Genomic DNA, 56,647 nt, shown 5'->3' with positions numbered 1-56,647 from the left:
GCGCTCCATGGATGTATCGCGCGTCGTCGCCGACCAGGAAGGCGACTGCGTCCGCGATCTCGTCAGGCCTACCTCCACGTCCGGCCGGGGTCAGGGACACGAGTGCCGCACGGAGCGCCTCATCGGTATTTGCCTGAGATCCTTCCGTTTCGGTGTATCCCGGCGCCACCGTGTTGAATCGCACCCCCGAGGTGGCGTATTCGGCTACCCACACGCGAGTCAGCTGATGAATCGCGGCTTTGGAGGCCGAGTACGCGGTGGCTCCGGTGAGTGCCATCGAGCCGGCCACCGAACCCACATTGACGACCGACCCGGTTCCTCTGGCGGCCATGGTGGGGATGAGTGCACTGGTCAGTAGGAGCGGCGCCTTGATGTTCACCGCCAGCACCTGATCAACGATGTCCTCCGTGGTGTCAGCTGTGGACGCAAAGGGAAACACCCCGGCATTGTTCACCAGGATGTCGATCTGACCGGTGACGGCTGCCGCGGCGTCGGCGAGCCGCGCCGCACCTGCGCCGGTCGAGAGATCTGCGTGAACGAAGTCAGCCGACCCGCCCTCCGCGCGAATCCGCTCGACGACGTCACCGCCTCGTGCATCATCTCGACCGGAGACGATCACGTGCGCGCCCAGGCCGGCGAGGCGAAGCGCGATGGCCCGGCCGATGCCGCTGGTGGATCCGGTGACGAGGGCCGTTTGGCCCTGCAATGAGTTAGTCATGAAGAAGTCCTTCTTTCAGATGTGGTTTCGGGCTTTGCGGACCGCAACGCCGCCAGGTACTGCTGAATCATTCGTGGAACGGGATCCACCATGGCTGGACGGAGGTGTTGATCATTCCGCCGTCGGTGGGGTCTGCCGATGCGATTGCCTGCGCCTCTTCGACCGTCACGTTCTTGAGCACGGTCATGCCTCCGTCGGCGACACGGCCGCCGATTGCGTGCATGAATGGGCCGCTGAGAACGACATTGCCGGTGGCGAAGATCTCCTCCATGTAGTGCACGTGCGTCCAGAAATCAGGCTGGTCGTTGTAGTCCGTTCCCTCCACCCAGGAAGGGCCAGGGAGCTGCGTGAGAATGACGTATGTGGGGCCGTTCATGTCGGGCATGTTCTGCCGTCTCCTAACTGCGGCCGAACCTCGAATACGAGTTCAGCCGCTTCGTTTTCCTGCCGATCTGGCGAGGAATTCTTGGGGGGAGCTTTCAGGGCTCGTCACAGCGCGGTGCTGCCCCCGTCGACCGCGAGAACGGTGCCGGTGACGAACTGGGATCGATCTGATGCGAGAAAAAGGGCCGCTTCGGCGATCTCGTGAGGAGTGCCGATTCTGTTGAGTGGGACGCCCGTCCTGGGAGCATCTGCGGGCACACCCAAGAGGCCCAGCACGAAGTCGCTGGACACCGTTCCTGGTGCGATGGCGTTGACCCGCACTCCACCAGATGCGAACTCCGCTGCGTAAGAACGGGTGAGAGCCTCGACGGCGCTCTTGGAGGCGCCATAGATCGCCATCCCCGGGCGCGCTCTTCGCGCGGCCACCGAGGAGATGTTGATGATGCTTCCCGCGCCGCGCGCGAGCATCTGTGGCGCGATCCGACTCGTCAGCAGCGCGTTAGCCCGCACGTTGATGTCGAATGTGGCATCGAAGTCGGCCATCGAGAATCCGCTCAACGCGCCGACCTTGAGGAACCCGGCGTTGTTGACGAGGATGTCGACCGGGCCGGCGCGTAGAGCCAAGTTGGCGATCTCATCAGGTTCGGTGAGCTCGGCCTGCACGAATCGTGCCGTTGCCCCGGCGGATCTGACGGCGGACAGCACGTCTTCTGCCCGGCGGGCGTTCCGGCCGCTGATGATGATTTCGGCGCCTTCAGCCGCGAAGCGGGTGGCCACCGCGGCGCCGATTCCGCCCGTTGATCCAGCGCCGGTGACGAGCGCGACTTTGTTGTGCAGTTCCATGAACAACTCCTCCATTTCGATTGGTGGTGATGCGGTTACGCCAGGGGGTCGATCTTCAGTTCCTGTGCGAGTTGGTCGACGTCGTGCGCCTGCGCGTCTTCTTCGGCCTGGGTCAGGCCGGACTGCTTGCGCGAGGCCGAGTGCAGCGCCGCTATGGCGACACCGATCGCGACCACGAGTGCGGCCAGACCGAAGCCGACCCAGTGCACCGACTCGGCATAAGCCGTCGCGTTGCCTGACTGCCCGGCCGCGGTGTGCTCGGCGACCGCGGGGTTGCCGACCTGAACGAGGATGAGAGCGCTGACGACGGCGGCGTAAGCGCCGACGAAGACCGCTTCGGTGCCGAGCCGGAGGAAATTGACGATGCCGGCAGCGGTGCCGGTGCTGTGCGAGGGCACCGAAGCCAATGCTTCGGAATCGATGAGGCCGAGCGGCAGCCCGAACCCGACTCCGAGGAGCAGCATCGGGATAGCCATGAGACTCAGCGGAAGGTCGGGCGAAAGGAGCACCAACCCGATGTCGCCAAGGACGAGCGCAATCAAAGAGATGTAAATGATCGACATCGAGCTGAAGCCTCTGAGGCTGGCTGCAAGCTTCGCGCCGAGAAGGGGCGTGACCAGAACCGGCGCGGTCATCCAGAGCATGAACAGCCCGGATTGGGACGCGTTCAGACCACCAACGGCGCTGAGCGCGACAGGGAGGTAGCTGGCCAGGGTCACGAAACCGATGCCGGCGGCTACTGGAACGAGGGCGTAAGACAGGAATCGCTTGTTTCTCAGCAGTGCCAGATCGAAGAGTTTGGTATGACCGGAGCGGGCGGAAGGCAGCGCGGGAATGGCGGCGCTACCCACCAGAGCGAGAGCCGAGATGATCCCGAAGGTGACGTATATCCCGCTCCATCCGACCAAGCCAACCAGGGCACCGGCGATCGTCGGGCCCAGTGCGACACCGAGTCCCACGGTCGTGCCAAGCAGTGCGAACGCCCGTCCTCGTGCTTTGCCTTCGAAGACGTTGGAGAGCAAGGCGGTCGCTCCAGTGAAGACGGCGGCGCCCCCGACTCCGCCTATGACTCGTCCGATGTCCAGAACCAGAAGGTTGGGTGCGATTGCGCTGATGATGGAGGCGCTTGCGGTGAGCACAGTCCCCAGTGCGAAGGTCGTGCGGTAGCCGATTCGGTCGGATGCGATCCCCCAGACGAGCGTGAAGATCGCGAACGAAGCGTTGAACCCATTCACCACCCACTGCAGACCGACAGAATTGGTGCCGAGGTCTGCGGCGATAGCGGGCAACGCGATTCCGGTGCCGGAGATACTGATCGGCATCACGAGGACGGCAAGCAGGATCGCCGGGAGCACCAGGCGGGAACGTGGCGGGCCCCCGATGTCGCTTGACTGGGGCATGGTGGCGGCCGTCCGATGCGTGCGCAGACCTTTTCGACCGGAAGCTCGCGCCACCGTGACGATGATGCCGGTCAACGACGCCGCAACGAGTACGAGTCCGAATCCGGTGGCCATCGGGACGGCGCCGACGACACCGACGATCAATCCTGCAGCGATGGACGAGATGCCCATCGTCAGGTAGGCGACGAGGTAGATGGCGGAGAACACGGCAGCCCTCTGATGCGGCTGAACCTCCGGGATCAGACCGCGGGCGGTTCCGGAGAATCCTGCGCCGATGCCCGCGCCGCCCAGCAGCGCGGCGATCCACAGAAGGCCGAGTAGGTGCCCATCGACGCTTCCAATGAACAAGAGTGCACTTGCAAGCAGACTCGTGGCACCAAGCAATCGAAGCGACCTTGGCTTCATTCGCCCGCTGAGAACGGTGACCAGCGCGCCCGCCCAGAACGCGACGAAGGCGATCAACGCTCCGACGAGAGGGGTCGAGACTTCGAAGACGCTCACCAACAGCACCGGCGTGACGCCGAGGTACAAAGCCATCGTCATGAAAGCACCGATCGTGCCCGGCACCGTTGACGCGAACAATCCTCTGACGTTCCGCGGCAACGAGACCCGGGGAACGAGCGAGCGTAGAGCCCCGGCCTTGCGTGGCGCGGTCTCGGGGGTGAAGAAGGCGATGACGAGGGCGAGCGCCATCACGATTGCGAGAACCGCCCAGACCACGGCCGGAGCGTTGCCGACCGCGTGGCCCACGAGGCCCGCGAACAGCGCCCCGAGGCCCAGCCCGGCCAGTGGCGCCAAGCCGCTCATCAGGCCGCCGATCCGCTTGTAGCGCTCCGGCGCCAGTTCGACGATGGCGGCGCTGAGTGCGCTCGAAGCCGCTCCGGTTGCTATCCCTTGAATGACTCGCGCGACGATCAGCACTCCAATCGAGGGAGCGACGAGCAGGATCAGCATGGCTGCGAGCTCTAGGGCCAGAGCGCCGATCATCAGTGGCCGCCGCCCGACATGATCGGAGAGCGACCCCACCACCAAAAGGCTCACGAGCAAAGACAACGCGTAAATGCCGAAAGTGAGAGTGAGCAGGCCCGGCGGAAGCGCCCACTCCTGTTGATAGATCGGCAGAAGCGGGGTCGGGGCGCCGGCGGCAGTGAGAACTGCGACCAGCGCTACCGAAATACCGACGAAAGCCGCCGCCATCGGCAACATGCGCCGATGACCGAGGGAACCTCTTTCGACGATCGCCCGCTTCTCCCCCGCTGGACGAGAGCTGATGCCGCTCGAAGCGACGTCTTTCGTTACCATGCTGTCCTGCCTTAATGAGTCTGCGAAGCAGTTTGGATCTCGGCCCAGGGATGACCCCGACACGTTTTTGTCGTTTTAGTCAAGAATGCTTCGGGGGGTAGAACGCCATCGCCGGGCCTTTATTCCCGGGTGCGCTCCGACGGTTCGGGTGTACCGGGTCAGGTGGCCACGGTCTCGACCTCGGCCGACTCATCGCTGGGCTCGAGGGGAACATTTCGGCGAGGAGCTCGCAGGGCGAAGATCGACACGTTGACGAGAGCAAGCAGGAGCAGAGCGCCACCAACCCAGAAGGCTGCAGGCACGCCCGCCGAATCGACGATCACTCCTCCGACGGATGTGCCCACCGCGATGGCGACGTTGAGCACGGAGATGAGGAGCGCGGTGCCGGCCTCGGCATGGTCGCCGGCGATCGTGAAGACCCAGACCTGAAGCGACGCGGGCGCAGCTCCGAAGCCCAGGCCCCACACCACCAGCACGATCAGGGGGCCCACGAGAGAGCCGGTGAACACCTGTGACGCGATGATGCCGACGGTCATGAGCACGAGGAACGTCACGAGCATGGGCTTCAGCCGCTTTGCCGCCAGCGCCCCGCCGACGAAGTTGCCGATGATGCCGCCGATCCCGAAGGCGAGCAGGAGCACGCTGATCACGCCCCCGTCAATGCCCAGAGTCACGCCGAGATAGGGGGTGATGTAGGTGTAGGAGACGTACTGACCGACGAACACCAGGGCGACGGTGGCGAGAAGCACGACGACGCTCGGACGCCGGAGTAACGTCGGGAGCGCACGGAGCGACGGCGCTTGATCCATGATGATCTTCGGCACGACGGCCAGCTGCAGTGCCACCACGACCGCGCCGAGGATGGTGGCGATCAGGAACGCTTCGCGCCAGCCGGCGACCGTGGCGATGAACGATCCGAACGGCACGGAGACCACCGCGGCGATCGACAGGCCGGCGAAGATGATCGATGTCGCGGGCCCGATGAACCGTTCATGCACGAGCTTGGCTCCGAGGCTTCCGGCGATCGCCCAGAAGCTTCCCAGGGCGATGCCGAGAAGCGCACGCGCGACGATCATCACCAGGAAGTTGGGAGCGATGAGCGCGAGAACGTCAGAGAAGAGCAGGAGTGCACTCCCGGCGATCAGGAGCTTTCGTCGGTCGGACTTGCCGGCGAGCACGACGAAGGCAAGGGCGCTGAGCGCGGCGACGACGGCAGGAACCCCGACCATCAACCCGGCGACGCCTTCGGTGACATCGAGATCGGAAGCGATGGGCCGCAGAAGACCGACCGGGAGGAGTTCAGTGACAGACAGAGCGAAAGAGCCGATGCCTATAGCGATAACGCCGGCCCAGCCCCGCGCGTTCGAGTGGGGAAGTCGCGAGATGGTTGTTTCGGTAGAAGACATGCGAACATCATTAGTGTTCTTGTCTATTTAGTCAAATATCAGAAGGTCCTATTTGACCGTTTCGTCCAGAATTTCGCCGCAGGCGGAAAACGACGGTCGGCAGCCTCTAGGCGGGCCCCGCTTCACCCAGCGCGACCGTGCGCCCGAGCTCCGTGAGCGGCAGGAAGCTCAGAGCCGTCAGCGCCGACGACATGAGCGTCTCGCGCTTGACGCCTGCCGCGCCTAAAGCTTCGATGCCCCGGAAGAACGCCAGAAAGAATGCCGCCAGGTCGGCCACGTTCGCATCACTCTGCAGCTCGCCCTGATCCTGAGCATCTTGCAGGCATTCTTTGTAGACCTGTTCAATTTCTTCGAACGTCTTCAGCGCAGCCCCGGCAACCTCGGTGTACTGGTCCGAGAGCTCGGTGGTTCCCTTGTTGAACAGCGAGTCCCGGCTCCCCTCGGCGGCCCGCAGCGCACTCCGGATGAGATGGGCGTAAATCTTCTGCAGGGGCGAGCCGTCACTGTCATCGAGCGCGACATCCACCGACATCACAGTCTCAGCAGCATCGCTCTCGTAAGCACGCAAGAAGAGTTCGAGCTTGCCACCGAAGGAATTGTAGATGCTCTGCTTACCGAGACCGGTGGCTGCCGCGAGGTCATCCATTGTCGTTCCCGAGTAACCCTTCGTCGCAAATACTTGCGTGGCGCTGCGGATCACGTCGGCTTCTTGAAATTTGCGAGGTCTGGCCATGATTCAAGAATACCTGAATTCTTGCCCAACTGGACAATAATCGACTATGCTTCGCCACCTACACAATCGAAACGCCTACGTATATGTTCAGAGCATGACTGGCCAGACCCCACCCCTACCATCCGAGGCAAACCCCGTTCTGAGTTCGGAACAGTGGTCTCGGGTATCGCAGTTCGGCTCAACCGAGCTTTTCGAGACAGGCGAAGTGTTCTTCACGGTCGGCGACAGCGATCCGGACATGATCTTCATCGCGGAGGGAAGCGTCGACGTCATTCGGGACGCGAATATGGACGCGCCGGCCGCTGTAGTGGCTCACCATGAGGCCGGTGAGTTCTTAGGTGAGCTCAACATGCTCACCAACCAGGCGGTGTTCCTGACCGCGCGTGCCATGACGTCCGGGCGCGCACAACGGCTTAGCCCCCAAGACTTCCGCCGCCTGATGGCGTTCGACGGGGAAATCGGGGATCTGTTCCTCAACGCGTTCCTGGCTCGACGAACTCTCCTCCTCGACGCTGCTGCGGCTTCGATCCAGATCGTCGGGCAGGAAGGCAGTGCGGCGTCCTTGGCGTTACGAAGTTACGTCCAGCGCATGCAACTGCCCCATCAGTGGATCGGCGACGACACCCCGCTCGGCCTTGACCTCCGTGGCCGATTCGGGCAGGACGAAGCCCTTCTTCCGCTGGTGGTCATACGCAACGACGTCATACGACATGTCACCCCCGACTCGCTGGCACAGGTGGTGGGTCACACCTACCGGGGAAACGACGACGACGAGGTGGACTTGTTTGTCATCGGAGGAGGACCGGGCGGAATGGCAGCCGCCGTTTACGGCGCATCCGAAGGGCTCCGGACGGTCTGCGTCGACGGGGTGGGTCCGGGCGGTCAGGCGGCAGCGAGCTCCCGAGTCGAAAACTACCTCGGCTTTCCCGGCGGTCTATCAGGAGCCGACCTGACCACCCGGGCGGCGACACAAGCCCTGAAATTCGGGGCCAGGCTCTACGCTCCCTGCTTGGTATCCCGCCTCCTTCCTAGCGCGAACGGGATCAGAGTCCACCTTTCCGACGACACCGAGATCCTGACGCGAGCTGTCGTGATCGCCACAGGGGCGGAGTACCGACGATTGCCGATCGAGCGGTGGGAGGAGTTCGAGGGCGCTGGAATCTACTTTGCTGCCACCGAGCTCGAAGCACGGATGTGCGCGGGCCGCCGTGTGACCGTTGTCGGTGGCGCAAACTCCGCTGGTCAAGCCGCGCTCTTCTTGGTCAGCCGAGGCTGCGATGTAGACCTGGTCGTACGCGGGTCGGATCTTTCGGCCGGGATGTCGGATTACCTCGTCCAGAGGCTACGCGCCCACCCAGCCGTCTCCATTCACCTCGTCACGGAAGTCGCGACGCTTCACGGTGACCGGTCGCTTGAAGCCGTGACCCTGAAGAGTGCCGCTGGGGAGCGATGGACCCCCAGCGCTGCCCTGTTCTGCTTCATCGGCGCAGTACCGGCGACATCCTGGCTCTCCGACATCGAGCTCGACGAGTCAGGTTTCGTACTCACCGACGTCGAGCTGCAGCGTCCAGCCGGGGCCGCGACCAATATTGGGCCCGCCGCTTACCCGCTGCCCTTCGAGACGAGCATGCCCCGCGTGTTCGCAGCTGGAGACGTTCGTCGCGGCTCGATGAAGCGGGTCGCGGCCGCCGTCGGTGAGGGAGCAAGCGCTATCGCGTCAGTGCACCGACGGATCAGCCTCGTCGGCTGACGCGGCGTCGGAGGTCCACTCTCGACGTCATGAGCGTTGCCGGTTCGGTTCTGTCAAACTGTCTTCTCGAATGACCCCGAGAGGCGCGAAGGAGTGGCCATGGCGGCAGACACGCGAACGCGGATGGTGGAGACAACCGCGCGCATCCTCAGCGAGCGGGGTCTTTACGGCGCGTCGTTCACCGAGATCCTCGAGCAGAGCGGCGCCGCACGTGGGTCGATCTATTACCACTTCCCGAAGGGCAAAGATCAGCTCGTCAGCGAAGCGATCGCCCTGGTCAAAGTGCAGACTCTCGAGCAGCTGGGAACGCAGCGCGGCAGAACACCTGAAGAATTGACCACCGCATTTCTAGGCTTGTGGAAGCGCATCCTGGAGAACTCCCAGTTCACCGTCGGTTGCACCATTCTGGCGGTGACCATTGCCAGCGATGCGCCGCAGTTATTGGATGACGCTTCGGACGCCTTCCGGAGCTGGCGAGAATGCGTCGCCGAGCTGCTCCATGAAGGAGGGCTTTCCCTCAGTGATGCCACGGACTTCGCGGCGCTTCTGCTCGCTTCGACGGAGGGCGCAATCGTCCTCGCACGAGCCGAACGAGACATCGCCCCCTTCGAAACCGTCAGCCGACAGCTGCTGGGTCGATTGCACGCGATCCAGGAGAAAGCTGCTGCAAACTAAAAACGATTGCCTATGTCGGCTTCAGGACTTGTTTATGACGCCCGTACTACACAAGTATGAGCTTCAGACCCATTTCGGGGCCCACAAGACAGTCCAAGGAGCGCACGCATGCCAATGATCGACGTCTACGCGGCCGCGGGAACTTTTCCCGACCCACACCGACTCGCGATCGACCTCGCCACGGCAGTGATGGAGGTCGAACAGGTTCCGAACATTCCTCTTTTCCGAAAGAACACCGCGGCCCTCATCCACGAGCTTCCCGCCGAGGCCATCACGAACGTCGACGGCGATCGTGGCTATGTCCGAGTTCAGGTACTCACGAACGCCGGGGCCTTGGACCGCCAAAAGCAACTCGCCGTGGTGGACAGACTGACCTCGATCGTGGCCGACGCCGCCGGCGATCCGCACCTTCGCGGGCGCACATGGGTGCAGCTCACGGAAGCCGTCGAGGGGGGATGGGGACTCAACGGGCACGCGAACACGAACGAGGAGATCATCCTCCTGGCCAGAGAGGAGATCGCGCGACTCCAAGCCTCCTCGACCGGCGCCTGATCCTGGCCTGAACCGATAACCCAACGGTTTGCCTCATGACCCGCTCGCCCGTGGCCCCCTCGCTCAACCACGCGGTCCCCGCCGCGACAGAGGGCCCAGTCCCCCATTATTGGCCGGAAGGTTTGCGCATGACGGTCGAGCAGCTCCGGAATCTTCTCTTATCGCTCGACGGCGTTGCCGAGTCGCGGCCCTTCAAGCCGGATCGTGCGGTCTTCAAGATCGAGGCCACGAATAGGGTCTTCGCCATATTGAGCGGCCACGAGTTCCCTGACCCTCAGGTGACCGTGAAAGTCGAACCCGGTCACAGCGCCGAGCTCCAGCTCGAGTACGAGTCCGTGCGCCCCGGGTATCACATGAACAAGCGCAACTGGGTGAACGTCTCCCTCGTCGGCGACGTGCCGGATGACATCATCTCCGTGCTTGCCATCGAGAGCTTCAGGATGGTGCGGGCGGGTCGGTAGCCGGTGCCAGGCGTGATGGCTCCTCGAAATCACTGGCGTGACATATGTCAAAGACATTAGAGTCAGTCGAAAAGGGAAAGCAAGGAGTCAACGATGAAAGCTTTGCAGATCGAGAAGTATGGCGACCCCGCCGAGGTGCTCCAGCTCGTCGAGCTACCCGAACCGGATGCTCCGGAGGCAGGCGAGGTGACGGTCCAGGTTCTGTACGCCCCTCTGAATCACCATGACCTGTTCTTCATCCAAGGCTTCCTCGCCCCTCGTGATCTACCGACTGTGCCCGGCAATGAGGGAATCGGACGAGTCGTGGCAGCCGGGGCGGGAGTCGACGGCGTCACCGTCGGGGATCTCATCGTGTTCCCGCTCCTGTCCGGCACGTGGCGCGAGCGTCTGAATGTAGCCGCAGCCGGCATGTTTCCCCTCCCCGCAGCCGACCTCGAGCAGTTGTCGATGCTCGGCAGCAACACTCCGACCGCAGGCCTGATCCTGAGCGAGTTCGCCGAAGTCAAGAAGGGCGACTGGGTCGCGCAGGACAGCGCGAACGGCGGCGTCGGACGCAACTTCATCGCCTTGGCAAAGCTGCGCGGGCTCCGGTCGATAAACATCGTTCGAAGCGAGGAGTCGGCCGCGGAAGTTCTCGCCGCGGGGGGTGACATCGCCGTTGTGCATGGCGCCGACACGGCTTCCCGTTTGCGCGCGGAGATCGGTGACGAGCGCGTCGCAGTCGCGGCCGATTCGCTGGGCGGCGACGTAGCGGCGACCCTGGTGGAACTTCTCTCCCCCGGCGGCGCGATCGTTTCATACGGCAACGTCAGCGGCGAGGGAGTGGACGGCAACAGCCCAGTTGTGGTGGACAAGGGGATCACGGTTGCCGGAATCTTCGTCGGGAGCTTCGACTATGCGACCAAAGTCGCCCCGATTGTTCGCGAGGCCGCTCCGCTCGTTCAGGACGGCTCCCTGGCCACGCCGATCGCTGCTGTCTATGGCCTTGAGCACATCCAGGAAGCGATCGTTCATCTGACCCGCGGAGGAAAGATCCTTCTTCGCATCTCTAAGTGAGCATTGCTGAGATAACCATTCGCCATCGGTCAGCTTCGACAGTGGGACAGAGGCGTTCACCTATGATCTTTGATGTGAGCGCATTGACCAGTGAGCGGTACGGTCTCGCGGCCGCTCCAGGAGGCCTGTCGCTATTACAGGACCTTCTCAATACTGTCGGTCGCCGAGGACGGCCCGACCTGTTCAACGACCCCCAAACCGAACGAGAGTGGTACCAGCACGCTGTCGCATCGTGGATGAACGACAATCCCGGCTTACTGGCTGCCGCGCCGCCGTTTCTCGAATCGGATGTACCGGCGTTGCGAATTCTCCGGGACACGTTACGCGTGGCGCTCATGCATCGGGATGATCCTGAACGAGCGTCAGAGTGGCGTCTGGATGGCACGGGAAAGCTGCACATGGACGGCGGTGGGAAGGTCACGCTGAGCCCGGCCGCCAGTCGTAGTGCGCGGCTGTGGATGATCGACGCGGTGCTCTTGGAGTCGTTCCGCGCCCAGGTGCTCGGTACCTGGCCGCGCCTGAAGTTGTGCGCGAACCAATGGTGCCTGATGGCCTTCTACGACCGGAGCAAGAATTCCAGCGGCGTGTGGCACGACGTGAAGACGTGCGGCAACGAACACAATCTACGGGTCTCCCGGGCGCGGCGCTCCGCGGCACGCAAAATCGAGCGTGCAGGCGCCGTGCACTGAGCCACTCTGATCAACTCGGCTGCCCGGCAGGGGTCTGCGCGCTCGAGAGCGAAGTCGCGATGGGATTGCGGATGCCGAAGGCTGCCACTCCCGCCCCGATGACCATCACCACGGCCACGAAGACTACGACACGTCGGAACGCGTCGTAGTCAAGCACTCCCCCGGTGATCGTGCCCACCATGGCGATGGCGATCAGACCTGCTACCCGCGCGACGGCGTTGTTGACCGCGGAAGCGATGCCCGCTTCGGCGGCGGGGATGGCGTTCAGCACCGTCGAAGTGACCGGCGTCGACGTGATGGCGATGCCCGTCCCGACCAGCAGCACGCCGGGCACAATGGACGTCCAAATATTGACCGGGTCACTGACGGAAGTCATCCAAAGGTACCCGGCTGCCGCTATGACCGGACCGATGGCGACGAACCATCGTGGGCCCCAGCGTCCGGCCAGAGTCCCCACGGCACCGGAGATGACCAGACTGATCACCGTCATCGGGGCGGTAGCGAGGCCGGCGATCGATCCCGAGTAGCCGGCCACCTGTTGCAAGAAGACCGGGACGATAAACACCCCTAACCACAGGACGCCCCACACCAGGAATGTCGTCAGGTTCCCGACCCAGAAATTGCGAACCCGAAACATTGCCAGAGGCATCATCGGGTGTGGCGAACGTTTCTCCCAGACGACGAAACCCGCCAGAGCGGCGACACCGATGAGCGCGCTGACGATGATGAGCGGATGCGTCCAGCCCAGTTGCCCTTGCTCGATTAGTGCGAATACGGCACCGCCGAGTCCTAGCGCTCCGAGGACGGCCCCGACGATGTCGACTTTCCCCCCTCGAGAAGTCTGTTCTTTTCGCAAGAGGGCGAGGAAGACAAGAGTGACAACGACCGGCAATACATTGACACCGAACACCCATCGCCAGCCCACCGTGTCGACCAGGACGCCGCCCAGAACGGGACCGCCGATAAAGGCCGCACTCGTCCAAGCCGACCACAGCCCGATGGCTCTTGTCTGCGCGGCACCCCGGAACGCCGACGCGATGAGGGCAAGTGAACTCGGCACCAGTAGCGCACCGGCCAACCCCTGTAGTGCGCGAAGAACGATCAAGGAGGTGCTGTCCGGGGCCAAGGCACAGGCAATCGACGTGGCTCCGAACGCGAACAAACCCACGCGCAGAACCGTGACCCGGCCGAATGTGTCGGAGAGAGCACCCGCGGTCAAGATGAACGCGGCGAGCGTCAGGGTGTAGGAGTCGATCACCCACTGTTGGACGGGTAGTCCTCCTCCAAGCTCATTCGCGATCTGGGGCAACGCGACGTTGACGATCGTCCCGTCGAGGAACGCGACGGTGGAGGCGAGCACCGCGACGACGATGACGAGCCGGCCTTGCGCGGGCGCGGTCGACATGTCACCGGCCACCGAAGACGAGTACGGCGTAGGTGATGATGGCGCTCAAAGCGAAGAGGATGCTGACCCCGATCCAGAAGAAGGTCGTGCGAACCGGGTGTCGCCGAGACCGAGCGGACGATGTCATCGAGTTACTCCTTCGAGGAAGGCCGTGGTCTGCTCAAAGGCTTTGACGGCTTCCGGTAATGAGAAGTTGAATTGGTACTCGTGTTGAAGGCCTTTTCCGGAGCCTGTCCAGAACAGCGCTGTCGTCGATACCCCTTGGGATTTCAAGCGGTCGGCGAGCTCGAGGCCCTGAGTCGCGAACGGGTCCGCGTCTCCGACGGTGATGAAGGTCGGAGGGTACTCGGCGGTGATCTGGTCGGTCGTGCTCAGCTCGTCGATCTCGGGGAAAGTCTGCCAGTCCCGATACCCGGTATACGACCACAGGTACGTTCTCAGGGCCGGAAATCCGGTGTCGCCGACGGTGTCCATATCGTAGAGACCGCAGAACAGAACGACGCCGGAGAGCGATCCCGGATCGAGTGCCGGTGCGATGCTCATCTCTTCCGCGAGTCTCGGATTGGTTTGAAGGGCGCTCAGTTGGCTCGCGATCTGCGCGCCGGCTGAATCGCCGCCGATGACGATGTTGTCCGTCTGACCGCCGAGCCGGTCGGCGTTTCTCTCGAGGTAGCGAAGGGCGTCGTTCCCCTGCTGGATGGGAGCGGGGTATCGGGCCCCGGGCGCAAGGGAGTAGTCCAGGCTTGCGACGACGTAGCCTTCGTTGGCCAGCAGGATGGAGTAGTCCTCCATCGTCGATGGTGAACTGGAGATGAACCCGCCGCCGTGCACCCACAGCACCATCGGGAGCGGCTCTCCGGCTGCGGTCGGTGTGAAGATGTCGAGATCGGCTCCGTCGGAACCGAGCGAGATGTTGTTCTTCGTCACCGCGTCCTTGATTGCGTCGAACCCCGGGGGAGGCGTCACTTCGGGTGATGACTCGAAGATCGCTTTCACCATCGCGGCTCCCGGCTCCGGTGAGATCTGGTACCAGCCGAAGGCCACTCCGATGCCGAGCACCACGGCCAGGGCGGCGGTGAGGAGGCGCCTGAGCACTGGGTGAGAACGTTTCATGACGCCTGTCTTTCGGGGAGAGTTTCGGTTGGTCTGCTCGCTGATCGACGTGCCGCTTCGATCAGCGCCTTCGTGTAGCCATGCTGTGGTGAGGAAAGGATCTCTTTGGTCGGGCCCAGTTCGACGATCTCGCCCTCGTACATGACGGCCACCCGGTCGGCGATCTGTCGAACGACGTCGAGATCGTGGGAAATGAAGAGGATGGCGACGCCGGTTTCCGCTTGGAGTCGCTCGATCAAGGTGAGTACCTTCGCCTGCACAGAGGCGTCCAGGGCGGAGACCGCTTCGTCGGCGACGACGATGGTGGCGGGGCCGGCGAATGCTCGGGCGATAGACACCCGCTGTTTCTGCCCGCCGGAGAGTTCGTGCGAGAACCGGTCGAGCACCTCGGCCGAGAGGTCTACGCGCTCGAGCAGCTCGGCGGCGTTCAACGACCCTCGCCGGAGGTGGATGGCTCGGTCGAGAATCTGCCGCACCGTGCGCCGGGGGTTGAGTGTCGCGTCCGGGCTCTGGAAGATCATCTGCACAGGATGCGGTATCGAGTCAGGGGCATTCAGCTCCACGACGCCTTCATGCGAGACGAGACCCGCCAACCCTCGCCCTAACGTTGTCTTCCCACTGCCCGACTCCCCGACCACACCGAGTATCTCGCCTAGGCGAAGTGCGAACGACACGTGTTTCACGGCGCGGAAGGTGCCGTAGCTCTTGGAGAAGTCGGTGACAGTGGCCACGGCGACAGCCGACGAGGCCCCCTCGGGTGCGCTGGTCGATCGGTCTCCGCTGGGAAGCGCGTCGACGAGGGAGCGGGTGTACGTCGCCGTCGGCGCCGTCAGCACCGCACGGGCGGGTCCCTCTTCGACGAGTCTCCCGTGCTCGAGCACACCGACGCGGTCGCACCGTGCTGCCAACAGGGGCAGGTTGTGGCTGATGAAGAGTGTTGCCGCGCCCGTCCGTTGTCGGAGTTCGTCGATGAGGTCCAGCACGGCGACCTCGACCTGGGCGTCGAGACCGGTAGTCGGTTCGTCGAGTATGAGCAGGATCGGGTCGCGGATGGCTGCCATCGCGATCATCGCTCGTTGCTGCTGACCGCCGGAGAGTTCGTGAGGGTACCGGCGTGCGATCCCGTCCGGATCGGTGAACCCGACCGTGCGAAGCACGTCGAGGACTCGAGTTCGCGTGTCGGAGCTGACTCGCGAGCCTCGCTTGAGCCGCCCGTTCGCGGCGAGGTAGGAATCGGTGATCTGCCGGCCCACCCGCATTGTCGGGTTCAGTGCCCGGCCTGGCTCTTGGTAGACCATCGCGATACTCGTGGCTCGCGTCGCGCGCAGCTCGTCGGCGCTCCGCGTCAGCAGAGACGTTCCGTTGAACGAGATGTCTCCGGCTGCTATCCGCCCGCTCCGGGGCAGGTAGTTCATGATCGCCAGAGCCGTCGTGGATTTTCCGCTTCCGGATTCCCCGACCAATCCATAAGCCTCGCCGGGCGCGATGGCGAAGGACAGGCCGTCGATGACACGCGTCGTGCTCCCCCGCTGGGTGTACTCGATGCTGAGCTCGGCGACCGCCAGCGTGTTGGTCATGGGTCGAGCACCTCCCGCAGGTTGTCGGCGATCAGATTGACGGCGACGACCAATGAGATGATCGCCAACGCGGGGAAGGCGGCGCTCCACCAAGCGGTCTGAAGGAAGATGCGATTCTCGGCGACTGCCAGTCCCCAGTCGGATGACGGCGGTTGGGCTCCCACTCCCAAGAACGACAGCCCGGCAGCGACGAAGACCGCATAGCCGAGCCGGATCGTCGCCTCGACGATGAGCGCCGGGGCGACATTGGGGAGAAGCTCCGCGAAAAGGACTCGTCTCGTGCTCTCCCCCTGTGTGATTGCCGCTTCGACATACTGCTTTCCCATCTCGACCAGCACGGCCGACCGCACCGTTCGGGCGATGAGCGGGGTGAAGAACAGTCCGATCGCAACGATGAGGGTGGCCGGCGATTCGCCGAACGCGATCGCGACCAGCAGCACAGCGACGATGCCAGGCAGGGCGTTCAGGAGGTCGAACGATCGCATCAGCAGGTCATCGGCGAAGCCGCGATAGTATCCCGCCAGAAGCCCGAGCGCCGTTCCCAGCACGGTGGCGAGTGCGGTCGCGGCGGGCGCTACCAGCAGAGTGGACGAGGCTCCCGCGAGCACGCGGGTGAGTTCGTCTCGGCCGAGGTTGTCCACTCCCAGCCAGTGCTGAGGGCTAGGAGGTTGATTCGGAACGCCGGCAGCGGCATCCGGGTCCAATCCCGTGATCAGCACGATCAGCGGTGCGGCGAGCCAGAAGAGCAGCACGACACACGACGCAACGAAGGTCGGGCGACGAACGAGGGTTCGAAGGGTTCGCGCCGCCGTGACTCGTCGATCGCTCCGAGCCAGCCCGGGCGTGAGGGCAACGCCCGGGTTCAGCGCGCTCATTAGCGCACCTCCGCAGGACGGGACAGATCGATCCGCGGGTCGAGTGCCATATAGGCAAGATCCGCGAGAAGCAGAATCAGGATCGACGCGAGCGCGGTCACCATGATCGCAGCCTCGAGAACCAGCAGGTCCTTCTTCTGCACGGCCTCGACGATGGTGTATCCGATTCCGGGATAGCTGAAGAGGGTCTCGACGATGACGCTGCCCCCGACGAGGTAGGCCAGTTGGGCGCCGAGAACAGCGACGGACGGGATGAGCGAGTTGCGGGCCACGTACCCGGTCAGGATGCGCCACCGAGGAAGACCTTCGAGAACCGCTGTGCGGTAGTACTGGGAGTTGAGCGTTTCGGTCGCGCCCGCCCTCGCCATCCTCGCCACATAGCCGAAGGATGCGCACGCCAACGTGATCGCCGGCAGGGTCATGACGGATATCCGCTCGCCCAGTGTCGAATCGGCTGTCACCTCCGAGTGGACGGGGAACCAGTGCGCGAAGACAGCGAAGAACAACAGCAGCACCGTGCCTACCGCGAACTCGGGAACAGCAGAAAGTGCAACGGTGAGCACGGTCGCAGTCCGGTCGGAGCGGCGCCCGCGCCTGGTGGCCTGATAGACCCCCAAGGCCACGCCCACGACGGCCACGATCAGGAAGGCGTACGCGCCGAGCAGCACACTGTTCGCGAACCTTCCCATGACCAGTCCGAGCACCGGCTGCTGATAGGTGAGGCTCTCTCCCCAGTTGCCGGTGACGAAACCGCCGAGCCAGCTCACGTAGCGCTCCGGTACCGACCCCGTGAGTCCGTGTTGGATCTTCCATTGATCGAGCTGATCGGGCGTTGCCAGCTGGCCGAGCGCCGCGCGGGCCGGATCTCCCGGCACGACCTGCACCAGCCAGAACACCGCCGCAGAGATCAACAGCAGCACGATCGGCGCCTCGATCAGGCGGCGCGCGATGATCCGGCCGGTGTGGCGGTTGGTGCGGAGCGCGCGTGCAGGGGTCGCCGAGACGACCGAATCAGCCGTTGTCATGGTGTGATCACTGATCGACCCAAGCGCCGGTGTAGTCGACGTCGGCCGCCCAAGTGGTCATGTGCACCGACGGGTCGAGGTATTCGCGTCGGTTTCCGAATGCGGCGATTATCACGGGCACGTCATCGTTCATGATCTGCCCGATCTGGTCGACGATGGCTTGCCGGTCGGCCGGATCGACGGCGGCGTCGTATTGATCAGCCAAGGTGTCGAGGGTGGGGTTGGAGTAATGAGATGCGTTCCACACGGCGCCGGTGCGGTAGAGGAAGTTGATGTACTGCGACGGCGACGGCCGGCTTGACCAGAAGGTGATGGTGGCCGGATCGGTCAACCAGGGAGAATTCTCGCCCGGCGCGAAATATTGGTCGGCCGGCATCGTCTTGACCTCCACGTCGAAGTTCGGGTACTGCTTCAGCTGCTGCTGGATCAGCAGTGCCTGCGATTCGTCGGTCGAACTGGTCGTGATCGTGAAGGAGACCTTCTTGTCGCCGAGGAGAGATTTCACGGTGTCGGCGCTGGCCTCGCGTTGCTCCACACCGGTGGGCACCACGGGATCGGACGGGCTGTAGACGGTGTCGTTACCGAGCGACGCCCCGCCGCCGTAGACGGTGTTGATGATGGCATCCCGATCGATGGCCGCTGCCACGGCTTGACGCACTTTCACGTCGTCGAAGGGCGGTTGGTCGGTGCGGAGAACGAACGCAGAGAATCCGGTCTCGGCCTGGGTGCGTACCGTGTAGGCGTTGGAATCGAGCGCGGAGGTCAGGCTGAACGGGATCGTCTCGCCGATGAGCGCATTCTCTGCGCCGCTTTGGAAGGAGAGAACTCGGGCTTGCTGGTCGCGGTAGATGTTCATCTTGAGTCCGGCGAGGTGGATCTCCGACGCGTTCCAGTAGGACTCGTTCTTGGTCAAGACGATGCTCTGCCCAGTGTTCCAGCTCGAGACCGTGAAGGGGCCGGTGCCGACAGGATTCTTCTCCCAGCTGCCTGGCTCGTAGTCGGCGGGGAGAATCTGAGTGTTCGACCCCGACACGAGGAAGGGGAAGTCTGAGAACGGTTTCGTGAGGGTGAAGACGACCGAGGCGTCGTCGGGAGCGCTGACACCGGCGAGCAGCCCCTCGAACGCCCCTTTGCCGGCCGAGGCGCTGTCCGGCGCGACCAGACGCTCGAAAGTAGCTACCACATCCGCGCTTGTCATCGGCTGTCCCGTGTTGAAGGTGACACCCGGCCGGAGGGTGAACGTCCAGCTGAGACCGTCAGCGGATGGTTGCCACGACGTCGCCAACAGCGGCTCGGCCTGGTAATCGCCACTGACGTGCACGAGCTTTTCGGCCACGGTGTCGACGATGCTCGTGCCGCCTGGGCTGGAGACGGTGACCGGGTCGACCGCCGATCCGGGATCGACGATGCTGAGGGTGATCGTGCCGCCGTCGACGGGCGTCCCGTCCAGGCCACCGCCGGCCGTCGGAGCGGGCGGCGCCTGAGGGCCGGCAACGCAGGCCGACAATGCCAGAGCAAGAGTGATGATCGCCGTGACGCCCGCACTTCGGCTCCGCGGTCGACGCATGAGTTGTTCGGATCGCATGATTCCTCCAACGACGCTGGGTCAAAATCCGTCGCACGAATTGGATGACTTAGGTATACGTGCTTAGCCTACGTCGCTAGATTAGCTCTCATGGCGCAAATAATCGATGCATCCGTGACCTCAATTCCTCGTGAGACGCGAGCGGTGATCCTCGCCCGAAGCGTGGGCGATTCCATCCAGGAATCCGACTTCAGCGTGACTACCCTTCCCGTCGCAGACCTCGAGGACGGGCAGGTTCTCGTCAGAAATCTCGTGACGAGCGTCGACCCGTACCACCTGCGGCTCCTGCGGGGCGGCAACGGCCACGGAAACCAGCTCGTCGGCCTACCCCTGATGGCCAACTGCGTCGGGGTGGTTGTTGCGAGCAAGGATCCCGACGTCGAAGTCGGAACCCAGGTCGCCAACTACACAGGATGGGTGGAGTACGCCGTCACCGAGATCGCTCCCACCGACATTGCTTCGCCACGCATGGGCGACGAGGCGGACTGGCTGAACACGCTCGGCACGCCGGGGGTCGCCGCGTACATCGGCCTGCACGATGTCGGGAACGTCACGGCGGGCGATGTGGTGGTCGTCACCGGGGCAGCGGGATCGGTCGGCGGGCTCGCGGCGCAGATCGCGAAGGCAGCAGGCGCGCACGTGATCGGCGTCGCCAGTGGCGAGGAGAGGGTGCGCCACATGGTCGGCAACCTCAAGGTGGACGCCGGCCTCGATCGACTCGCGCCTGATTTCGACGACCAGTTCCGGGTCGCTACCGCCCATGGGATAGATCTCTTCTTCGACAACGTGGGTGGGCAGCTTCTCGAGATGGCGATTCCGCTCCTCGCGGTGGGCGGACGGGCGGTGATCAGCGGCACGGTCAGCACCTATGGGGGTGGCACGCGCACCTCCGTCGAACTCGACGTTCCAACCATGATGCTCAATCGCACTACAGTCCGGGCCTTCAACGTGGCTGATTACTACGCGGAACGACTCCTGCCCGCGCGGGAGGAGCTCTCGGAATTGCTCAAGACGGGCGCTGTCAAGAACGTCGTCACGGAGTTCCAGGGGCTGGAGAGCGCGCCGCGGGCTCTCGCGTCCGTGTTCGAGAGCGGGACCGACTACGTCGGGAAGCGGATCGTGCGAATCGCTGACCGCTAGTCGCATGCGGCGTTTACTGATTCCTCTCGGCGTTCTGATCGTTCTGGGCGCGAACGTCGGACTCGCCGCAGCGACGAACCTGCTCCCCATCGCCCCACTCGCAGCGATCATCGGGATCTTTGCTGTCATATCGGCGTTCGGTGGGTCGCTTCGCGCCGACCTTCGGTTCCTGGCGCTGCTCGGGGCAGCCCTGGTCATCGCGTGCGTAGTGCCCCGACTTCTGGGCGAGTTCGTTTCGCCGTGGCTCGGCGCGGTCACTCTGGTCTCGGTCCTGTTTCTCGCTGCCACATTGACTGCCTTCGGACCTCGGATGGAGTCGGCCGCTCTGACGATCGGCTTGAGCTCGATTTTCGGATACGTCTTCGTCTTACCAGCCGGCACAACCGCGGTGCAGTTCGCGATGACGCCTGTCCTGGCGATGATCGCCACCGTCGCGATCCGCGTGATCGGCGGCATCGGCGACCCCCAGGCGCCCGTTCGAGCCGCCATCGGCGATCTGCTGCGAAGCGGCGCCGGAACCGCGGCGACGTCCGCATCGGTGGCGGTGTTGACCGACTCCCCGAGAGTTTGGACCGCGGAGGCACTCTCCGCCGCGCTGCGTTTTCAGGCGCTGGCGTCGCTGCCTTTCCGCGATGGCGCGGATGCCGGGGCATGGGCATCACTCCTCGCACGACGCGACCGTGTCGCCCGCGCCCTCACCGAGAAGCGATTCGCATCCCAGCCGATCTCCGCCTCAGAAGCCTCGATCGGAGAGAGCGACTCGAGCCACATTGCAGAGCTTTCGGGGGAGCTGGACCGCATTGAAGCAGCAAACCTACGTCGCGACAACACCCGAATCCGGCTGCCACGGAAAGTGACGCAGACGCTCCTGTTCGGCGGCACGCGAAGCCTGCTGTCCTGGGAGTCCGCGGCCCTGAGACACGCTCTCCGGGTCACCGTCGGGATTAGCGTCGCACTGCCCTTGGCGGCTCTCCTGCCTTACCCCTCCCTTCATCTCGCCTTGCTCGCCGTGAGCTGGGGAACGCTGCAGCCGGCGTTCCATGACACCGTGGCCCGGATCATCCAGAGGGTCGTCGGAGTTCTGCTCGGCGCGGGGGTGACGATCCTTCTCGCCGCCATTGTGCCGACCCCAGTCCTCTTGAGTGTCGGAGGGGCAGCAATCGTCCTTGGCTCCGCGTTCATCTTCACGCGCCGCTGGATCTTCTACGCGTGCTCCTTGATCCTCAGCGTCGGGGCGGGAGCCGCCACACTCCGAACGGACACCGCTGAGTACGCGGCTCAGTACCTTGTTGCGGTTGGCCTCGGCCTGGGCATCGGGGTCGTGTTCGGGAGCGTCGTCGTGCCGTGGCAGCGGCGCCGGACAGCCACCGACAGCCTCGAGGCCGCGATCGCCGCGACAAGAGAATTGATCCGTGCCGAGTTGGACACGAGGGCAGCGCCCCGCGAAGATGCGTTGAGAAGGGTCATGCCGTTCTTCCGGCGAGCATTGGCCGCGTCCCAGCAGCTGAGGCAGTACGGCCTGATGCGCCCGGTTCCCACAGCCGAACAGATGCGGGCGCTCGACGACGCCCATGGCGCGGTTTCGACGGTTGTCATCGTGACCGCCTACTCCTTCACCCGACCCCAGGAGCTGAGCCGCATGGCGGCCGTGATGGTTCGCGAGAACAGCGCCCGACTCCGCGAGGCACTCCAAACGATTCGCGGACGGTGAGGCCTAGCGGGAGTAGCTGCCCAGCCACGCGAGGGAGGGCTTAGGAATCCGTTGGAACGTCTGACGGTCAACCGAGGCGAGACCGAAGGTGGGCCGCCAGCTGCCCCACTCCCAGTTGTCGAGCAAGCTCCAATGAAAGTAGCCCTGAACGTCAACGCCGTCGTCGATTGCCGACCACATGGATTCGAGCGCCTCCCGGGTGAAGGAGATACGACGCGCGTCGTCCGCCGTCGCGATGCCGTTCTCGGTGACGATTATCGGAAGATCACCCACAATCGACGCGACGCGTAGGATGGCGCCCCCGAGGGCACGAGGATAGTCTTCCCACCCACTCTGCGTCAGAGAGACGCCGGGTTCACGGAATGGAGCAGCAACGCCTTCGTGCATTCGGATTCTTCCGCGGGTGTAGGTCTGCGTGCCGATCCAGTCATCTCCGGCCGCGGCCCGAAAAAAGACCTGGTCCCGGGGCTCGACATACGCTTCGAAGTCCTCCCGCGAGTTCGTCTCATCCTGAAAGTCCTGAACCGACACTCCCCAACCGACAAGAATGCGGGGGTGATTCCTTCTGAGAACCTCTCGGGCGCCATGATGCGCGGCGATGATCGCCTCGGTCGTCGCCGCGTCCGGGATCGGGTACCCGGCGGAGAGGGCGCCGTTCCCGATCGAGATCACAGGAAAGATCGACACGATGTTCGGCTCGTTGATCGTCTCGACCCGATCGACCCCGGATTCCAACACAGGCGCCAGCACCTCCACGTACCTCTGGAATCGTTCGACCGCATCCGGTCGCAGCCAGCCACCACCCGCGGCAAACCACTGGGGAAGCGTGAAGTGATGCAGCGTGATGAGAGGCCGCAGGCCGCGCTTTACCGCCCCCTGCACCATCCGCTGATAGTGACCGATCGAGGCCAGAGATATGTGACCATCGGCAGGTTCGACTCGGGACCACTCGATTCCGAACCGGTAATCGGTCAGTCCGGCGGATGCGACGAGGTCCATGTCGTCACGCCACCGGTGATAACTGTCGATGGCGTCTCCCGCCCGTTCTGCGACGACAGACTGCGGTTCATTCTCCCGAACCCACCAATCACTCGCGAGGTTGTTTCCCTCTGATTGGTGCGCTCCCAGTGCCGCGCCCCACAAGAAATCCGGTCGCGCTCGAGTATTCATTGACCACATCGCCTTCTTCGATTTCGACCTATACTAGGTCTCTTAGGTTATGTCGGTATTTATCATCGCCGACCAGCTGGATTTCATCTCTCCATTATTGGAATAGATAGACAAAAACTGCGTTACAGTATTTGTATATCCGTTCAATAACTGCTCGTCTGACGGGCAAAAGGAGAATTCCCCATGGAACTCGCAAACAAGACCGCCCTCATCACCGGTGCGGGTGCCGTCGGCGGAATCGGCGCCGCCATCGCTCGCCGCTTCGCTGTGGAGGGTGCGGATGTCGTCATTGCCGGCCGCAACCAGGCTCGCGGTGACGAGGTCGTAGCCCAGATCACCGAGGCTGGAGGCAAGGCACGTTTCGTGCTCACCGATCTGCTCGACGAGGCGAAGATTCTCGCTCTCGCTGAGGCTGCCGGCCCCGTCGACATCCTGGTGAACAACGCCGCATTCGTGGAGGTCGGCCCCGTCGTCGGCTACTCCTCCGCCGCCTTCGACACCACTTTCGACACCAACGTTCGGGCAAACTACATCCTCACCGGCGCGCTGGTCGAGAAGATGGTGGCCCGCGGCTCGGGCAACGTGATCAACATCTCCTCGTTGGCAGCGAAGATCGCGATGCCCAACATGGCGGCCTACGGCGCCTCGAAGGGCGCGGTCGAGTCCCTGACCCGGTCGTACGCCGCCGAATTCGCGGCGAACAACATCCGCGTGAACGCCATCTCCCCCGGCACCATCTCGAGCGACTACGTGATGGACCTGCTCGGCCCGGCCGCGGACCAGCTCAAGGAAGATGTTCCGCTCAAGCGCATCGGAAAGCCCGAGGAGATCGCGGAAGTCGCCCTCTTCCTGGCCTCCGACCGTTCGAGCTTCGTCACCGGCGCCGTCCTCGCCGCCGACGGTGGCCGCACGGCGGTCTGACCCAATCCACGCACCCTGAACCCTGGTCACTCAAGGTTCAGGGTGCGTGTTCTATCTCTGCAACACCTCGCATTGGAGTAACAAATGGAACTTTCCGGCCAACTCGCCCTCGTCACGGGTGTCAGTCCCGACGGTGGGCTCGGCTTTGAGATCGCGAAGCTCTTCGCCGCGGAGGGTGCCGACGTGGTCATCACCGGCCGCGACGAAAACCGCAACCGTCAGAGTGCCGAGCTGCTCGATCCGTCGGGCGAACATGTCCGCATCGTGACCGGCGACCTTCGCAACTCAGAAGACGTTCGTCGCATTGCCCGGGAAGCGGGCCCAGTCACCATCCTCGTGAACAACGCCGCTGCCATCGCGGCAGGGCCCACCACGGAGGTCAGTGACGAAGGCTTCGCTGACATGTTCGCGGTGAACGTCCACGCACCCCACATCCTCGTGAGCGAGCTGGTTCCGGGAATGATCGCCGCGGGCAGCGGTCAGATCGTGAACATCAGCTCCATCGGAGCGAAGCTCGGAACGGCGGGGCGCGCCGCCTACGCCTCCAGCAAGGCGGCGATCGAGTCGTTGACGAAGTCGTGGGCGGTCGAATACGCCCAGACAGGCGTCCGCGTCAACGCTGTCGCCCCGGGGCCGATGCACGGACCGAAGCTCCTCCGTGCCGGCGCCCAGGTGCGCGAGGCCATGGGCCGCACCGTACCTCTCGGTCGCACCGTGGGCCCGGATGAGATCGCCCAGTCGGTCCTATTCCTGGTCAGCACCCGCGCGCAGTATGCGACGGGCGCCGTGCTGGCGATCGACGGCGGGCGAACGGTCATCTGATCTCACCTCGACCGATCGACTGCCCCGGACCACGGTCCGGGGCAGTTCTCGTTTCCGGTTGTGGACATGACCCTCACTGGGGTAAAGGATGAAACATCGGCAGGCCCTTCGCCGTGCCGCAGAGCCGATGGGACGCATGGAGATCGCAACTCGACCGGTCACGCGATATGCCGTAGTCGTGTTGTGCGCGGTGATCGCCATGATCGACGGGTTCGACACTCAAGTGATCGGAATCGCAGCACCGGCCATAGCCTCCGACCTCTCTCTTGAGACCGCGACGTTCGGTGCGATCTTCGCGATTGGCCTCACCGGCGGGTTGATCGGCGCCGTCCTCGCCGGTCCCGCCAGCGATCGCGGAAGCAGACGAGTAGTCCTCCTCATCTGCCTCGGTGTGATGTCGGTCGGCAGTCTGGCGACGCCGTTCGTCAGCAACGCAGTCGAACTCTCCGCGGCACGGTTCTTCACTGGTCTGGGTCTCGGCGGCGCCGTGCCTGTCATCATTGCGCTCACCACCGAATCCGTTCCTCCCCGCGCCCGAGTGCGCATCGTCGGACTGATGTTTACCGGTTTCCCACTCGGAGGGCTCCTCGGCGGATTGACCGCGGCGGTCGTGATTCCCGCCTTCGGATGGCGATCCCTTTTCATCCTCGGGGGGGTCGTACCTCTTCTGCTCACGGTCGCCGTCTGGCTGGTGATCAGTGGCAAAGCACCGTCGCGGCCTGAACCGACGGCCACCGGCTCACCTCCTCGAGGGTCGCGCCCAGCGGTGTTCCAGCTCCTCACACGGCAGAACAGAGCAGGCACCCTTCTTATCTGGGCCACTTTCATTTTCAGTCTGCTGGTTACTTACCTCCTCACCAGCTGGATTCCCCTCCTCGTCGTGCGCTCAGGCATGGCGCCCATCACGGCCATACTCGCCTCGGTGGCTCTGAACCTCGGTTGCATCGTGGGTGTGCTCACCCTGGGTGCCTTCGGTGCGCGGCGAAGCGTGGCGCGCGCGCTCGTTGTCGGTTACGCGGGAGGAGGGGTCTTCATCGCCGCGATCGGAGCGTTCGGAGGCGCGCCGGTTGGTCTACTTGCAGCCACTTTTCTCTCCGGCGCATTCACCATTGCCGCGCAGATGCTCGCGAACGGGGTGTGCGCAGTCTTCTATGGTCGGGATCTCCGAGCGACTGGTGTGGGCTATGCGGTGGGCATGGGTCGAATCGGCTCGATTGCAGGACCTGCTCTGGCGGGGATACTGGTAGCCGCCGACGCCGCGACCTGGCAGATCTTCGCGGTGGCGGGAGCGATTTCGCTCCTCGCGGCGCTTTTCGCGGCCGGCCTGGCGGCTGTCTTCTCACGCATGCGGTGAGCAAGTTCTGGGGTATCGCCGGCATGGTCTGCAGCTCGAATACGGCGTGATCGGAACCGGCCAACTCCTTTGACCGTGTGTCCAGAACATGGTGTGCAGATCCGTCGCGGAAACACGCAGACTACGTCGCTCTGCCCGCGATCACCGGACACGACATCTCCGGCGTGATCGAGGAAGTCGGTTCTCACGTGACCGAGTTCCGCGGGCGACGAGGTCTCCTGCACTCCCCAGATATTCGGTGGCACCGGCTCGTACGCCGAGCAGCACATCGCAGAAGTTGATCTCGTCGGCCGGAAGCCGGGGAATCTCAGCCACCTCGAGGCGGCAAGCCTGACACTCGTCGGCGGGACGGTATGGGAGGCCCTTGTGACGCGAGCTCAGCTCACTGTGGTTGAGACCGTCCTCATCCACGGCGGCGCGGGCGGAGTCGGAACGATCGCGATCCAGATCGCGAAGGCGCGCCGACTTCGGCCGCGTGATCACTTTCGTCGACATTTCGCAACCACAGAACCTGATCGAGGCGTGGGGCAAGAACGCCGCCTATCATTTCGTCTTCACTCGGCAGAACCGCGGAAAGCTGGAGGAGAACAGACGGTTGTATGGACTTCGCGGCAAGGTTGCGATCGACGTGGCGCGCGACACTGTTGCCATTCCGACTCGCGTCGTTACGGGAGCTTGAGGTCGCGGAGCTGACGGCGCGAGCTGATGTCGAGCTTGCGGAAGATGTTGCGCAAATGGGCTTCGATGGTGCGGGGGCTGAGGAAGAGTTGCGCTGCCACTTCGCGGGAGGTCGCCCCGGTGGCGACGAGCCGGGCGATCTGGAGTTCGTGATCGGTCAGGGCGGTCGCGGGCTGGGAATTGCGTTTTCGCGGGTTCTCGCCGGTGGCGCGGAGTTCGCGCGCTGCGCGGGCGGCGAAAGCCTCCATACCCATCGTCGCGAGGAGGTCGTGGGCGGTGCGGAGCTCAAAGCGAGCCGCCTGGCGGCTCCCCTCCCTGCGCAGCCATTCCCCATAGACGAGGTGGGTGCGGGCGAGATGACCGCCCATTCCGCAGGCATCGAGTCGGCGGATCGCCTCCCGGTAGTCGTCATCGATGGCGGCATTGTTGCCACTCGAACCGGTGAGCGCCCGGGAGCGTGCCGCGAGGCCGAGACCCCAGTCGCAGCCGCTCGCCCGGGCCCGGGCACCCAGCTCCTCCGAAGCAGCTGTGGCCCGATCAGGCCGGCCTGCTCGCACGGCGGCCTCGACCAGTTCGGGGAGGGCGAGGGCACTCATCGAAAGCTCACCCATCTCGCTCGCGCGGGTCGCGGCATCCATCGCATCCGAGTAGCTGCCGAAACCGTTCCGCAGCACGGCCCGCGCGTAGTACCCCGCGGCTGCCTCGGCGCCCTCCGACGACGCGGCGCTGTGTCGTGCGGTGGCTTCGAAGAGTTCCTTCGCGTCGGCCTCCTGGCCCCGCCAGGCGTGCAGGATGAAGCGGGCGTGGCGAAGGGGCGCAGCGCCTGTCGCCGCCGTGATGGCCTCGCTCTCCGCGATCAGCTCGATCGCTTGCGGGATCTCGCCGGTGATCACATGCCTGCCCGCCCGGCCCGCGAGGGCACCGGGGAGCGTAGCGAGCGCTCCGGCTTCGCGGGCGAGGGCGACGTTGCGATTGCTGAGCACACCGCTGCGCTCGGCGTCGAAGATCCCCGAACCTGCGCGCGTCGCCAGCCACAACCAGCGGCGGCTGCCCATCTGACCGAGGGCCTGCCCGTCGAACCCGCGTTCGATGAACGCCTCGAGGGCTCGGAGTAGGGCCGGAGCGCCCTCCACGTATCCGCGGGTGTACATGGCCACCAGTCCGTCGAGCAGCAGGTCCGCCGGCCGGGGCGGGTCGGGCGGCGAGGGCGCTGCCCGAGCCGCCTGCGCGACATCCTGAACACTCCGAAGATGGTCAGGTGCGCCGATGATCATGGCCGCGTCGAGGGCGTGCAGGTACGTCTCGCGGGCCAACGCGGCGTCGAGCGGTGCGAGAGTTGCTGCCGCATCGAGCAGCATGCGCGGCACCTTGTCGCCCTGGGTCAGTTGGAAGGCGATGCGGGCCCGGAGCAGCTCGAGTCGGGCTCGCTCCAACTCGGTGAGCGGCCCCGCCTCCGCCTCCTTCGCCAACTGGGCAGCGGCCTCAGAGGCTCCCGCGTCGTGCTTCGCGTGAGCCGCGGCGAGCGCACGCCGGGCACGAGCGGCGGGGTCGGCGGTGAGCTCGGCCGCATGCTGCAGAAAGGCCGCCGCCGCCGCGACCCCACCGCGGGCCCGCGTGCGCTCGGCCGTTCTCTCCAGTTCGGCGGCCGCTTCCTCGTCGGTGCCGAGAACCGCCTGTGCCCGATGCCAGGCTCGCCGGTCGGGATCGGCGATCGGGTCGGTGGCGTCAGCCAGCGCACGGTGCGTGTCTCGTCGCGCGGCGGCAGTGGCCGCACGGTAGACGGCCGAGCGCACGAGCGGATGGCGGAACCGCACACTCGAATCGATCTCGACGAGTCCTGAGGCCTCCGTCTGCCCAGCGGTCTCTCGATTCAGGCCCAACCGGTCGGCCGCGCGCCAGAGCAACTCCGCGTCGCCAGTGGGCTCCGCTGCAGCCAGTAGCAGGAGCGACTGCGCACTGGCCGCCAGACCGGCCGAGCGCAGCCGGAAGGTCTCCTCGATCCGCCTCGGGATGCTCCGCACATCGGGCAGCTCGAAGCCGCCCGCCAACTGGGTCGCAACGGCGCTGCGCGGCAGTTCGAGCAACGCGAGAGGATTGCCGCGTGCTTCGGCGAGGATGCGGTCGCGCACGTGGTCGTCGAGCGGGGTGCGGATGCCGTCGGCGAGCAGGGTGCGCGCGTCGGCCTCGCCGAGCCCCGTCAATGGAAGCTCGGGCTCGAGGGTGGCGAACACGTCGACCTCACCGGGGCCGGGGTCACGGCGCGCGAACACCAACGCCACGCCCTCGGCTGCGATCCGCCGGGCGACGAAGACCAGCACCTGCGCCGACGCGATGTCGAGCCATTGCGCGTCGTCGACAAGACACAACAGCGGCCACTCCTCGGCTACCTCGGCCAGAAGGTTGAGGGTCGCCAGACCGACCAGGAACCGGTCCGGCGCATCCCCGCTCCGCAGACCCAGAGCCACGGAGAGTGCCGCCTGCTGGGGGTCGGGCAGGGCAACCGCCCGGTCGAGCATCGACGCCACCAGTTGGTGCAGGGCCGCGAAGGCGAACTGCGTCTCCGACTCCACCCCGCAGATCGCCGCCACCTGGAATCCCCCGCGCAACGCCGATATGCGCAGGTCATCGAGCAGCGCGCTCTTTCCGATTCCCGCTTCCCCGCGCACCACGACAGTCCCGCTGCGCCCGGCCTGCGCCTCGGCGAGCAGGTGCTGCACGGCCTCACGCTCTGCGTGCCGGCCCAAGAGCTCCGTCAGTTCGGTTCCGTCCAAGCCGGTGAAGTCAGTTCTCACCACAGGGTATCCACCGTCGGCACGGAAGGCACCTACGTAATCTTCACCGACGCGAAGGGGAGTACAGGGCTGCGAGCCTGTCACAACGGAAACGACCGACCGATTCCGGATCGCGGGCACTCGTCTCGCAGACCGGACAGGGCAGATGAAGGAGGAAATCGTGACGTGGAGCACGCGTCAACTCGCGCATCTCGCGGGAACGACGGTGAATGCAGTGAGGCACTACCACGCGATCGGGCTGCTCGATCCCCCCGAACGGTGCGAGAACGGCTACAAGCAGTACCAGGTGCGGCACCTGGTGAGGTTGATCCAGGTGCGGCGGCTCGCCGAACTCGGCGTTCCCTTGGCGCGGTTGCGCGCCGACGACGAGGGCCGAGTGATGATCCTGGGTGAGCTGCACGAACTCGACGCGCAGGCGGAGGCGGAGATCGAACGGCTGCACCGGGCGCGGTCGGACATCGCGGCCATCCTCCGAGACCGGGCTCCCGCCGACACGCCCCGGGGGTTCGAGGCGGTGGCCCCGCAGCTGTCCGAGGCCGACCGGGCATTCCTCCACGTCCTCACGCGGCTGCACGACGAGGTCTCCGTGGACGGCCTGAAGCGGATGATCGCCGCGGAACCCGATGACATCAGGGAGCGGTTCGACGCGCTGAGAGCCGATGCGCCGGAGCGCACGCGAGAACGGCTCGCACGCACAATGACTGACGCGGGGGCGGACTGGCGCTCGGCCGAACGGCCCTGGTCGGTGCGTCCGGCCGGCCGCTCCCTGAGCCGCGACCACACCGCACAGCAGACCGTCATCAAGGTGCTGCGGGAGCTCTACAACCCCGCCCAGCTCGACGTGCTCAGCCGCATCGGCGACCGCCCCGCGCGGGAACGGCCCGAGTCGCTCACCGCGTGAGGGCAGGGGCTGCTTGACCCTGTGCCGAGAACAGGGTGTGAGCTGGCGTCCACTTCACACAAGGGACTCCCATGCAATTGATTCGGAAACCGTTCGGCATCATTCGAGAGAATCTGCGGATCTACCTCGTGCTCAACGCACTCGCTTACGGGCTATTTCTCGTCGGTTTCGCCATCGGGCTCATCTTTCCCGACCTCTCCGCGGGCAGGGCGGAAGCCCTCGAGAACGACGGAACCGCTGACCTGGTGCTGTCGCTGATCAGCAATCCATGGCTGTTCGCACTGGTCATCCTGCTGGTGAACACCTTCCAGCTGAGTCTTCTGACCATCGTGCTGCCGTCGCTCATCATTCCCTTCAGCGGCATCGTCGCGTTCTCGGTGTGGGTCGTCATCACCGGTGTAACTCTCGTGCCCGCGGACGGCGCCGGGTGGGTGGCCCTCATTCCGCATTCTCTGACGCTGATCATCGAGCTGCAGGCATACATCCTCGTGCTGACGGGCGTCTTCCTGCTCGGTAAGTTCTGGCTGCGCCCGAGGTCGATCGGTGCGGCGAATCATCGAACCGGATATCTTCGCGGCCTGCAGCACCTCGGCCGGCTGGCCGTGCCCGCCTTCCTGCTCCTCATCGTCGGAGCCATCTGGGAGGCGTTCTCGCTCATCTACCTCGTCCACCCGCTCCAACAGTGGTTGTTGTAGCACGCCAGAGGTGATCGCTTGACCGTGTTGCCAGGACAGGGTTTCCAATGGTGCGCACACCGAATCCGTAGAGAGGTCGCATGTCATCCAGTCCCTACGAAGGCCTTCACGACTTCGTCGATCAATTGCCCGAAATCGCGCAGCCGCTGGTCGTGGCAGTGCTCGGAATGATCCCCTACGTCGAAGGTGAGGGGTCGGCGGCGCTCGGCATTCTCGTCGGCATCCACCCGGTGGTAGCCGCCGTCGCCGGCGCCACCGGCAACATCCTGGCGGTCGTCCTGGTCGTACTGCTCAGTTCGCGGGTTCGCGAATCCGTCGTGGCGCGGCGCTCCCAGCGTGCCACGGATGCTCTCGGCGTCATGTCCGCTGACCCGCGCGACGAGCAGCCCAATCGCCGCTCCAAAGGCCGGCAGCGTCTCAGCCGCTGGCTCGTTCGATTCGGAGTGCCCGGAGCGAGCCTCTTGGCCCCCGTGGTGCTCCCCTCCCAGCTGACGGCAGCCTTCTTCGTCGCGTCCGGGGTGAAAAAGGGATGGGTGATCCTCTGGCAGGCGGTCGCCATCGTGCTGTGGACGGGCCTTGTTGCCGCGGCCGCCTTGGGCGTCGTCAGCCTGCTCGGCTGGTGAGCGCGGAGAAGACAGGATGTCGCGCGCCAGGCCCAGATCGGATCGATTCCGAGCCATCGTCAGCGGACTGATCGCCTCCGCCGTGGCGATCGTGGTCTCCGTCACGGTCACCCTGGTGTCGGGCTACGACGAGGCGGGCTTGCGCCGCTCCGCCTTGACGGCGTACGTGACGGCATGGCCCGTGTACTCCGCGCTTTACGTCGGCTGGGGCACCCGCGTGTACTCGCGCCTTCCTCCCGAAGCGCTGCGTCGGGCCTCCGAGTCCGACGACCGGCTCGATCAAGGCAAGGTCTTGCGGCTCTTGCATCTGACGGGAACCACGAACACGACGCTCACCGCGGCAGCGGTTGCGGTGATCGTCACCGTCGCCATCGCCCAGCGGGAGGAATTTAGGAGCGAGCCGCTCTACATCCTGCTGGCTTTGCTGACCGTGGCCAGTTCGTGGTTGCTGATGGTGTTCTCCTTCGCTCAGAGGTATCAGCGTCTTGGCGCGATCGACCACGCCGAGCACTTCCGCTTCCACATCCCCGATGCCCCACGGTTCAGCGACTACTTCACGCTGGCGACCCTGCTGTCCACCATGGCTGCGACCGTTCCTGCCGACGTCACGTCGCGTCGGGCGTGGCTCACCGTGCGCACGAACGTGGTCATCGCGTTCGTGTTCAATTCCGTCATCATCGCGATGATGGTCTCGCTTCTGTTCGGAGGACTCCTCACCTGACCGGCCACCGCAGGTGCGCACGACTCAGATCTGGTTCGTTCCTCCGTCGACGTAGATGTTGGAGCCGACGACATAGCTGCTCTGCTCCGAGGCCAGGAACGCCACGACGGCAGCGGCCTCTTCGGGCTGACCCATGCGGCCCTTGGGCACGGTGGCGGCGACCGTCTCCTTGATCGCTCGAGCGGTCTCCTCGTCGCCGAACGACGCGGTTCCTCCCGGAGTCTCGATCCAAGCCGGCGAAACCACGTTCACGCGGATTCCACGGCCCTTGAGCTCGGTCGACCACGTACGCGCGAACGACCGCACGGCCGCCTTCGATGCCGCATAGGCACCGAACGCCTCCATACCGCGGTCAGCGGCTGTGGAACCGATCAGGATGATCGACGCTCCGTCGTGAAGCAACGGCAATGCCTTCTGCACGGTGAACAAGGTGCCTCTGACGTTGACCGCAAAGGTTTGATCGATGTGTGCCTCGGTGGTCTGGTCCATGGGCACGAACGAGCCGATGGCCGCGTTCGCCACCAGGATGTCCACACCCTTGCCCCGCACCCGGACCGCCTCGTAGAGGCGATCGAGATCGTGCAGGTTCGAGATATCACCCACCACCGCGGTGGCCCGTTCCGGTCCGATGGTCTCGACCGCGGCCTCCAGTTCGGCCTCGCGCCGGCCGGTGATGAACACGTATGCGCCGTCGTCCGCCAGCCGCACGGCGGTCGCCAGACCGATCCCGCTGCTCCCTCCAGTGATCACTGCCGTCTTGCCCTCGAAATGGTTCATGGGGTTTCTCCATCACTCTCTGTGTATGTGGGTCACCATCCATACTGCGGGCCAGAAGGCGTATCATGTGTCAATTACAGTCCACAATTCTTTACCTATCGTCCAGAAGGAGCGTGATGCTCGGATTTCAGGATCCCGTCGCCGACGCGATCGGACTGCTCCGGCCGAGCACAGTGGTCGGGCCCAGTCTTCGGGCCGCAGGAGAGTGGGCATTGCACTTCGACCCCTTCCCCCACGTGCGCACCGGCGGACTGATCAGCGGCACGTGCTGGCTGATCATCGACGGGCACGAGCCGGTGCTGCTGCGAGCGGGCGACACTTTCCTGCTGGGCAACCCGCCACCGTACGTACTGGCCAGCTCGCCCGACGTGACTTCGCGCCCTGCCGCACCGATATTCGCTGATGCCGAGGCCGGGCTTGTGCGGATCGGGCCGGAGTCCGAAGAGGATGTCTACCTCTGCGTCGGGCACATCGCCTTCGACGAGAGGAATGCGGCCCTCCTGACCGACCTTCTGCCTTCGCTCGTGGTGGTGCGCGTGGACGATCCCCATGGGGCACGGCTCGCGCAGCTGATCGATCTCCTGGCCGAGGAGGTCGAGGTCGCCGCCCCTGGTGGCGCGTTGGTGCAGAACCACCTCGCCCAGATCCTGCTCGTACACATGCTGCGCGTGCACGCCGGTCGAACATACCGGCCCACAGGCTGGCTGGGTGCCCTGAACGATGACGCCATCGGTGCGGCCCTGCGAGCCGTGCACGCCGACGTGGCCCGCTCCTGGAGCCTCAAGGAGCTCGCCGAGATCAGTCACATGTCGCGTTCGGCGTTCGCCCAAGCGTTCAAGAACCGCGTCGGGGTGCCTCCGTTGGAGTACCTGATCCAGTGGCGCATGAGCCTCGCGCGCGACGCTCTCACCCGCGACTACCTCTCCATCTCCGAGCTGGCATTGGAGACGGGCTACCTGTCTGAGAGCGCCTTCAGCACTGCGTTCCGCCGCGTGGTCGGCTCGTCGCCGGCGCAGTTCCGGAGTCAAGCACGGCAGCAACCGCGTTCCGCCGCCGTCGGGAACTGACCGTCGCGTTCCGCAGACGCGGCTTCCTCCACACAAGGGTCGCCACGACAACGACGAGAATCACCGCGGTCAGCGCGACGGGCACGGGTAGGACGGGATCGAAGAGCACGAGCACAGCGCCGGTCGGCACGGCGACGTTGACGACCTTGTCGGCGTTGTCGCGGATCGCGAGAAGCCAGACGCCGAGGATGAATGCGGCGATGGGAACCGTGTAGGCGAAGGATGCGTAGGGCGCAGCGAGGTCGCTGTGCCCGGTGATGACATCGACTTCGACTTCGATGCCTGCGGAGAACGCACCGGCCGCCGCGAAGATGAAGTAGTGCCCGTACCCGTAGACGAGCGAATGACTGAGTCCGCGGATGGCCGTGTGGTGGGGCGGCCAGAAATAGATCCACCAGAGAGCCGCGGTGACGACGAGGGTGAGCACGGAGATTCCGATGAGAGGGCTGAGGGCCTCAGCATCGTGGAGAGCCTCGATGATCGCATTCGCGGATGCGAGGAGGCTCTCACCGAGAAGAATGAGGGTGAACAGCCCGTAACGCTCGGTGAGGTGGTGCGGATGCCAGGGAGTGCTCCCGCTCCGTTCCGCGAGCACGGGAACGGCGAGCTCGGCGCCGATCAAGACCACCACGGCAACGGGGAACGCTGAAGCGGGGAGCGGGAGCGCCGCGAGCCAGAGCACCTGCAATCCGGCGATGCCGATCGCGTACGTCAGGGTGGTGCGACGTGTCGCGGCGGCGTAGCGGGAGGCTCTCAACCACTGCGCCACGAGCGCCGACCGCATCACCACATAGGCGAGAACCAGAATGGCGTGGTTGCCGTCTTCTGCCGCGGGTTGGATGCCGGCAGCGAGCACGAGCACCCCGCCCATCTGCACGGTGGTGAGCACCCGGTAGAGCCAGTCGTCGGTGTCGAACGAGGTGGCGAACCAGGTGAAATTCATCCATGCCCACCAGATTCCGAAGAAGACGACCGCGTAATTCGTCAGTCCGTCGAGGATGTGGTCTTCTGTCAGCTGATGGTGGAGATCGACGGCCGCGATGCTGACAGCGACGACGAAGACCAGATCGAAGAACAACTCGAGCGTCGAGGCGGTGCGCCCGATCTCATGCGGATCGCGCGGCCTCATGGCCACGAGTCGGAAGCGTCGCGGCGGGGTGATGTCCATTCGGCCTCCAATGGCAGAGATGGTGAGGGCGCGCCGCGACGTGCAATCGGGCAGGCGGCGACGCTGCCGTCACGAGTGCACACCCTGTCCCCAGCACACGGTCAAGCGAGGGGCGCTACCGCTCGGCGTCAGGTGCTGTCGACGTGGCCGCTCGCGTCGGCGCCGTCGCTCAGAGCGGTGCGCAGATGGGCATTACATCAACGTCGTACGGGTGAACAATGCCCTGTTGCCGGCGTTGCGGGAGTCCGGCGCGGGCGGCGCGATCATCAACACACAATCATGCCCGGCAACGTGCTCACCCCCGGTGCGGACGCGATCCGGCAAGACTTCGCCGACACACTCGGCGTCGAAAATCGATCCCGGCCGGCGGCGCGCGCCTGTCATCGCGCCGCCGATCTTCACAGTTCTCGACGAGCGACTCGAGAGAAGATCACGGATCACGAGGGAGTGCGGGATCAGCGTTGCGATCCGCCGACCCCAGCAGCACCAGATCGCCAGCCAGTCAAGGCCTGGAAAGCAGTCAGCGCTCCCACTTGAATGGACGACATGGACGGCCGGGCGATGATGCCTGACTCTTCCCGTCGGTTTCGACACCGGGAGGACTGGAGACGGCCGTGCCTCAACCCCGGCTGCGCACTCACTGTCACCCTTCGTGCGAGCACCCGAGCCGGCCACCCCGGCTACTGCTCGGCGCGCTGCGCAGCCGACCCCACCTCCGAGATCACAACCACACGACGGAGCACCCGATGATCAAGACCGAACTCGTGGCCCTCGCTACCGATGCCAGCTACGCCAACATCAACCTCAGCACCATGCCGTTCAATGACCTGCGCCAACTCCGCGACACCATGGCGGAGATCGGCACCCGCCTCGACGACGACGAGGATCTCGCCATACGGTTCTCCTGGCTCATCCCCCTCATCGATGCCGAGTTGGAGCATCGGGCGCGAACCGGTTCGGCGAACAGCTGACTCCACGTGCAGCCCCCAGCGGCTCGACGCCGTCGGGCGCAGAGGGATCAGGCGAACAGAGCGTGCACGCCCGTCGCGATCGCGTAGATGCCGACGCCGGCGATCGCCCCGACCACGGTGCCGTTGATGCGGATGAACTGCAGATCGCGGCCGACCTGCAGCTCGATCTTCTGTGTGGTCTCGCGAGCATCCCACCGCTTCACCGTATCGCTGATGACCGAGGCGAGATCGTGTCGGTACTTCTGCACCGCATAGCCCGCCGCGTCGGCGATCCACGCGTCGATCTTGGCCGAGAGCGTCCGGTCGTTCGATAGCCGTACGCCGACATCGACGAGAGCGGATGTCGCTGCTGACCGCAACTCGCTCGTGGGTTCGGCCAGCGATTCGGCGAGCGTCGTCTTCACCGCATCCCACAGCTGGCCGGCGAAGGAGCGCAGCCGGGGGCTCTGCAGGAACTCGGCCTTGATCTCCTCGACCCGTTCGGCCATCGCGGGGTCGTGCTGCAGCCGATCGGTGAGATCGACGAGATAGAGGTCGATCGCGACGCGCAGCGGATGCTCCGGGTCGTCGCGCACCGCGTGCAGCAGGCCGATCAGTTCGCGATGGGCGCGTTCGTCGGCGAGGTCACCCACGAACCCGGGAACCCAGCGGGGCAGACGGGTGGAGACGACGTCGCCGAGCGCATCCGGATGCTCGCTGAGCCACGTCTCCGCCGCATCGAGAAGGGCGTCGACGACGGCGCGCTGCTGGTCGGCGGCGACGAGCTCCGACCCCACCCGACCGAGCGTGGGCGCCCACTCCCGATCGAACAGATACTCCCGGGCGAGTCTTTCGATGAGATTCTCGACGTCGCCGTCGCTGAGGAAGCGCAGCACACCCTGCGCCATCACGGCGCCTTCAGCGCTCGCCCTCTCGGCATTGACGGGATCGGCGAGCCACGCGCCCAGCCGGTCGGCCACGCTGAAGGTGGCCAACTTGCTGCGCACCACCTCGTCGGAGAGGAAGTTCTCCTCCACGAACTCGCCGAGGCTCGCCCCGATCTCGTCTTTGCGGCTCGGGATGATCGCCGTGTGCGGAATGCGCAGACCGAGCGGATGCCGGAACAGCGCGGTCACCGCGAACCAGTCCGCGAGCGCTCCCACCATGGCCCCCTCGGCCGCCGATCGCAGGTAACCCAGCCACGCGTACTGATCCTCGAACGCGAAAGCGACGGCGAACACGATCGCCGACAGCACCAGAAGCGCCGTCGCGACCGTCTTCATACGCCGCAGCGCAGCTCGACGCTCGAGGTCGGCCTCACTGAACAGGGTGTCGCGAGTGGTGGTGGTCATCTGGTTCCTCCCGGGGCGCCGCATTGACCACCGTAGGTCACACGGCCATCCGCCTGCTGCCCTCGGTGATCGGCAACAACGGATCACCCGGCCGTCGATTACCACCGCGCTGGGGGCACCGTTCCCCTATTTCGCGGTGAGTCCCCCGTCGATCGCGAGGGCCGCTCCCGTGATGTAGCGGGCCGAATCGCTCAGCAGGAATGCAGCGAAAGCCGCGATGTCATTCGGTTTCTGCCCGAAACTCGAGAACCAGCCGCCCGCGGGTGCCTCCGGCCGCCAAGAGAGCATGAGCTTGCGCCGCCTCCTCAGGTGGGAAGGTGCGCTGCACACGCAAGGTCAGTTCGTTGTCCTCGACCTTTCGTCTCAGTTGTTCGAGCATCCGTTCGCTGTCGGGGATGTTCGTGACATAGACGGATTGCAGTTCGATGGAGTTCTCGCGTGCGTAGCGCACGTCCTCGTCGCGCAGCCCGCCGGCCACGAACACATAAGACCCACCGGTGTGGATGCCGCGCAGGAGCGCGCCGCCGTATCCCGCGGCATCCACGATCCCGTCGACGCCACCGGGATGCGCCTCGAGGAGGCGGTCTGCGAGGCCGGGACCGCGATCGAGGATCATTTCGGCGCCGAGGGAGCGCACCAGCTGTCGGTCCCTCTGAGCCGCGTCCGCGATGACACGGGCGCCGGCCGCCTTGGCGAGCTGCACAGCGTATCCGCCGACCGCGCCCGCCGCCCCGACGACCGCGATGACCGCGCCCGACCTGGCGCCGGCTTTTTCGACGGCGTCGAGGGCAGTCATCCCGTTCATCGGCAGGGTAGCGGCCTCGACGAAGCTGGCTCCGCGGGGTGCTTTGACGGTCCATTTGGCGAGGGTGACGACTTCTTCGGCGTAGGCGCCACCGCGCTGGGTGAGGGGCATCACGTGGGCGGTGACGCGGTCACCGACCTGGAGCCGGTCGCCGACGCCAGGTCCGACGGCGTCGATGATGCCCGCGGCCTCGACGCCAGGAATGAACGGCGGGCGGAACCTTGCAACCGCGCCGGCGCTTCGCCCGTCGCGGAGGTAAAAGTCGGCCGGGTTCACCGTCGCGGCGAAAACTTTGATGCGCACTTCACCAGCCTCGGGTGTCGGCGTGGGTAGGTCGAAAGTTCGCAGCACTTCGGGTCCGCCGAACTCGGTCAGTCCCACGACCTTCATCGGGTCACCTCGGCGTTGTCCGCAATCGCGGCGGGAAGGTAGCAAGAGTCGATGGAGACCGTCTCAGTCATGGAATTTCCCGTCGGTTCTCGGGTGGACGGCGACGCCCGTCACGGCCGACGTCTCAATGGCGTTCAGGACTTCGTGACGCGTAACCGCGTACGCGAAATCGGGAGCGAGGTTGGTGTCATTCATGATGTCGTCAGCGAACTGCCGATACAACCGAGCCACATTGCCGGCCAGCGCACCGCCGCCCGCGAGGGACTCAGTCGGTACCGCGATCGGCACGAGTTCAGTCTCCGCTCCTCGTGCACCATACAGCGCCAATTCGGCCACCTGCAGGTTGCCGCCGGACGTGATGAGCAGGTCACCGTCCGTGCCATTGATCTGCCATCGGAGATTCCCTGCCCGGGAAGTTCCACCACGGAAATACGCGGACGCGATGGCCCCGTCACCGAGCCGGCCACTGATCGCGACGTGGTCTGGCGCGGTCACCGGAATCATCTCGCCGGAATCGGCGACGCGGACATACGGGCGTCGAACCGCCAGCGCACCACCGACCGAGGAGAAGTCGCCGAGCACCCAGGTCACGGCATCCAATGCGTGCATCCCGACAACGCTGAGCGTCGTCGCCCCGCTCGCCGCATCGTAGACATAGGCACTCGAAGCGGTGGTATCCGGCCCCCATCCCATGCCCGACCCTTCGAGCGTGGTGCCGAGCACCTCACCGATATACCCCTGGTGGACGAGTTCGCGGGCATGTTCGATGGCAGGCGAGAATCGCCCTTGCAACCCGACGACGGTGCGTACGCCGCTGGTTCGCGCTTGCGCAGCAAGTCTCGCCGCCTGACGTGCGTCGACCCCGAGCGGCCACTCCGAATAGACCATCTTTCCCGCAGCAAGTGCCGCGGTGATCAACTCTTCGTGCCGAGGCACCTTGACCGCGACCACCACAAGATCGACACCCGGATGCGCAAGGAGATCCTCGTGATTGTCGAACCCAGTCGTCTCGAAAGCGACGGCCGCCGCCTCCGCCGACTCCCTGCGACTCGTACTCACCGCCCGCAGATCAAAATCCGGGAGAGCCTTGAGCGCAGGAACATGCGACAGTGCCGCCCAACTCCGTCCCGGGCTTGCACCGATGATGCCTACGCCGATCTGTGTCACTAGGTTCGCTTCTTCCTTCGCGCGTCAACCGGAGGTGTAATGTACTCCGTGGTCCAATCGAAAGGTAATGTACCACACGGTCTAAACTGCGGAGGAGTGATGGAGCGAACGCTCACAGCAAAAGGGCTGGCGACCCGGAAAAGGATCGTCGAGGGAGCCGCCGTCCTCATGCGCGCTGAAGGAGTCGCCAGGACGTCGCTGGACAGCGTCTGCGCGTCAACAGGAACAGGGAAAAGCCAGCTCTTCCACTACTTCCCCGCCGGCAAGGACGCACTTCTGGTCGCGGTGGCCGAGCACGAGGCCGCGAGCGTGCTCGCCGACCAGGAGCCGTACCTCAGCGAACTCACCTCCTGGGATGCCTGGACGAAGTGGCGCGACATTTTGATTGCGCGCTACGCGGCCCTCGGAAGCCGATGCCCCCTGGGAGTACTGACAACCCAGCTCGGGCCGACCTCGCCAACAAGCGAGCGCATCGCGAACGACCTACTCGTCACCTGGCAGAACCACATCAGGACGGGCATCGAATCCATGCAGTCCATCGGACAAATCCGTCAAACGATCGACGCTGCGACCGCATCCGCCGCACTGATCTCCGGCATCTACGGCGGCGTGGTCATCTTGCTCGCCACAGGATCGACCACACATCTGCAGGCCTCCCTCGATATGAGCATCGAAGACCTGAAATCACTCTGATGAACCGCGACTCTGGCATGAGTCCCCCGATCTTGGTCATCGAGCTGCAGTGGGCTCGCTGAGCGATCAGCACAGCTAGCCGAGTGCGTCGACGATTCGCTGCAGGCCCCACTGCCACGCGACATCGACGTCGCCACCCAGGCGGAGGCGGTCTGCGAGCTCCATCGCGAGAAAGCCGGTCGCCCAGGCGGTGACGAGGCGCGCGCCGTCGAGCGCGTGATCGGGGCCGACCAGCTCGGAGACCGCGTCGAGCAGCGGAGCAACACTCGCCCCGATCATTGACGGTTCCGGTTGCGGGGCACCGTGCGCACCGAAGAGCAGGCCGTAGCCGACGGGTCGCGCGTGCGCGAATCGGCGCAGCGCATCTGCCTGCGCGATGAGCCGGCGCCGCGGGTCAGCCTCTGTGCGAGTCGCTTCAAGGCGGCCGGTCAGGTCATCGAGGCTCGCCGCCACGATGAGGGCGAGAAGTTCTCGACGGTCGCGCACGCGCTTGTAGAGCGAGGGAGCGCGCACACCAACCCGCTCGGCGACCGCCTGCATCGTGAGGCCGTCGATGCCGAGCGTCTCGAGGAGCTCGCGACCGGCGGCGACGATCGCATCGCGGGTCGTCTTCTCGTGGGCCGGCATCCTCCCTCCTCTCGTTCGCGCAGTGGTCTTTGTTGACGTCGAGCTTGATGGCTAAATAGCATAGCCTTCATGGAACTTTCGCCAGGCTTGCATCGCATCGGTAACGACATCGTCGCCGCACACCTCATCGTGACCGACGAGGGCATCACACTCGTGGATGCCGCGCTGCCGGGGCACTACGGCGACCTGCAGCGGGAGTTGACCGCGCTCGGCCGGCCACTCTCCGACGTCAAGGGCATCGTGCTGACACACGGCGACTCCGATCACATCGGATTCGCGGAACGACTGCGGACCGAGCTCGGGATCCCCGTCTTCGTCGGCTCGGGCGACGCGGCGCGCGCCCAGGGCGAGAAACCGCCGTCGACACCGCGCGATCCACGCCGGCTCGGCCCGGCAATCCGATTCTTCGCCTACGCGATCCGCAAGGGCGGCCTGCGGATGCGACCAGTGCAAGAGGTCGTCCCCGTGAACGACGGCGACGTGCTGCCGCTGCCGGGTGCGCCGGTGATCGTCGGGATGCCCGGCCATTCGCCCGGAAGCGTCGCGATCCACGCCCCCGCCGTCAAGGCCCTCTTCGTCGGCGACGAGCTGACCACCCGCAACGTGCTCACCGGCGTCACGGGTGTGCAACCGGCGCCCTTCACCGACGATCAAGCAGGCTCGTCCGCGTCACTGGAGCGCATCGCCGGCCTCGACGTCGACTGGATCATCCCCGGCCACGGCCCGGTATGGACACAAGGCGCACCCGCACTCATCGGCGCGTACCGTGCAGCAGAGGCGGCACGAGTCCGCTAACCATCACCCGCCGAACTGAGATCCGGCCAGTGCGACCGCGGCCGAACCTGGCGATCACCGACGGCCGCAGCGCCGGTCGGCGAGCCGATGGCAGGGGCTTCTCCCCTGATCTCGGGAACATACGGCGGCGCGGTCTTCATGGTTGCCGCGGGCTCCACGGCCCCGACTCATAGTTGCAAGGATCGCCGCGCCCCGAGTGAGACATCTCGCATCCCTAGGGTTGCGAGACGATATCGCCCGCCCGTTTAGGGCACCTGAGCGGGCGAATAAAGAGGGCGGGGTAAACGGGCATCCCTCCAACAGCAGGGCCGTGTCGACCAATCGGATCTCAGTGCGCACCTTCGCGACCGCCTCACGCGCATCGAAGCGACTGCAAAAGTGAGCGCGGCGGGTCCTTGGCGAGGGGCGCCGATGCTCACCAGCTGGCTAGGCGCCATGCGACTCTGGATTGCTGTGGACGCTTGAGTAGTGAGCGTCGAACCACGACACCGCGTCGTCTTCTGATGACGAGGCCGGCGCTTCAGCGAGACAGTCGTTGCACCTGGCGTGCCACTTGTCGAACTCTTTCCAAGTATGCGGCCGGCCGCGGGCGACCCAGCTGGGCGACCAGCGCACCTCAAACGCGGACTCAACGCGCGAGGTCACTGCGCTTGCCAGTGTTCCGATAGCAGCCTCCGGAATGTCGAATTCCATGAAGCCATTTATTACTTGCAGCTCCTCGAGCACCGCGCTTGCGAGCAGTTCCGAATCCTTCGCCGCTCGATCCGTGTCCCCTCGGGCGGCCATCGGTCTACGCACTGAGACTCGTTCATACCGGGGCAGATCGCTGCGCTTTTCGTCGGGCGTCACGAGCCAAACCTAACGCACAGCCAACGCGTCTCTTGAGGGCATTCGCCCCTCTAGTTCATGTGACGAACCTGCTTGAGCGTGGGCAACCCCAACGGCGGGTCGTCAGTCACCCAGTAGTACTCGAAACCACTGATTCTCCCCGCTTGCAACCACAACATGACACCACCGATGCAGTCATCGCCGTCGTGGACGGCGCGCTCCGTATTGTTGAGCAACCCGTCTGGAAGCGAAACGAGGGGCGAACCAGACTCGACGTCGACATGGAAGCTCTGTGATCCACTCGTCCACGGCCCAGCATGCTTGGCCAAACGGAGTTGCTCACGCGCGGCTTCCGCGCCCTCCCAATCACCTAGTACTAAGAGTGAGAGCAACTCGCGCTCGAACGAAGTGAGTTCCCGAATCGTCGTCACGTGTCGATCCTAGAACTCCGCGGCCCAACGTCGAGTGCCGCGAACGGGCACACGACCCACGGTTCAGGAGGAAGTGTTCACTCAGAGATCGGTATCCGCGCACGTTGCGCGACTTGGCGTTAGCAATCTGCTCAGAAGGACAGCGATCTTTGACAGTCGACGCAGTTCCGGTCCTGACGGGGCGACGCTTCGTACCGTCGGCTGCTTATGGAGATGTTGCCGCTGCTGCCAGCACCCATATCGAGGGTATGAAGCAGATTGCAGGCGTCAGCAACGAGGCAAATATCGTCAAGGGTGCGAACCCATTCGTTCGTCTCGTCCGAATTCCAATGATGAGGGCAGTCACTCCCAGCACTGTGCCGACCAGGTTGGTTAGACCTATCGACAACGCGAAATCCTGGAGGATTGTCAGATCAGAGGCGCTCGGGACTGCAGAGTCCTGAGCGTCTATCGCCCGACCCGTGTATGGGGAGGAGCGAGTCGATAGTTCGGCGACGGAGATAGTTGCCCCAAGGAACACCACGAGCGAAAGAGCGAAACCTGCAATCCCGAGGCGGTTACTTCTTCGTACAATCGGCTCCCCCGTATACGCTTCGCTCACGTCCGTCCTCACTCGGACAGATTAGCTGCCAAGCACCTTGATCCGAACTTTGGAACGCACCCTGAGGGATGATCCGATCGGCCTACGAGCGCGTCTGCCGCGTTCGGCTGAGCTCCTCGAGCTCAGCCCGGTTCCTCGCGATGGCGAAACCAGCGATCAGCGCTTCGAGTCGCGAGTTGGCCACGACCCTAGCCAGCGATAAGTTCACGCCCAACCGCGAAGCGATGAGGACCGCGAAGTCCTCGGACGAGTCAACCGAATCGGCTTCATGGAGGATCTCGCCTAGGACCGGAGCAAGAGCAATCAGTGCTTCAAGAACCGCAATTCTCGCCTGAACTTCGTCGTCATCCGTCACGGCACCATCTTGCACCCTTCGTGTCGGATCAATGACCAGGGCAATGTGCCCGAATGACGACCGGCTAGCGGGCAGGTAATGCGGGTTCGTGGCAGGCCTGCTAACTGAGGTCCCGTCGGCGGTCACGTGCCACGCCCGCTGGACGATCCCTAGGGCGTCTCGCTGCCGGCAGCTGTGTCGTGGGCTATCGGGTTGTGGCGTCCAGGAGGAGAAGCGCCAGTGTGATGGCGGCGAGGACCAGGAACAGGATGCCCTGACGCGCAGGATCGTGGGCGCGAACGTGTGCGACGATCGCGCCGGTGAAGTAGAGGGTGAGACCGATCGCGGCGGCGATCGCGAGGGCGGGGAGCCAGATTCCGGCGATCAGGCCGACCGTTGCCGCAATCTGGAGGGCTCCGAGCACGGGTAGCTGTCTGGGCGTGACGCCGACTGCACCCATCATGCTCACGATGCGGGGAGCGCGGATGACTTTCATGACGCCCGAGGCCAGCATGGCCAGGGCGAGGACGACGGATGCGATAACGGCGGCGATGTGCACGGTGATTCCTTGATCGAGGGTTGGTTGGTGATGTCGTGAAGGAGGGGGGTCAGTTCGCGTTCTCGCGGCGTAACACCGGGGCGACATCCTCGGCGAAGCGATCGATCGAGGCCGTCACGGTGTCGCGGGGCAGGCCGCCGATGTCGACCTGGCCGAGGAAGCGGTCGATGGTGAGGAGCGTGTGCTGCCGGAGGATCTTCTCGGTAACTTCTTCGGCGCTGCCCACGACCAGGGGCCCGTTCGGTGCCGCCATCTCGTCGAAGCTTGCGCGGTCCAGGTGCGCTCCGCGGCCCTCCGCGAAATAGCGGCGGTAGTGCGGATAGAAGGTGTCGCGTGCCTCCTGTGGGGTCGAGCCCACGTAGAAGTGGCTCACCGTGGCGACGTCGAGTTCGGTTGATGCGTGACCGTTGTCGGCGGCGTTCTGTCGGTACAGATCGACGAGGGGAACCGCCCGGGCGGGGCTTCCGCCGAGCAGGGCGAGGGTCATCGGGAGACCGAGTCGGCCGGCACGGGCCGCGCTCTCGGGGGTGCCGCCGACACCGAGACGGATGGGCAGTTCGCGGTCCAATTGCGGGATGATCTGCGCGTCGTTCAGCCGTGCCCGGTATCGGCCGGCCCAGGTGACGCCCCCGCCGCGGCGCAGTGCCAGGAGGAGCTGGAGCTCTTCTTCGAAAACGGCATCGTAGTCGGCCACCGGTACGCCGAAGATCTCGAACGGTTCAGCGTAGGCGCTGCGCTCGGCGGTGATCTCGGCACGACCGCCGGAGACGAGGTCGAGCTGGGCGAAGTCCTGGTGGAGCCGCACCGGGTCGAGCACACTCACCACGGAGACCGCGCTGGTCAACGTGATCGAACTCGAGCGAGCGGCGATGGCTGCGAGCACCACGGCGGGCGAGGAGACGGCGAAGCGGGAGGTGTGGTGCTCGCCGACTCCGAACACGTCCAGGCCCACCGTGTCGGCGTGGGCGCCGAAGTCGATGATGTCGCGCACGCGTTCGGTGAGGGTGATGGAACCGGTTCGGTCGGTGAGGGAGAAGACGCCGAGTTGCATGTCATCGACGCTACGCATCCGTTAGGTACCGATTGGTAACCTTCAGGTATGACGCTCGCTGCCGGAACCGTGTTCTACGCCGATTGCCCTGCCCGAGCCGCTATCGAGATCATCGGCGACAAATGGGCGGCCGTCACACTTTTCGCTCTCGCGGACGGCCCGAAACGGCACGGCGAGCTCGTGACCTTGATCGGCGGCATCTCCCGGAAGGTGCTGACGCACACGTTGCGCCGCCTTCAGGAGAACGGGCTGATCGACCGGCAGGCGTTCGCCGAAGCGCCGCCGCGCGTCGAGTACAGCCTCACCGAGCTCGGACGCACCCTCGACGAACCGATCAGGATGCTCACCACCTGGGCCCGCGAGCACGGCGAGGCCATCCTCGACTACCGGGACACCACGGGCCGCCCCTAAGACGATAGCCATTCGCGCACACCCTGACCGACCGCGCTCCGCGCACACTTCGTGTGCCTGCTCGGGGCTCGCTTGGGTGGCACTGATCGGCTATCGATCACACATTTTGAGTCTCAAATCCACGAAAAGCGGTCCGCACCATGCGGACTGCTTCAGCCGGATCTATCCCGAGCCGCGTGGTCAGGGCGGCGAAGTCGACGACGGCGGACTCTGCCTCGCTTCGAACTCGATCATCGGTTGATGCGACCACGGTTCCCGTTCGGCCGCGCGTCTCCACTACCCCGTCCGCGACCGTGCCTCCGACAGTGGCTTCGTCGCTCAGAAAAGCCGGACTCCGATGGTCCGAGTCCGGCTTTTCTTCGAGGCGCAGACGGTGAACAGACGCCTCTAAGCGATGGTCGCTAGTTGAGGGTGAAGGTCAGCGTCTCACCGTTTCCCGCGATGTCGTAGGCGACAACAGTGTTCTCACCGACGGTGGCTCCGAACGTACCTGGGGCGAGTAAGTTCACGTCAGACCATTGATTATCTGTCAGGTCCTTGACCACTCCGTTCACCGTAACCCGATCGATCTTGCCCGCGTCGAACAATTTGAGGCTGATCTTGTCATAGGTCTGTCCCGTCGCGATCGTGAAGTCACTGCCTTCCTTCACCGTGATGGTGGGCTTGGTCGAGTCGATCGTGAAGGGGACCGTTTCCGTGGTGGAGATGTTTCCGGCCAGATCCTCGGCGTTGTACTTGAGGGTGTAGTTACCGTCAGGAAGGGCAACGTCGGCGAGATGGGACCCGGTTGTAGCCCCGACAGTCACGGCGGTCTGCGTGCTCTTGACGAGCTGCCCGTCACGGTAGACGTTTGCCACGATCCGTTTCAATCCGACGTCATCCGCAGCGTTCATCTGCACGGTGAGACGAGACGCGATGGTTCCGGCGGCCGGGGTCACGAGAGCGACTGTTGGACGCGTCATGTCCTGGGTCAGATCCGGGGTCACCGAAACGTCAGTGAAGACGTTGATCGCCGATTGGGCGGTGTCGTGGGAGGTGGAGAAGACGCCACCGTCCTGAACTACAGCCGCGTTCGGCAGGTTCACAGTGGAGCCGATCTGGTCGTAGTTCACACCGTCGTAGGAATACCAGCCCGAGAACGCGGAGCCGGCGCGTACGACCTTGACCCAGATCGGTCGAAACGTGTTCACGTTCGCGACCGCACTCGAATCAAGGTAGCCATCCCCATTGGAGTCCCAAGCGAACTGTATTCCGTTGTTCCCGGTCACCGCCGTCGTTGCGTATCCAGCAGACGACCCCGGTGCGCTGAGCGCGTTCCGCACCATGACGCCGGTCTTCGCCCACACATTGCTGTCGTTGAACGAGCTGACCCGTGCAGAGACGCTGCTGATGGGAGCGACGGACCCGGCCCGATAGATCGAGCCGTACTCGTCATCGTGCTGCCCGCCCGCGCCCCATATGTCTTTGCCCGCGGCCGCAATACCCACGACCGAATCGCTCTGGCGGAACACTGTCTGAATACCACTCGTAGCAGCCGTAGAGAACGGCGCACTGACGTCCGACCCGGTCGCGCATCCCGTCAATCCGAAGAGGTTGGCGTTCAACGGTGTGCGGTACTGAGGATCGACTCCCGCGGCGCACATCACATCCCGGGCAGCCTGAGGCCAGGCGTTGCCCGTGATCTTCGTGTTGTTGATGAACTGGTTGTTCTTCGCAGCGGCATTCGGGTTCTGCGCACCATTGCCGCTGTACCAGTTGTCACGAACCATGTTGTCCTTCGTGTTGCTACCGGCGTCGTACGCGTTCGTGAAGACGAAGGGTCCTCCTCCCTGCATCACGTTGTTGCGGTAGGTGGTGTAACGGGTGCCGTCGTCCAGGTACAGGCCCACTCCGGGGAAGTTGTACAGGTAGTTCTTCTCGACGATGGTGCCCGGACTGGCGGAGAGGTTGTAGATGGTGCCGCCGTCGGCGAACCGTGCCTTCGTGTCGTGAACCAGGTTCCCCGCGATGTAGTTGTCCTTCAACGTCGTCGGGGTGTCGTACTTCGTGTTCCAGTCGTAGTACCCCATGTTCACGTACTGCTGCGTGCCGCCGGCATCGTTGGCGCCCCAGCCGTACCCGGTGTCGATTCCGTCATACGAGACGTTGGCGACTTCGTTGTTCACGATGCGGGCCCGAGTCACATAGGTGCTCAGGATCCCGGAGTTGTCCTTGTAGTCGACCGCGACCCTGTTCACGGTGTTGTCCTGGATCAGGATGTCCTGATTGATCATTCGAGGGTCGCTCGGGTGGTGTGCGTCGGGGCGTACACCACCGACCGCGATTCCGTGACCGGCGACCTCGGTGAAGATGTTGCCGACGATGGAAACGTTGCTGGCGCCCAGACCGACCCCGCTGAGGGTGGCGTTGGTGTCATTTCCGACACCCAGGGCGCTCGAACCGAGGTTCGTGAAGAGGTTGCGATCGAACGAGACCCCATTGGCCGCCGAGACCTGCACCGCAGCCGGCTCCTGATACCAGTTGCTTCTCGTTCCCTCGTAGCCGTTGCAACCGCGTGAGCAGCTCGTGTAGGCGTCCGCCGGTCGAGACGCGTAGTTCTCGTTTAAGAATGCGCCGTTCTGCGTGTTCGCATAGCCGTCGTGAGACGGGCCCATCCAGGACGTCCCCGAGAAGGTGATTCCTTGGAACGCGAGGCCAGTCACAGGATTGTCGTACGTGCCCGACACCGACACGAGGGTCTGCGTGGTCGGTAGTTCGACATCGAGGCTGTTGGGGTCCACTCCCGCTCCTGGCTTGTAGTAGACCTTTCCGGCATCCGGATCGATGTACCACTCCCCCGTTTCGTTGAGGAATGCAAGGGAGTTTTGGAGGTACCAGGTCGGCGCCGCGAGGAAGGAGTACTGGACGGTGTCGTAGCCCCAGGTGTTGTTGTTCCAGGCCTCCTGGGACATTGTGATGGTGTTTCCCTGGATGGACTGGACCGGGGTGTAGCGGTCGGTGAAGTCTCCCATCGACTCGAACTCGATCCGGTTCTGCTGAGGCAGATCGGCGAGGTATCCGAGTGACGGGTTCAGCACCTGGATTCCTGCTTGGCTGATCGATACGTCCGAGCTGGTCACGCGCATGGCTGCGCGTGGTGCCAGGACTCCGTTCACGTAGAGCTGTCGGCTGTCGACGCCGGCCGGGATGTCGGCTACGTAGATGTTCTTGGCCTGGTCGTAGGAAGACCACCCACCGACGGCGCTCGATCCGGAGATCTCCGGTGTGGCACCATCTTCCGCTTGCCAGGTCACGACGTGGCCGTTCTGGCCGCCGTCGTCGGGACCGAAGGTCAAAGGCTCCGAGATCCGGTACACGCCTCCACCGAGCTGCACCGTGACATCGGAGTCGCTCTTCGAGGTGTCCGACTGGACCACCTGTTGGACTCGCGCAAGCGAGCACGGATCATCGGATGAGCAGTCACTGCTGTCGCTTCCGTCTGGAGCGGCGTAGTAGGCGGTCCCCGACGCGGCATACGCACCCGGCGGAGAGACAAGCGCCATGGCGGCGATTGCGGCGAGGCTGACGACGGCTATTCCAGCGCGTCGCTTCACCCCACGATTTGTCAATTCATCTGACATCAGTGTCATTTCATTGCCCCTATTCCCTGATTTGGGCCCCAGCGCCCGGGTTTAGGTAATCATATGTCTGATGAATGATCAAGGGCTGGCTCGGAAGCGGGAGCCTGCAGCCGGTAGAACTCGGCCGCGGTCCGCCAGAAGAACGCGTCCTGGTCGGCGCCGCTGAGCGGCTCGACCGCGCTGCGCAGAGCAGCGAAGACCCGGTCGTAGCCTCCTGCGATCGTCGACATCGGCCAGTCCCCGCCGTACATCAGCCGTTCAGGGCCGAATGCGTCGAAGGCCACCTTGGTTGCGCCTGCGACGCGCTGAGTCGTCCATCCGTCGGCTGACCCCTCGCTCGCGTAGAGTCCGGAGATTTTGGCGTACACATTGGGTCGGGATGCGGCTTCATTCAGCAGTTGAGCCCACGACTCGAGGGACTCCGCGGTGCCGCTCAGCGGCGGCTTGCCGAGGTGATCGAGGACGATTCTGAGGTCGGGATGGCGGTCTGCCACGCGAATCAGCCGGCCCAGGGCCACGGGGTCGCTGGTGACGAAGTCGAAGGGGAGCTCGGCCTCCTCGAGGAGCGTCAGTCCTGCGTTGAAGTCCGTCTGCAGCACCCAGTCCGGGTCGGAACGGTCATGGATTAGATTGCGGATTCCAACGATCGTCGGGTCGCTTGAGAACGTGGACAACAGGCGTTCGGTTTCGCGCGGATCCTCCAAGGGAACCAGCCGACGACACCGAGAACCATGGGTTCGCCGGCTGCGACATCCAGCATGTTGGTGGTGTCTCCGGCTTCGTCGGACGACTGGACGAGGATGACGCCGGTTACTCCGGCTCGCTCCAAGGCGGGTTTGACCTCGTCGATTCGGATGTCGCGATTCAGCCGGGGGGGTGGGGACCGAGCCATGAGTATTCGGCCTGGGACTGGTCCCACACGTGCAGGCGGCTATCGATGATCATGGGTCCTCCTGAGTAGAATGATCAGATGACTTCCGCCGAATTGCCGAGCCGCGACGAGGCTCCAGCCCGCCGGTCGTTGACCGAAAACGTGGTTTCGGCGATCATGCAGATGGTCAGTAACGGCGAGCTTCTCGCGGGTCAGCGACTGCCTATCGAGAAGGAGCTCTCCGTCCGGCTCGGGGTGTCCCGGGGCTCTTTGCGCGAGGGAGTTCGTGCCTTGGCTGTCATGGGGGTGTTGGAGACACGGCAGGGCGATGGCACGTATGTGACGTCCCTGGACGCCACGAGTCTGCTCAGCGGGTTTTCCTTCTATGCCGACCTGCAGGTAGCGGATGATGCGACCCAGCTGCTGCACGTGCGACGAATCCTGGAGTCGGAGAGTGCGGCGCTTGCCGCGCGAACCCTGACCGACGAGCAATTGGATCTGTTGAGCGCAGTTCTGGACCGCGTGGACACGATCATCGAGAAGGGCGTCGATGACGATGATCTTGCGGAGGTCATCGCCGCGGACAGCGAGTTTCACACGCGGATCGCTCGCTCCACCGGTAACAGGCCCTTGGCAGCGCTGATCGAGTCGCTGGCAAGCCGGACACAGCGCACTCGCATGTGGCGGGCGATGACGGAGCGGGGCACGGTGCCGGGCGCGCAAGCCGAGCACCGTGCGATCCTCGCCGAGCTGCGTCGCCGCGACCCGGATCGGGCACGGGTGCGGATGGAGACACATCTCATGGGCGTGGAGGATTTCTCCGAGACTCACCCCACCGAGGCTTCCGAAGAAAGTGACGCTTCAAGCCAGTAGCTTCCACCGGGGAAGGAGTACCGGGTGACGGATTCATCGAACATTTCGGCGCTGTACCCGGGCTTGGACGGGAGGGTGTAGTTGCCGTCGATGACGATGCACGGGTCGGTGAAGTGCTCGTGGAGGTGGTCCACGAACTCGGTCACCCGGTCGTCCAGCGTCCCGGAGACCGCGACGTAGTCGAAGATGGAGAGGTGCTGGACGAGCTCGCACAGGCCGACGCCCCCGGCGTGCGGGCAGACTGGGACGTTGAACTTCTTCGCCATCAGGTACACGGCCAGGATCTCGTTGACGCTGGCGAGCCGAGCGGCGTCGAGTTGGCAGAAGTCGATGGCCTCGGCCTGGAACATCTGCTTGAACAGCACCCGGTTCATGCCGTGCTCTCCCGTGGCGACGCCGATGGGCGCGACGGCCTTGCGCACGGCGGCGTGGCCGAGGATGTCGTCTGGACTGGTCGGTTCCTCGATCCAGTGCGGCTTGAACTCGGCGAGCCGCTGTACCCAGTCGATGGCCTGCGGCACGTCCCAGACCTGGTTGGCGTCGATCATGAGCTTCGCGTCCCAGCCGATGACTTCACGGGCGATCCGAAGCCGGCGGATGTCGTCCTCCAGATTCGCGCCGACCTTGAGCTTCACGTGCCGGTAGCCCTCATCGACAGCTTCTGTGAGCAGCCGGCGGAGCTTGTCATCGCTGTAGCCGAGCCAGCCGGCGCTGGTGGTGTAGCAGGGATAGCCCCCGCGGGCTTCGAGAACGGCAATGCGCTGCGCCCGCGTCGGAGCCATCTCGGTCAGGATAGCGATGGCCTCATCCCGGGTGAGCGCGTCCGAGAGATACCGGAGGTCCGCGGCATCGACCAGCTGCTCGGGTGTCATGTCCGCCAGGAGCCGCCAGAGGGGCTTGCGCGCGCGGCGGGCAGCGAGGTCCCAGACGGCGTTCATGACAGCGGCCATCGCCAGGTGCACAACGCCCTTCTCCGGTCCGAGCCAGCGCAACTGGGTGTCGGATGCGAGCATCCGGTACGTGCCGCCGAGGTCTCCGACGACCTCCTCCACCGAGAGTCCGATCAGGGGTAACGCTCGCTGGCGAGCCGCTTCGACGCACAGGTCGTTGCCGCGGCCGATCGTGAAGGTGAACCCGAACCCGCTGAGCTCGGGGTCATCCGTGTCGAGCACGACGTAGGCGGCGGAGTAGTCACCGTCCTTGTTCATCGCATCGGAGCCGTCGAGACTCAGCGAGGTCGGAAAGCGCACGTCGAAGACGCGGGCGCCGGTGATGGTTGTCATCGGAGAGTGCCTATCGGATCAGGGGCCAGGCCCGACGCGTCGAGCTCGGCCCAGAGCTCATCGGGGATCGGAGTGTGGAAGCGTTCAAGATTGCTGTCGACGTGTTCAGCAGTTCGGGTGCCGAGCACAACCGAGACGACCGCTGGATGACGGAGCGGATACTGAACGGCGGCCGCCGGGAGTGGAACACCAAAGCGTTCACAGACAGACGCAATGCTCCTGGCACGTTCGATCGTCGGCCGCGACGCCTGCCCGTAATCGAAATGTGCATCGTCAGACACTGTCGGCGAGCTCAGCAGACCGGAGTTATAGACGGCAGCCGCGACGACACCGACGCCACGATCAGCGGCAGCCGGCAGAAGCCTCGTCAGGGCCGTTTGATCGAGCAGAGTGAACCGGCCTGCAACCATCACGACATCGACGTCGGTGCGTTCGACGAAGTCGGCGAGCATGTCGGCCTGGTTCATTCCTGCCCCCACGGCGCCCACGACGCCCTGATCACGAAGCTCGATCAGAGCGTCGAGACCTGTTGTCGACGCTTCCGCCCAGAAATCATCGGGGTCGTGGAGATACACAATGTCGAGTCGATCCGTCGAGAGACGTGCCAAGCTCGCCTCCACCGAACGAAGAACTCCCTCGCGACTGAAATCCCATACCCGCTTGACCGAAGCGGGCACGATGAATCCCTCGGGGTCGAGTTGATCGGCGGTTTCGGGGCTCTCGACAAGCAACCGGCCCACCTTCGTCGACAACGTGTATTCGTCGCGTGCGACGCCGCGCAACCCAGCACCGAGGCGGCGCTCGGAGAGGCCGAGCCCGTAGTGCGGCGCCGTGTCGAAGTATCGGATTCCTGCGGCGCGTGCTCGAGTAACTGCGGAGGCAGAGATCTCGTCGGAGGTTTCTCGGAAGAGATTTCCAAATTGCGAGACGCCCATGCCCATGCTCGTGACTCGCGTGCCCGTTCGGAGCAGTCGCTCACTGAGTCCAGTTCGATGATTCATCAGACAAATAGCCTAGCAGATTGGCTCTTACCCCTCTGTAAGTCGATAGACTGCACAATACATCGAATCTATCCGCGCATACGATCGATTTTCTACGTATAAGACCTCTACCTCAATCTCCGGAGGCGAGCCGACCGCGGTTTCGGACGCGGGCCTCCAATTCCCCTATCGGCAGAAAGCGAAGGTGCCTCATGTTGGCGGCGAAATACGTCGGAGATCGCACGATTCGGATCGACCAGGAAGATGCGCCCCCGCTCGCGCCCGGTGAGGTCCGAATCGATGTCGCCTACGCCGGTATCTGCGGCACCGATCTGCACATCTTCCACGGTGCGATGGATTCGCGGGTCACCCGGCCTGCCACCATCGGCCATGAGATGTCCGGGATCATCTCCGCGATCGCGGAGGATGTGACGGGTTGGGCTATTGGAGACGCGGTGACCGTCATGCCTTTGGATTGGGACGGGACGTGCCCGGCGTGTCTGGCCGGGAACCAGCACATCTGCCAGAATCTCGACTTCATCGGCATCGACTCCCCTGGTGCCCTTCAGCAGCAGTGGAACGTCCCCGCCGGTGTGCTTGTCGCGGTGCCGGACGGCGTTCGCCTCGACCACGCGGCGCTCGTCGAACCGGTCGCTGTCGCCGTTCACGATGTCCGTCGCTCCGAGCTGAAGGCCGGCGATCGCGCTGTCGTGATCGGTGCCGGGCCGATCGGCGTGCTGATCGCCTCCGTCGCTGCGGCCGCCGGGGCGGAGGTCGTCGTGATCGAGCTCGATCCGAGCCGACGCGCTGCCGCAGAGGCGCTCGGGCTCCGCACCCTCGATCCTCGCACCGCAGACCAGGTCGAGTGGGTGAACGAGTGGACCGCCGGCGCCGGCGCCGATGTCGTCTTTGAGGTATCCGGGTCTGCCGCTGCTGTGCTGGTTGCCACCAGCCTTGCGAAGGTGCGCGGCACCCTCGTCGTCGTGGCCATCCATTCCGAGCCTCGACCGATCGATCTGCATCGAGTGTTCTGGCGAGAACTGAGGATTCTTGGCGCCCGCGTCTATGAACGTCGCGACTTCGAGAAGGCGGTGAGCCTGGTAGCGGAGGGCGCGATCCCCGCAGACGCGCTGATCACGTCGATCGTTCCGCTCTCCGAGGTCGGGGCCGCCTTCGAGACCCTGGAGGGTGGCAAGGCGATGAAGATCCTCGTCGATGTCGCGGGGGTGGGCGAGTGAACCCCTTCGAACTCACGGGTAGGCTCGCGGTCGTCACCGGCGCGAAACGGGGCATCGGGTTCGCGATGGCCGAGGCGCTAGCGGCCGCGGGCGCCGACGTCATCGGTGTGTCTGCGAGCCTCGATCCGAACAACTCCACCATCGCTGATCGTGTTCGTTCGCTCGGCCGGGAGTTCACCGGGCACACGGTCGATTTCGCGGATCGCGCGGCGGTAGAGGCATTCGGCGCTCTCGTGGCCGAAGGAGGCCGACCCGTAGACATCCTGGTCAACAACGCGGGGACCATCGAGCGCGCCCCGGCCGCCGAGCATCCTCTCGCTCTCTTCGACCGGGTACTCGAGGTCGACCTCACCAGCCAATTCGTGCTCTCCCAGGCCGTCGGAAGGCGCATGATCGCGGAGGGCCATGGGCGAATCCTCTTCACCGCCAGCCTGCTCTCCTTCCAGGGCGGGATCAACGTTCCCGGCTACACGGCCGCCAAGTCCGGCATCGCCGGGCTCATCCGAGCACTCTCGAATGAGTGGGCGGGACTCGGAGTGACGGTCAACGGCATCGCCCCCGGGTACATCGCGACGGACAACACCGAGGCGCTGCAGAACGACCCCGATCGTTCGAAGGCGATACTCGAACGCATCCCCGCGGGACGGTGGGGTCGCGCGGAAGATCTCGGGGGTGCAGCCGTGTTCCTCGCGTCAGACG

56 protein-coding genes (2 of these 56 only partly in view) are annotated in these 56,647 nt (G+C 64.7%); 25 read left to right on the top strand and 31 right to left on the bottom strand.

Features of this window, described 5'->3' with window-relative positions:
- The 6 genes from N1027_RS06305 to N1027_RS06280 all read right to left on the bottom strand — a co-directional run.
- Positions 1-718, bottom strand: partial view of an SDR family NAD(P)-dependent oxidoreductase gene (locus tag N1027_RS06305; protein ID WP_259506263.1) — the 5' portion only. It extends 32 nt beyond the left edge of the window; only the first 718 of its 750 coding nucleotides appear in the window; it begins with the start codon at positions 716-718; its stop codon lies beyond the left edge, outside the window.
- A gap of 67 nt (positions 719-785) precedes the next feature.
- The gene (locus N1027_RS06300; protein ID WP_259506261.1) at positions 786-1,094 is read right to left on the bottom strand and encodes a YciI family protein; all 309 of its coding nucleotides are present in this window, start codon (positions 1,092-1,094) and stop codon (positions 786-788) included.
- Positions 1,095-1,207: 113 nt separating this feature from the next.
- The gene (locus tag N1027_RS06295; RefSeq protein WP_259506259.1) at positions 1,208-1,945 is read right to left on the bottom strand and encodes an SDR family NAD(P)-dependent oxidoreductase; all 738 of its coding nucleotides are present in this window, start codon (positions 1,943-1,945) and stop codon (positions 1,208-1,210) included.
- Between the two features lie 35 nt (positions 1,946-1,980).
- Positions 1,981-4,647, bottom strand: coding sequence for an MFS transporter (locus N1027_RS06290; protein ID WP_259506257.1), 2,667 nt, complete (start codon positions 4,645-4,647; stop codon positions 1,981-1,983).
- 158 nt (positions 4,648-4,805) lie between these two features.
- Positions 4,806-6,053: an MFS transporter gene (locus N1027_RS06285; RefSeq protein ID WP_259506255.1), complete on the bottom strand. Its 1,248-nt coding sequence runs from the start codon at positions 6,051-6,053 to the stop codon at positions 4,806-4,808.
- A gap of 106 nt (positions 6,054-6,159) precedes the next feature.
- Positions 6,160-6,786, bottom strand: coding sequence for a TetR/AcrR family transcriptional regulator (locus N1027_RS06280; RefSeq protein ID WP_259506253.1), 627 nt, complete (start codon positions 6,784-6,786; stop codon positions 6,160-6,162).
- A gap of 94 nt (positions 6,787-6,880) precedes the next feature.
- Between N1027_RS06280 and N1027_RS06275 the strand changes: the two genes are divergently transcribed.
- From N1027_RS06275 to N1027_RS06250, 6 genes are all read left to right on the top strand, one after another.
- Entirely contained in the window at positions 6,881-8,536 is a 1,656-nt protein-coding gene (locus N1027_RS06275) for an FAD-dependent oxidoreductase (RefSeq protein ID WP_259506247.1), read from the top strand.
- A gap of 99 nt (positions 8,537-8,635) precedes the next feature.
- The gene (locus N1027_RS06270) at positions 8,636-9,211 is read left to right on the top strand and encodes a TetR/AcrR family transcriptional regulator (RefSeq protein WP_259506243.1); all 576 of its coding nucleotides are present in this window, start codon (positions 8,636-8,638) and stop codon (positions 9,209-9,211) included.
- A gap of 108 nt (positions 9,212-9,319) precedes the next feature.
- On the top strand, positions 9,320-9,763 hold the full coding sequence (locus tag N1027_RS06265; RefSeq protein ID WP_259506242.1) for a tautomerase family protein: 444 nt from the start codon (positions 9,320-9,322) through the stop codon (positions 9,761-9,763).
- 128 nt (positions 9,764-9,891) lie between these two features.
- Positions 9,892-10,224, top strand: coding sequence for an MmcQ/YjbR family DNA-binding protein (locus N1027_RS06260; RefSeq protein WP_259506241.1), 333 nt, complete (start codon positions 9,892-9,894; stop codon positions 10,222-10,224).
- Positions 10,225-10,317: 93 nt separating this feature from the next.
- On the top strand, positions 10,318-11,280 hold the full coding sequence (locus N1027_RS06255; protein ID WP_259506240.1) for a zinc-dependent alcohol dehydrogenase family protein: 963 nt from the start codon (positions 10,318-10,320) through the stop codon (positions 11,278-11,280).
- Positions 11,281-11,354: 74 nt separating this feature from the next.
- Positions 11,355-11,969 (top strand): CGNR zinc finger domain-containing protein, encoded by a 615-nt coding sequence (locus tag N1027_RS06250; RefSeq protein WP_259506238.1) that lies wholly within the window; start codon positions 11,355-11,357, stop codon positions 11,967-11,969.
- 10 nt (positions 11,970-11,979) lie between these two features.
- On the opposite strand, the gene N1027_RS06245 is transcribed toward N1027_RS06250, so the two are convergent.
- From N1027_RS06245 to N1027_RS06215, 7 genes are all read right to left on the bottom strand, one after another.
- Positions 11,980-13,374 (bottom strand): DHA2 family efflux MFS transporter permease subunit, encoded by a 1,395-nt coding sequence (locus N1027_RS06245; protein ID WP_259506237.1) that lies wholly within the window; start codon positions 13,372-13,374, stop codon positions 11,980-11,982.
- A gap of 1 nt (position 13,375) precedes the next feature.
- The gene (locus N1027_RS06240; protein ID WP_259506231.1) at positions 13,376-13,501 is read right to left on the bottom strand and encodes a hypothetical protein; all 126 of its coding nucleotides are present in this window, start codon (positions 13,499-13,501) and stop codon (positions 13,376-13,378) included.
- The gene (locus N1027_RS06235; protein ID WP_259506229.1) at positions 13,498-14,373 is read right to left on the bottom strand and encodes an alpha/beta hydrolase; all 876 of its coding nucleotides are present in this window, start codon (positions 14,371-14,373) and stop codon (positions 13,498-13,500) included. Before N1027_RS06235 ends, N1027_RS06240 begins: the two co-directional genes overlap by 4 nt.
- Before the next feature lie 110 nt (positions 14,374-14,483).
- On the bottom strand, positions 14,484-16,064 hold the full coding sequence (locus N1027_RS06230; protein ID WP_259506228.1) for an ATP-binding cassette domain-containing protein: 1,581 nt from the start codon (positions 16,062-16,064) through the stop codon (positions 14,484-14,486).
- Entirely contained in the window at positions 16,061-16,939 is an 879-nt protein-coding gene (locus N1027_RS06225) for an ABC transporter permease (protein WP_259506223.1), read from the bottom strand. The genes N1027_RS06230 and N1027_RS06225 overlap by 4 nt, the downstream gene beginning before the upstream one ends.
- Entirely contained in the window at positions 16,939-17,964 is a 1,026-nt protein-coding gene (locus N1027_RS06220; protein WP_259506221.1) for an ABC transporter permease, read from the bottom strand. The genes N1027_RS06225 and N1027_RS06220 overlap by 1 nt, the downstream gene beginning before the upstream one ends.
- Positions 17,965-17,971: 7 nt before the next feature.
- Positions 17,972-19,549 carry an ABC transporter substrate-binding protein gene (locus N1027_RS06215; RefSeq protein WP_259506220.1) on the bottom strand — a complete coding sequence of 526 codons (1,578 nt, stop codon included), beginning with the start codon at positions 19,547-19,549 and terminating at the stop codon, positions 17,972-17,974.
- Between the two features lie 90 nt (positions 19,550-19,639).
- Between N1027_RS06215 and N1027_RS06210 the strand changes: the two genes are divergently transcribed.
- A complete protein-coding gene (locus N1027_RS06210) occupies positions 19,640-20,689 on the top strand; it encodes an MDR family NADP-dependent oxidoreductase (RefSeq protein ID WP_259506219.1) in 1,050 nt (349 codons plus the stop codon).
- A 547-nt stretch (positions 20,690-21,236) separates the two neighbouring features.
- Positions 21,237-22,400, top strand: a complete 1,164-nt coding sequence (locus N1027_RS06205; RefSeq protein ID WP_259506214.1) for an FUSC family protein — start codon at positions 21,237-21,239, stop codon at positions 22,398-22,400.
- Positions 22,401-22,403: 3 nt separating this feature from the next.
- On the opposite strand, the gene N1027_RS06200 is transcribed toward N1027_RS06205, so the two are convergent.
- Positions 22,404-23,570 carry a family 1 glycosylhydrolase gene (locus tag N1027_RS06200; RefSeq protein WP_259506205.1) on the bottom strand — a complete coding sequence of 389 codons (1,167 nt, stop codon included), beginning with the start codon at positions 23,568-23,570 and terminating at the stop codon, positions 22,404-22,406.
- A 183-nt stretch (positions 23,571-23,753) separates the two neighbouring features.
- Between N1027_RS06200 and N1027_RS06195 the strand changes: the two genes are divergently transcribed.
- From N1027_RS06195 to N1027_RS06180, 5 genes are all read left to right on the top strand, one after another.
- Positions 23,754-24,491 carry an SDR family NAD(P)-dependent oxidoreductase gene (locus tag N1027_RS06195; protein ID WP_259506203.1) on the top strand — a complete coding sequence of 246 codons (738 nt, stop codon included), beginning with the start codon at positions 23,754-23,756 and terminating at the stop codon, positions 24,489-24,491.
- Positions 24,492-24,575: 84 nt separating this feature from the next.
- Entirely contained in the window at positions 24,576-25,313 is a 738-nt protein-coding gene (locus N1027_RS06190; protein ID WP_259506201.1) for an SDR family NAD(P)-dependent oxidoreductase, read from the top strand.
- Positions 25,314-25,503: 190 nt separating this feature from the next.
- The gene (locus N1027_RS06185; RefSeq protein ID WP_259506199.1) at positions 25,504-26,667 is read left to right on the top strand and encodes an MFS transporter; all 1,164 of its coding nucleotides are present in this window, start codon (positions 25,504-25,506) and stop codon (positions 26,665-26,667) included.
- A 77-nt stretch (positions 26,668-26,744) separates the two neighbouring features.
- Positions 26,745-26,948, top strand: coding sequence for an alcohol dehydrogenase catalytic domain-containing protein (locus N1027_RS20225; protein ID WP_372499686.1), 204 nt, complete (start codon positions 26,745-26,747; stop codon positions 26,946-26,948).
- Positions 26,949-27,142: 194 nt separating this feature from the next.
- Positions 27,143-27,346: a hypothetical protein gene (locus tag N1027_RS06180; protein ID WP_259506197.1), complete on the top strand. Its 204-nt coding sequence runs from the start codon at positions 27,143-27,145 to the stop codon at positions 27,344-27,346.
- Here the strand turns inward: N1027_RS06180 and N1027_RS06175 are convergent.
- Complete coding sequence (locus N1027_RS06175) at positions 27,333-30,137, bottom strand: helix-turn-helix transcriptional regulator (protein WP_259506195.1); 2,805 nt, start codon at positions 30,135-30,137, stop codon at positions 27,333-27,335. The genes N1027_RS06180 and N1027_RS06175 overlap by 14 nt on opposite strands.
- 160 nt (positions 30,138-30,297) lie before the next feature.
- On the opposite strand from N1027_RS06175, the gene N1027_RS06170 reads away from it, so the two are divergent.
- The 4 genes from N1027_RS06170 to N1027_RS06155 all read left to right on the top strand — a co-directional run bounded on the left by N1027_RS06170 (position 30,298) and on the right by N1027_RS06155 (position 33,077).
- On the top strand, positions 30,298-31,038 hold the full coding sequence (locus N1027_RS06170) for a MerR family transcriptional regulator (RefSeq protein WP_259506193.1): 741 nt from the start codon (positions 30,298-30,300) through the stop codon (positions 31,036-31,038).
- Between the two features lie 71 nt (positions 31,039-31,109).
- Entirely contained in the window at positions 31,110-31,733 is a 624-nt protein-coding gene (locus N1027_RS06165) for a hypothetical protein (RefSeq protein WP_259506191.1), read from the top strand.
- Positions 31,734-31,813: 80 nt separating this feature from the next.
- Positions 31,814-32,356: a small multidrug efflux protein gene (locus N1027_RS06160; protein ID WP_259506189.1), complete on the top strand. Its 543-nt coding sequence runs from the start codon at positions 31,814-31,816 to the stop codon at positions 32,354-32,356.
- 16 nt (positions 32,357-32,372) lie between these two features.
- Positions 32,373-33,077, top strand: a complete 705-nt coding sequence (locus N1027_RS06155; RefSeq protein ID WP_259506187.1) for a DUF1345 domain-containing protein — start codon at positions 32,373-32,375, stop codon at positions 33,075-33,077.
- Positions 33,078-33,101: 24 nt separating this feature from the next.
- Here N1027_RS06155 and N1027_RS06150 read toward each other — a convergent pair whose 3' ends face one another.
- Positions 33,102-33,854: an SDR family NAD(P)-dependent oxidoreductase gene (locus N1027_RS06150; RefSeq protein ID WP_259506185.1), complete on the bottom strand. Its 753-nt coding sequence runs from the start codon at positions 33,852-33,854 to the stop codon at positions 33,102-33,104.
- A 116-nt stretch (positions 33,855-33,970) separates the two neighbouring features.
- Between N1027_RS06150 and N1027_RS06145 the strand changes: the two genes are divergently transcribed.
- The gene (locus tag N1027_RS06145) at positions 33,971-34,921 is read left to right on the top strand and encodes an AraC family transcriptional regulator (protein ID WP_259506183.1); all 951 of its coding nucleotides are present in this window, start codon (positions 33,971-33,973) and stop codon (positions 34,919-34,921) included.
- Here N1027_RS06145 and N1027_RS06140 read toward each other — a convergent pair.
- Positions 34,827-36,089, bottom strand: a complete 1,263-nt coding sequence (locus tag N1027_RS06140) for a low temperature requirement protein A (protein WP_259506181.1) — start codon at positions 36,087-36,089, stop codon at positions 34,827-34,829. The two genes, N1027_RS06145 and N1027_RS06140, sit on opposite strands and share 95 nt — an antisense overlap.
- Before the next feature lie 746 nt (positions 36,090-36,835).
- On the opposite strand from N1027_RS06140, the gene N1027_RS06135 reads away from it, so the two are divergent.
- Complete coding sequence (locus N1027_RS06135) at positions 36,836-37,060, top strand: hypothetical protein (RefSeq protein WP_259506179.1); 225 nt, start codon at positions 36,836-36,838, stop codon at positions 37,058-37,060.
- Between the two features lie 47 nt (positions 37,061-37,107).
- Here the strand turns inward: N1027_RS06135 and N1027_RS06130 are convergent, their stop codons facing one another.
- From N1027_RS06130 to N1027_RS06115, 4 genes are all read right to left on the bottom strand, one after another.
- Positions 37,108-38,391 carry a DUF445 domain-containing protein gene (locus N1027_RS06130; protein ID WP_259506177.1) on the bottom strand — a complete coding sequence of 428 codons (1,284 nt, stop codon included), beginning with the start codon at positions 38,389-38,391 and terminating at the stop codon, positions 37,108-37,110.
- A 126-nt stretch (positions 38,392-38,517) separates the two neighbouring features.
- Entirely contained in the window at positions 38,518-38,679 is a 162-nt protein-coding gene (locus N1027_RS19860) for an SDR family oxidoreductase (protein ID WP_284438717.1), read from the bottom strand.
- Positions 38,612-39,586 carry an NADP-dependent oxidoreductase gene (locus tag N1027_RS06120; RefSeq protein WP_259506175.1) on the bottom strand — a complete coding sequence of 325 codons (975 nt, stop codon included), beginning with the start codon at positions 39,584-39,586 and terminating at the stop codon, positions 38,612-38,614. The genes N1027_RS19860 and N1027_RS06120 overlap by 68 nt, the downstream gene beginning before the upstream one ends.
- A gap of 63 nt (positions 39,587-39,649) precedes the next feature.
- Positions 39,650-40,753, bottom strand: coding sequence for a Gfo/Idh/MocA family protein (locus N1027_RS06115; RefSeq protein WP_259506172.1), 1,104 nt, complete (start codon positions 40,751-40,753; stop codon positions 39,650-39,652).
- Between the two features lie 99 nt (positions 40,754-40,852).
- On the opposite strand from N1027_RS06115, the gene N1027_RS06110 reads away from it, so the two are divergent.
- A complete protein-coding gene (locus tag N1027_RS06110; RefSeq protein WP_259506171.1) occupies positions 40,853-41,446 on the top strand; it encodes a TetR/AcrR family transcriptional regulator in 594 nt (197 codons plus the stop codon).
- Positions 41,447-41,521: 75 nt separating this feature from the next.
- On the opposite strand, the gene N1027_RS06105 is transcribed toward N1027_RS06110, so the two are convergent.
- Complete coding sequence (locus N1027_RS06105; protein ID WP_259506170.1) at positions 41,522-42,073, bottom strand: TetR/AcrR family transcriptional regulator; 552 nt, start codon at positions 42,071-42,073, stop codon at positions 41,522-41,524.
- A 69-nt stretch (positions 42,074-42,142) separates the two neighbouring features.
- Between N1027_RS06105 and N1027_RS06100 the strand changes: the two genes are divergently transcribed.
- Complete coding sequence (locus N1027_RS06100) at positions 42,143-42,868, top strand: MBL fold metallo-hydrolase (protein ID WP_259506169.1); 726 nt, start codon at positions 42,143-42,145, stop codon at positions 42,866-42,868.
- Positions 42,869-43,294: 426 nt separating this feature from the next.
- Here the strand turns inward: N1027_RS06100 and N1027_RS06095 are convergent, their stop codons facing one another.
- The 5 genes from N1027_RS06095 to N1027_RS06075 all read right to left on the bottom strand — a co-directional run bounded on the left by N1027_RS06095 (position 43,295) and on the right by N1027_RS06075 (position 46,672).
- Positions 43,295-43,717, bottom strand: coding sequence for a hypothetical protein (locus N1027_RS06095; protein ID WP_259506168.1), 423 nt, complete (start codon positions 43,715-43,717; stop codon positions 43,295-43,297).
- A 50-nt stretch (positions 43,718-43,767) separates the two neighbouring features.
- Positions 43,768-44,127 (bottom strand): hypothetical protein, encoded by a 360-nt coding sequence (locus N1027_RS06090; protein WP_259506167.1) that lies wholly within the window; start codon positions 44,125-44,127, stop codon positions 43,768-43,770.
- A 683-nt stretch (positions 44,128-44,810) separates the two neighbouring features.
- Entirely contained in the window at positions 44,811-45,083 is a 273-nt protein-coding gene (locus N1027_RS06085; protein ID WP_259506166.1) for a hypothetical protein, read from the bottom strand.
- Between the two features lie 184 nt (positions 45,084-45,267).
- Positions 45,268-45,621 carry a DoxX family protein gene (locus N1027_RS06080; RefSeq protein ID WP_259506165.1) on the bottom strand — a complete coding sequence of 118 codons (354 nt, stop codon included), beginning with the start codon at positions 45,619-45,621 and terminating at the stop codon, positions 45,268-45,270.
- A gap of 49 nt (positions 45,622-45,670) precedes the next feature.
- On the bottom strand, positions 45,671-46,672 hold the full coding sequence (locus tag N1027_RS06075) for an LLM class flavin-dependent oxidoreductase (protein WP_259506163.1): 1,002 nt from the start codon (positions 46,670-46,672) through the stop codon (positions 45,671-45,673).
- 48 nt (positions 46,673-46,720) lie between these two features.
- Between N1027_RS06075 and N1027_RS06070 the strand changes: the two genes are divergently transcribed.
- Positions 46,721-47,083: a winged helix-turn-helix transcriptional regulator gene (locus N1027_RS06070; RefSeq protein WP_259506161.1), complete on the top strand. Its 363-nt coding sequence runs from the start codon at positions 46,721-46,723 to the stop codon at positions 47,081-47,083.
- Positions 47,084-47,484: 401 nt separating this feature from the next.
- Here N1027_RS06070 and N1027_RS06065 read toward each other — a convergent pair whose 3' ends face one another.
- Both N1027_RS06065 and N1027_RS06060 read right to left on the bottom strand, forming a co-directional pair.
- Positions 47,485-50,712: an Ig-like domain-containing protein gene (locus N1027_RS06065; protein WP_259506156.1), complete on the bottom strand. Its 3,228-nt coding sequence runs from the start codon at positions 50,710-50,712 to the stop codon at positions 47,485-47,487.
- Between the two features lie 50 nt (positions 50,713-50,762).
- A complete protein-coding gene (locus N1027_RS06060) occupies positions 50,763-51,407 on the bottom strand; it encodes an amidohydrolase family protein (protein ID WP_259506154.1) in 645 nt (214 codons plus the stop codon).
- A gap of 266 nt (positions 51,408-51,673) precedes the next feature.
- Here N1027_RS06060 and N1027_RS06055 point away from each other — a divergent pair, with 266 nt between their 5' ends.
- Entirely contained in the window at positions 51,674-52,447 is a 774-nt protein-coding gene (locus N1027_RS06055) for a FadR/GntR family transcriptional regulator (protein WP_259506152.1), read from the top strand.
- Here the strand turns inward: N1027_RS06055 and N1027_RS06050 are convergent.
- Both N1027_RS06050 and N1027_RS06045 read right to left on the bottom strand, forming a co-directional pair.
- On the bottom strand, positions 52,402-53,730 hold the full coding sequence (locus N1027_RS06050) for an L-fuconate dehydratase (protein WP_259506151.1): 1,329 nt from the start codon (positions 53,728-53,730) through the stop codon (positions 52,402-52,404). The two genes, N1027_RS06055 and N1027_RS06050, sit on opposite strands and share 46 nt — an antisense overlap.
- Complete coding sequence (locus tag N1027_RS06045; RefSeq protein WP_259506149.1) at positions 53,727-54,671, bottom strand: aldo/keto reductase; 945 nt, start codon at positions 54,669-54,671, stop codon at positions 53,727-53,729. The genes N1027_RS06050 and N1027_RS06045 overlap by 4 nt, the downstream gene beginning before the upstream one ends.
- A 251-nt stretch (positions 54,672-54,922) precedes the next feature.
- Between N1027_RS06045 and N1027_RS06040 the strand changes: the two genes are divergently transcribed.
- Together N1027_RS06040 and N1027_RS06035 are read left to right on the top strand one after the other, a co-directional pair.
- Positions 54,923-55,948, top strand: a complete 1,026-nt coding sequence (locus tag N1027_RS06040) for a zinc-dependent alcohol dehydrogenase (protein ID WP_259506147.1) — start codon at positions 54,923-54,925, stop codon at positions 55,946-55,948.
- A protein-coding gene (locus N1027_RS06035; RefSeq protein ID WP_259506146.1) for an SDR family oxidoreductase crosses the window boundary here: on the top strand, positions 55,945-56,647 show its 5' portion. 59 nt of this gene lie beyond the right edge of the window; the window shows 703 of its 762 coding nt (coding positions 1-703); its start codon is at positions 55,945-55,947; its stop codon lies beyond the right edge, outside the window. Before N1027_RS06040 ends, N1027_RS06035 begins: the two co-directional genes overlap by 4 nt.

Source organism: Herbiconiux aconitum, assembly GCF_024979235.1.
GTDB lineage: Bacteria > Actinomycetota > Actinomycetes > Actinomycetales > Microbacteriaceae > Herbiconiux > Herbiconiux aconitum.
This window is presented reverse-complemented; position numbering and strand designations above follow the sequence as displayed.

What these genes read in the sequence shown, in the direction of transcription:
- N1027_RS06155 (WP_259506187.1), top strand. Translation starts at nt 32,373, where the DNA reads ATGTCGCGCGCCAGGCCCAGATCGGATCGATTCCGAGCCATCGTCAGC.
- N1027_RS06195 (WP_259506203.1), top strand. Translation starts at nt 23,754, where the DNA reads ATGGAACTCGCAAACAAGACCGCCCTCATCACCGGTGCGGGTGCCGTC.
- N1027_RS06210 (WP_259506219.1), top strand. Translation starts at nt 19,640, where the DNA reads ATGGCGCAAATAATCGATGCATCCGTGACCTCAATTCCTCGTGAGACG.
- N1027_RS06215 (WP_259506220.1), bottom strand. Translation starts at nt 19,549, where the DNA reads ATGCGATCCGAACAACTCATGCGTCGACCGCGGAGCCGAAGTGCGGGC.
- N1027_RS06165 (WP_259506191.1), top strand. Translation starts at nt 31,110, where the DNA reads ATGCAATTGATTCGGAAACCGTTCGGCATCATTCGAGAGAATCTGCGG.
- N1027_RS06120 (WP_259506175.1), bottom strand. Translation starts at nt 39,586, where the DNA reads ATGAAGGTCGTGGGACTGACCGAGTTCGGCGGACCCGAAGTGCTGCGA.
- N1027_RS06275 (WP_259506247.1), top strand. Translation starts at nt 6,881, where the DNA reads ATGACTGGCCAGACCCCACCCCTACCATCCGAGGCAAACCCCGTTCTG.
- N1027_RS06130 (WP_259506177.1), bottom strand. Translation starts at nt 38,391, where the DNA reads ATGACCACCACCACTCGCGACACCCTGTTCAGTGAGGCCGACCTCGAG.
- N1027_RS06100 (WP_259506169.1), top strand. Translation starts at nt 42,143, where the DNA reads ATGGAACTTTCGCCAGGCTTGCATCGCATCGGTAACGACATCGTCGCC.
- N1027_RS06265 (WP_259506242.1), top strand. Translation starts at nt 9,320, where the DNA reads ATGCCAATGATCGACGTCTACGCGGCCGCGGGAACTTTTCCCGACCCA.
- N1027_RS06235 (WP_259506229.1), bottom strand. Translation starts at nt 14,373, where the DNA reads ATGGTGAAAGCGATCTTCGAGTCATCACCCGAAGTGACGCCTCCCCCG.
- N1027_RS06220 (WP_259506221.1), bottom strand. Translation starts at nt 17,964, where the DNA reads ATGACAACGGCTGATTCGGTCGTCTCGGCGACCCCTGCACGCGCGCTC.
- N1027_RS06295 (WP_259506259.1), bottom strand. Translation starts at nt 1,945, where the DNA reads ATGGAACTGCACAACAAAGTCGCGCTCGTCACCGGCGCTGGATCAACG.
- N1027_RS06285 (WP_259506255.1), bottom strand. Translation starts at nt 6,053, where the DNA reads ATGTCTTCTACCGAAACAACCATCTCGCGACTTCCCCACTCGAACGCG.
- N1027_RS06260 (WP_259506241.1), top strand. Translation starts at nt 9,892, where the DNA reads ATGACGGTCGAGCAGCTCCGGAATCTTCTCTTATCGCTCGACGGCGTT.
- N1027_RS06230 (WP_259506228.1), bottom strand. Translation starts at nt 16,064, where the DNA reads ATGACCAACACGCTGGCGGTCGCCGAGCTCAGCATCGAGTACACCCAG.
- N1027_RS06160 (WP_259506189.1), top strand. Translation starts at nt 31,814, where the DNA reads ATGTCATCCAGTCCCTACGAAGGCCTTCACGACTTCGTCGATCAATTG.
- N1027_RS06070 (WP_259506161.1), top strand. Translation starts at nt 46,721, where the DNA reads ATGACGCTCGCTGCCGGAACCGTGTTCTACGCCGATTGCCCTGCCCGA.
- N1027_RS06140 (WP_259506181.1), bottom strand. Translation starts at nt 36,089, where the DNA reads ATGGACATCACCCCGCCGCGACGCTTCCGACTCGTGGCCATGAGGCCG.
- N1027_RS06190 (WP_259506201.1), top strand. Translation starts at nt 24,576, where the DNA reads ATGGAACTTTCCGGCCAACTCGCCCTCGTCACGGGTGTCAGTCCCGAC.
- N1027_RS06300 (WP_259506261.1), bottom strand. Translation starts at nt 1,094, where the DNA reads ATGAACGGCCCCACATACGTCATTCTCACGCAGCTCCCTGGCCCTTCC.
- N1027_RS06055 (WP_259506152.1), top strand. Translation starts at nt 51,674, where the DNA reads ATGACTTCCGCCGAATTGCCGAGCCGCGACGAGGCTCCAGCCCGCCGG.
- N1027_RS06240 (WP_259506231.1), bottom strand. Translation starts at nt 13,501, where the DNA reads ATGACATCGTCCGCTCGGTCTCGGCGACACCCGGTTCGCACGACCTTC.
- N1027_RS06110 (WP_259506171.1), top strand. Translation starts at nt 40,853, where the DNA reads ATGGAGCGAACGCTCACAGCAAAAGGGCTGGCGACCCGGAAAAGGATC.
- N1027_RS06225 (WP_259506223.1), bottom strand. Translation starts at nt 16,939, where the DNA reads ATGAGCGCGCTGAACCCGGGCGTTGCCCTCACGCCCGGGCTGGCTCGG.
- N1027_RS06200 (WP_259506205.1), bottom strand. Translation starts at nt 23,570, where the DNA reads ATGAATACTCGAGCGCGACCGGATTTCTTGTGGGGCGCGGCACTGGGA.
- N1027_RS19860 (WP_284438717.1), bottom strand. Translation starts at nt 38,679, where the DNA reads ATGCTCTCTTGGCGGCCGGAGGCACCCGCGGGCGGCTGGTTCTCGAGT.
- N1027_RS06280 (WP_259506253.1), bottom strand. Translation starts at nt 6,786, where the DNA reads ATGGCCAGACCTCGCAAATTTCAAGAAGCCGACGTGATCCGCAGCGCC.
- N1027_RS06040 (WP_259506147.1), top strand. Translation starts at nt 54,923, where the DNA reads ATGTTGGCGGCGAAATACGTCGGAGATCGCACGATTCGGATCGACCAG.
- N1027_RS06105 (WP_259506170.1), bottom strand. Translation starts at nt 42,073, where the DNA reads ATGCCGGCCCACGAGAAGACGACCCGCGATGCGATCGTCGCCGCCGGT.
- N1027_RS06255 (WP_259506240.1), top strand. Translation starts at nt 10,318, where the DNA reads ATGAAAGCTTTGCAGATCGAGAAGTATGGCGACCCCGCCGAGGTGCTC.
- N1027_RS06290 (WP_259506257.1), bottom strand. Translation starts at nt 4,647, where the DNA reads ATGGTAACGAAAGACGTCGCTTCGAGCGGCATCAGCTCTCGTCCAGCG.
- N1027_RS06065 (WP_259506156.1), bottom strand. Translation starts at nt 50,712, where the DNA reads ATGACACTGATGTCAGATGAATTGACAAATCGTGGGGTGAAGCGACGC.
- N1027_RS06050 (WP_259506151.1), bottom strand. Translation starts at nt 53,730, where the DNA reads ATGACAACCATCACCGGCGCCCGCGTCTTCGACGTGCGCTTTCCGACC.
- N1027_RS06145 (WP_259506183.1), top strand. Translation starts at nt 33,971, where the DNA reads ATGCTCGGATTTCAGGATCCCGTCGCCGACGCGATCGGACTGCTCCGG.
- N1027_RS06135 (WP_259506179.1), top strand. Translation starts at nt 36,836, where the DNA reads ATGATCAAGACCGAACTCGTGGCCCTCGCTACCGATGCCAGCTACGCC.
- N1027_RS06245 (WP_259506237.1), bottom strand. Translation starts at nt 13,374, where the DNA reads ATGTCGACCGCGCCCGCGCAAGGCCGGCTCGTCATCGTCGTCGCGGTG.
- N1027_RS06150 (WP_259506185.1), bottom strand. Translation starts at nt 33,854, where the DNA reads ATGAACCATTTCGAGGGCAAGACGGCAGTGATCACTGGAGGGAGCAGC.
- N1027_RS06075 (WP_259506163.1), bottom strand. Translation starts at nt 46,672, where the DNA reads ATGCAACTCGGCGTCTTCTCCCTCACCGACCGAACCGGTTCCATCACC.
- N1027_RS06045 (WP_259506149.1), bottom strand. Translation starts at nt 54,671, where the DNA reads ATGGGCATGGGCGTCTCGCAATTTGGAAATCTCTTCCGAGAAACCTCC.
- N1027_RS06270 (WP_259506243.1), top strand. Translation starts at nt 8,636, where the DNA reads ATGGCGGCAGACACGCGAACGCGGATGGTGGAGACAACCGCGCGCATC.